Here is a 57,671-nt window from a genome sequence, read left to right as displayed (position 1 = left end):
GGCCAACCCCGATGTCGTCTATGCCGCGCTCTGGGAAGCGTGGCGCAAGCCGTGGGGCATGTCGTCGGGCGGGCCGGGCAGCGGCCTGTTCAAGAGCACGGACGGCGGCACCAGCTGGGCCGAGATCAGCCGGGCGCCGGGCCTGCCGAAGGACGGCCTGCTCGGCAAGATCGGCGTGAGCGTCTCGCCGGTCGATCCCAATCGCGTCTATGCCATCATCGAGCATGAGGCCGCCGGCGGCGTCTATGCCAGCAATGATGGCGGCAAGACGTGGGAGAAGCGGAATGACAGCCGCGATCTGCGCCAGCGCGCCTTCTACTACACGCGTATCGTTGCCGACCCGAAGGACAAGGAGCGCGTCTATGTGCTCAACGTCAATTTCCACCGCTCCGATGACGGCGGCAAGACCTTCCCCAAGCGGATCCGCGTGCCGCACGGCGACAACCATGATCTGTGGATTGCCGCTGACGACAACAACCGCATGGTGCAGGCCAACGACGGCGGCGCCAATGTCTCGGTGAACGGCGGGACCAGCTGGACGAAGCAGAATTTTGCCACAGCGCAGATCTATCGGCTCAGCCTGACGGCGCACAAACCCTATTACGCCTGCGGCGGCCAGCAGGACAATTCGACCATCTGTGTGCCGTCACGCGGCTGGGGCAATCAGAATGTGCTGGGCGGTCTGTATGGCATTGCCGTGGGCGGCGGCGAGAGCGGCTATGTCGCGCCCGATCCGCGCAATCCCGATATCTATTATGCCGGCAGCTATGGCGGCCTGCTGACCCGCTATGACCATCGTACCGGGCAGAGCCGCACCATCACCGTACGGCCTGACAATCCCATGGGTGCGTCGGCCAGCGACATTGCCGAGCGGTTCCAGTGGACCTTCCCCATTGTCTTTGATCCGCACGATGCCGGCACGCTTTATGTGACGTCGCAGCATGTCTGGAAGAGCCGCAACGAGGGGCAGAGCTGGGAGAAGATCAGCCCCGATCTGACCGCGCATGATCCGGCGACGCTGGGGCCGTCGGGCGGCCCGATCACGCGGGACCAGACCGGCGTGGAAACCTATGCCACCGTGTTTGCGCTGGCGCCGTCGCGGCTGGAAAAGGGCGTGGTCTGGGCTGGCAGCGACGATGGCCTGGTGCATGTCACCCGCGATGGCGGCGCGAGATGGCGCAACATCACGCCGCCGAAACTGCCGAAGTTCACCAAGATCACCACGGTGGAAGACTCACCCCACAGCCCCGGCACTGCCTATGTGGTGGGCCATCGCTTCCTGATGGATGATTTCAAGCCGATTGCGTGGAAGACCAGCGACTATGGCAAGACCTGGGTGGAGATCAGTGCTGGCCTGCCTGCCGACGAGATGACCCGTTCCATCCGTGAAGACACCAGGCGCCCCGGCCTGCTCTATCTCGGCACCGAACGCGGCGTGTGGGCCAGCTTTGACGGCGGCTCTGCCTGGCACAAGCTGCAGTCCAATCTGCCGGTGGTCCAGGTTTCCGATCTGGCGGTGACCGATCATGATCTGGTGATTTCCACCCACGGCCGCAGTTTCTGGGTGATGGACAATATCGACGTGCTGCGCCAGGTGCAGGCTGCCGCCCCGCCGGAAACCCGGCTGTTTGCACCGGCGCCTGCCGTGCGCGGCGTCGATGCCGGCGTGGCCATCGATTATTATCTCAGCGCCGCGCCCAAATCGCTGGCGGTGGCGATTTTTGGTCCGGATGGCAGCCTGATCCAGCGCTTCGAAGGCAAGGCGGAGGCGCCGAAGAAGGACGAGGCTGCAGGCGGTGGTGACGACGAGGACGGCGGCGACGCGCCCAAGGGGCCGCCCACGGCCGCGATGAAGCCGGGCATGAACCGCTTCACCTGGAACATGCGTCATCCCGGCTTCACCGATTTTGACGGCATGATCCTGTGGACCAGCCGCAACCGTGGTGTGCTCGCGCTGCCCGGTGCCTACAAGGTGCAGTTGATCATCGATGGCAAGCAACAGGAGGAAGGCTTTGCGATCATGCGCGATCCGCGCGTCATGGGCGTGAGCGACGCTGATCTGAAGGCGCGCTATGATCTGGCCCAGGCCGTCACCGCCAGGGTGACCGAGGCCAACAAGGCCGTGCTGCTGGTGCGGGGGCTGCGGGCGCAGGCCGAAGCGCAGGCCAAGGTGAAGGCGCTGCCGGCATCGGTGATGTCGCTGCTGGCGAAGCTGGCGGCGGTGGAAGCCGAGATCTACCAGGTGAAGAACCAGAGCCGGCAGGACCCGCTGAACTATCCGATCAAGCTCAACGACAAGCTGGCTGGCCTTATCGGCGTGATCGACAGCGCCGATGCGGCCCCCACCGATGGTGCAAGGGCGGTGTTTGCCGATCTGTCGGGCCAGCTGGCGCGGCAGTTGCAGGCGCTGGACACGGCACTGGCCGAACTGCCAGCCGCCAATGCCGCCCTGCAGGCCGCCGGGCTGAAACCGCTGACGCGGGCGCCGTAAGGGAAAGGCGAGGCCGCCGCTGCCTGTTGCAGCGGCGGTTTGAACTGATTGGATCAGGATTGCGCTGCGCATGCCGTGCTTGTCGCGGCAAGACTGGCCAGTCGGGTCCGATGGACGGCAGTCGATCCCCGGCGTCAACAATGTCGGTGGCGGTTGTCGCCGTGATCAGGCGCGCGACTGGAGCAGTGGGCGGTGATGCGGCATGCGGAAGGTGCTGCAATGAAACATTATCTTGGCCGCTACTGCCGCACTCCCAATTCGAAAGTCGATGCAACTGGCAGCATTCGGCCCGCCTGTTGCCGCTATAGTCAAAATGATAAACATGTGACATAGAAGTGTCAGTATATTCACGCAGAATGCAGCGTTGGGGCGCTTTATTGTCTGTTGATGTACTCTGTAAGGTGTTTTTGTTGCGGATTGAATTCAGAATGTATCTGTATGGCGCGGTTCGGGTCGGGATCGCTTCATCGGGCTTGCAGTGAGCTTGATGCGAGGGAGAGTGAAATGCCGGTGCGTTCAATGCTTTCGGTGCGCCTGGGCGAGCGCCGATTGAAGATCACGGAGCTGGCTCGCCAGACTGGAATCAGTCGCGGCACCCTGACCCGGCTCTATCATGATGAAGCTGACCGCGTGGACCTGGATGTGCTGTCGCGCCTGTGCGCCGCGCTGGGCTGCTCGGTGGCCGACCTGCTGGAGTATCGCCCAGACGCCTGAGGCTGTCGCTTGAGACCAACGACTGATCGTCGCGTCACTTCTCCCGGAAGGCGCTGCTCGTGATCTGCGTGATCGGGCTGAGCAGGTAGGAGAGGACCGACCGCTTTGGCCCCAGCAGGCTGACATCGGCCAGCATGCCCGGCCCCAGCGGCAGGCAGCCGGCATTTTCGGTGGGGAAACAATTGCCGGGCAGGGCAATGCGCACCAGGAAATGCACTTCGCCGGTGCGTTCATCCACCACGGCATCGGGCGCCACATTCTGCACAACGCCGTCGAGCGCGCCGTAGATGCTGTAATCATAGGCCGAAACCCGCACCCGCGCCTTCTGGCCGTTGGCGACGAAACCGATGTCGGCCGGCGACACCTTGGCTTCCACCAGCAGCTTGTCGCCGGCGGGCACCAGTTCGATCAGCGGTTCGCCGGGGCCAACCGCCGATCCTGGCGTGGTGACGCGCAGCCGGCCGATGATGCCCGCTACCGGCGCCCGCACGTCGGTACGCGCCAAACGGTCCTTCAGCGCCGGTTGCTGCCCGCTGCGTCCGGCAAGCTCGGCCTGGGTCACGGCCAGGGCTTCGGCGGCGCGATTGCGGAACTTGGTATCCACCGACCACACGCCGCGGCGGGCTTCGCTGACAGCGGCGCGGGCGCGGCGCAGATTTTCCTCGGCGGCACGCACACCGGCTTCGGCCTGCACGCGCTGGCTGATGACACGGTCCAGCGTCAGCCCCGGTTCGGCGCCCTGTTCGACCAGCGGGCGCATCACGGCTTCCTCGCGGTTCGCCAGGCGCAGGGCTTCCTGCTTCTGCCCCAACGTGGCCTCGGCTTCGGCGGCCGCGCGGCTGGCCTGTTCCTGACGGGCCAGCGCCATCGATCGTTCCGTGCTCAGCGCGATATTGTCACTGCGCGCCAGCGCCTGTTCGGTTGCAACGGCGGCGGGATCGACCCCCGGCATGTCGAAGCTGGGCCGCTGCCCGCGCGCTTCGGCGGCAAGCCGGGCCGCCCGCACCGACAGCGCGTCAACGCTGGCCTGGCCCACGGCGGCGTCAGAGGCCCGCAGCACGGGATCAAGCTGCATCAGCAATTGCCCGGCCGCCACCTTCTGCCCCGGCTTCACCACGATGCGGGACAAGGTGCCGCCTTCAAGATTGGACAATATCTGCAATTGCGAGGCCGGAATGACGCGCCCGGTGCCGGTGATCACCACCTCCAGCCGGGCCAGCGCAGCCCACAGCAGCGCGACGCTTGTCAGCGCCACGATGGTCCACAGCAGGACGGAGGGGAAATCCCGTTCCTTCAGGCCCAGGGCGAGCACGCGATCGGAAAGGCCACTCATGCGGCGGCTCCAGCGGCCAGACCTTTCAACACGGCATCGCGCGGGCCGTCGGCCACGATCTTGCCGCCGGCGATCACCACCACCCGGTTGACCAGTTTCAGCATGGCCTGGCGATGGGTGACGAGCAGGAAGGTGCGCCCCGCCAGTTCGGGTTCCAGCCGGGCCACCAATTGCGCTTCATTCTGATTGTCCATGGCGCTGCTGGGTTCGTCGAAGATCAGGATCGGCGGCTTGCCGGCCAGCGCGCGGGCAATGGCGATGCCCTGTTTCTGCCCGCCCGACAGGCCTTCGCCGCGATCGGCGAGCGTGAGATCAAAGCCGTTTTCCAGCGCGCCGACCACATCATAGGTGCCCGACAATTTGGAAACGCGGATCAGTTCCTCGTCGCCCAGGGTTGGATCGGTGAGGGTGATATTGTCGCGAATGGAGCCGGAAAACAGTGTCACATCCTGCAACACGGCACCGATGTTGATGCGCAGATCATCGGGGTGCAGCTGGCGGATATCGGCGCCGTCGATCAGCACCTGGCCCTGATCGGGCTGATAGAGGCCCAGCACCAGCCGGGCGATGGAGGATTTGCCGGAACCGACGCGGCCGACAATGGCCACGCGTTCGCCCGGCTCGATGCGCAGTGACACGCCCGACAGCACGGTCTGCCCCTTGCCGGGATATCTGAAGGTCACGTCGCGCAGTTCGATGGCACCCTTCAGCCAGGTGCGGCGCACGCTGGTGGTGGTGCCGGCTTCCAGCGGCGTGGACATGAACTGATCGAGGCGGGTGATGGCGGCGCGCGTCGCCGAAAGCCGTGTCAGCAGCCCGGCGACCTGGCCGAGCGGTGCCACCACGCGGCCCGACAGGATCGAAACCGCAATCAGCGCGCCCGACGAGAGTTCGCCGGCCGTGATCAGGAACACGCCGTGGATCAGCGTGCCGACATAGGCAATGGTCTGCGCCGAGGCGGCGACATTGATGGCGACGGCCGACAGCAGCCGGCTCGACAGGGCGCTGCCGGCATTGTCGGTCATGGCGCGGTTCCAGCGCGCTTCCAGCATCGGCCCGGCACGGCCGGCCTTCACGGTTTCCAGGCCCGCCACGGTTTCCACCACCACGCCCTGCTTGGAAAAGCCCTGGCCCAGATTTTCGCGCGCCAGCCGGTCGAGCGCAGGCTGGACGGCATAGCTGGTCAGCACCACCACCGGGATCATCAGCAGCGGCACCAGCACCAATTGCCCGCCGATGGCCGCGATCACGGCAAGGAACAGCAGTGTGAACGGCAGATCGACCAGTGCAATCAGCGTGGTGCTGGCCAGGGTTTCGCGGATGGTTTCCAGCTCGCGCAGCAGGCCGGAAAAGGCTCCCGACGAACCCTGGCGATCGGCCAGGCGCAGGCCCAGCAGCCGGGCAAACATCTGGTTGCCCAGCGCCGCATCCACATCGCGACCCGCCACATCGACAAACCAGCCGCGCAGCACGCGCAGGATGAAATCGAACAGCAGCACCACGGCCATGCCGACCGCCAGCGCCAGCAACGATTCCGTGGCGCCCGATGGCACGATGCGGTTGTAGACCACCATCGAGAACAGCGAAGAGGCCAGCGCGAAGATATTGGTGAACACCGCCGCCAGCGCCGCCCGGCCATAGGTGCCGCGGTGCGCCAGCAAGGCATCGGCCAGCCAGGCCGGCAGAAACTTCAACAGGACATCGTTCACGGTTGCTGCTCGCGGTTCTGGCCATCAACCAGTTGCAATAGGGTGCCGCGGCGGGCCAGCAGCAACCAGCGCGCCATGTCAAGCCGGATCTCGGCATCCACCAGGCTCAATCCGCTATCCAGGGCTTCGCGTTCGGCGGCCAGCAGATCGAACAACGTGCCGCGCGCCGCATTGAAACGCAGGCCGAACAGTTCGCGCGCCCGCATCGCCGAAACGACAGAGCGTTGCTGGGCCGGCAGCGCGGCCGATCTGGTGCGCAGCTCGGCTTCGGCTTCTTCCAGTTCCCGGGCCGTTTCGGCGCTGATGCGGGTGGCGGCCAGTTCGGCCCGGCGCGCCGCGGCCGACAATTCGCGCACACGGGCGGCTTCGGCGCCGCCGGTCGAAAAACGTGTCGTCATCGATACGGTGGCGCGCACGTCATAATCCGGGCGGCCATCACGGGCGATATCATAGGCCGAACCCGAAACCCGGGCTTCGACGCGCGGCAGCCGGTCGGACTTGGCGGCGCGGGCGGCGGCCTTGCGCGCTTCGGCATCGGCCCTGGCAGCGCGCACGTCGGGCGTTTCAACGACACCGGGATCTTCTGGCGGCGGCAAGGCCCGAGCCGGCGCTTCGGGCAATTTGCCCCACAATTCGGACAGCCGCGCATTGGCCGCGGCATCGCGGCGCTGGGCGTCGGCCAGCCGCGTCTGCGCCTGGGCGGCAGCGGCATCGGCGCGTGCCTTGTCGGCCGTGCTTTCGGCGCCCGCGTCGGCGCGCTTGCCCACCATCATCGCCAGCCGGTCCAGCCGCTTGGCGTGGCCCTTGGTCAGCTGCAGGCTGGCGTTGGCGGCAATGGCTTCGTGCCAGGCGCCGAGCAGCGCCACCAGCGCATCGGTGCGGGCCAGATCATAATTGGCGCGGGCGCTGACTTCGGCCGCCTGGCCGGCGCGGATGCGGGCCGAGGTGGCACCCCAATCAACCAGCAGCTGGCTCACCGAGCCGATGGCATCGGTGCGGGCGCGCGGCACCAGGCTTTCAAACTGGGTGGATCGGCGCCGGAAATCGCGCGTGACGGTATCGGCGCTGTTCACATCAACGCCCAAGGTGGGAAACAGCCGGCTGCGGGCCTGCTGCGTTTGCGCATCGGCGATGTTCACGCCTTCCCGGCCTTCGCCCACTGCCGGCAGCGCATCGGCCGCTGCGCGCAGCCGCATCGGCAGATCGACGACCGGGCGTGCTGCCAGACCGGCCAGCCAGGCCTGATCGGCCGCCGCCAGCGGGGCAGACGCTTTCGCTGTGGTCTTTGCAGGTGCGGGTGCGGCCTTTGTCGAGGGTGCGGCGGCCTTGGTCGCCGGCGCGGACTGGGCCGGCGCCGGGCCAGTGGCCTGGGCTGCAGCCAAGATCAGCAATACGGCCGAAACGCCCACCAGACCCCCCTGGAATCCATGACGGATTCCATATCACGTTATGCCCTGGCCGGAATGACCACCAGATGTTGTAGCTGATAACCGGAACCGCGCCGGCCGGCAAGCAAGCCGGCCGCACAGGCCGGGCGGAAATTGCATGTTGCGAAACCATAATGTCATCAGCGCTTCACTTATCACGACTAGTTGCCCAAAAGCTGCAGTCGCAGCCGTTGCGGGGCCGATTCCCGGCCAGCAAGGGTGGCGTTGTTTTGTCTTGGGGGCCTTTTGATGTCGACGACCCGTTTCCAGCTGTCCACCGGTGACTACACACAGGATTGGAGCACGGCCTCCGGCCTGCTCAGCAACGACAATTGGGATCTGCTGCCCAGCATCGTCGGCTTTCGCGGCGATGATCTCGTTGGCGGGACTGGCATCGATCCGCGGACCATCGTGGCGGCGGCCACGTCGGGCGGGGTCGTGGATCTGACCATCACCGCCACCAGCCCCACCACGTTCACGACCGGTGGCGTGCTCTTCTTCACCGCGCTCGCCAACCCCACGATCGCGCTCAATGGTTCCGGCACGGCCGACGCGCCGTCGATCGCGCTGTTCCTCGATTCGACCGGCCGCCAGGACATCCGGTTCCAGGCCAATATCCGCGATCTCGACGCCTCGGCCGACAATGCGGTGCAGCAGGTGGCCGTGCAGTGGCGCGTGGCCGACGGCAGCTGGAACAATGTTGCCTATATCGCCGACGCCACGACCGCCGGCAGCGACACGCAGGTAACCGCGATCGACGTGACGCTGCCAGCCGGCGCCAACGACAGCGCCAGCCTTGAAATCCGCATCATCACGACCAATGCCGCGGGCAACGACGAGGCCATTGGCATCGACGATATCATCGTGTCGTCGGTCCCGCTGGAGGGTGGCGACACCACGCCGCCGGTGCTGATTGGCAGCAACCCGACCGATCCGGATGATGGCGCCACCGCCGTGCCGCTGGGCAGCGATATCGTGCTGCGCTTCAGCGAAGCGGTGCAGGCCGGCACCGGCAGCTTCACCCTTTCGAACGGCAGCGATGTGCGCGTGATCGCCGTCACCGATCCCCAGGTGTCGATCAGCGGCAGCACCGTCACCATCAACCCCAGCACTGATCTGGTGGCCGGCACCACCTATTCGCTCACCGCGCCGGCCGGCATCCTGGAAGACGCTGCCGGCAATGATTTTGGCGGCATTGCCGCTGGCGTGCTCGATTTCACCACGCTGCAGCCGCAGCAGCTGCGCACCATCGGCGAGATCCAGGGCCTTGGCCACACCAGCGGCTTCGTCGGCCAGGTGGTGCAGACCGAAGGCGTGGTGACCGCCATTGATACCAATGGCTATTACATCCAGTCGGCGCTTGGCGCGTCGGACGGCAATGCCGATACCTCGGATGGCATCTTTGTGTTCACCAACAGTGCGCCCTCGGTGGCCGTTGGCCAGCTGCTGCGGGTGACGGCAACCGTTTCGGAATTCCGCCCCGGCGGCGACACCCGCAACCTGACCATCACCCAGCTGACCAGCCCCATCGCGGTCCTGCTGGGCACCGGTGATGTCGAAAGCGTCACCATCGGCAGCGGCGGCCGGCTGCCGCCCACCCAGATCATCGATAACGACAGTTTCGGCACCTATGATCCGGGCCAGGATGGTATTGATTTCTGGGAATCGCTGGAAGGCATGCGCATCACCATTGATGCCCCGATCGCCATTTCCAACACCAACAGCTTCACCGAAACCTATGTCGTGGCTTCGGGTGGCGCCGGCGCCACAGGCCAGTCAGCCGGTGGTGGGCTGACAATTGCCGCCGATGATTTCAACCCGGAACGCATCCAGCTCGACAACGACAACGGCTTGTTTGCCGGGTTCACCAACAATTTCTCCATCGGTGATCGTCTGTCGAACGTGACGGGCATTGTCTCCTACAGCTTCCAGTCCTTTGAAGTGCTTGTGACAGCAGCGGTGACCACCACCACCGACGTGACTGCCACCAAGGAGGTCACCAGCCTGACCGAAGCCGCCGACAAATTGTCGGTGGCCAGCTACAACCTCGAAAATCTGTCGGCCAATGATGCGCCGGCCAAGCTTGCCAGCCTGGCCAGCGACATCGTCAACAATCTGAAATCGCCGGATATCATCGGCGTGCAGGAAATCCAGGATGCCGATGGCGCCGGCCCTGGCGCCGATCTGTCGGGCGCGGCCACGGCGGCGGCGCTGATTGCCGCCATCCAGGCGGCCGGCGGGCCGACCTATGCCTATGTCGAAATTGCGCCGTCGGCGCCGGGCACCACCGGCGGCGAACCCGGCGGCAACATCCGCAACGGCTTCTTCTATGATCCGGCCCGCGTGTCGCTGGTACCGGGTTCGGTCGAACTGATCGATGGTCCGGCCTTCACCAATTCGCGCCGGCCGCTGGCAGCCACGTTTGAATTCAACGGTGAAGCCATCACGCTGGTCAATGTCCACTTCACCTCGCGCGGTGGTTCCGATGGGCTGTGGGGTTCCATCCAGCCGCCGGCCAACGCAGCCGACGCCGCGCGCACGGCACAGGGCGAAGCGGTGCGGGCGTGGATTGATGGCCGCCCGTCCGCCGAACAGGCCAACATCGTCGTGCTCGGCGATTTCAACGGCTTCACCTGGGAAGGCGGCATTGGCGCGCTGACCCGTGGCGGCCTGATGAGCAATCTTTCCGATCTGCTGCCTGTGGCCGAACGCTACAGCTTCCAGTTTGATGGCAACAACCAGCAGCTGGATCACATCATTGCCACCGGCAGCCTGGCCCAGCGGGCCGAGTTTGATGCCGTGCATATCAACAGTCAGCTTACCGAAGCCGCCCAGATTTCAACCGATCACGATGCCATGCTGGCGCTGTTCACGGTGCCGGTGAAGATCAATGGCACCACTGCCGGTGAACTCATCCAGGGCACGGCCGCGGCCGAAACGATCACGGCCCTTGGCGGCAATGATTTCGTGTTCGCCGGCGGCGGCAATGACACGGTGCTGGGCGGCGATGGTGCCGACACCATTCGCGGCGGCACTGGTACCAACCGGCTGTTTGGCGATGCCGGCAACGACATCTTTGGCGGCGATCTGGAATTCGGCGTGCACTTCATCGATGGCGGTGCCGGTGCCGATACGTTCATGGTGACTTCTGCAGGCGAGAAGGTGATCATCGATCTGAACAACGGCACAGTGATCGGCGGCTATGCCAATGGCTCGACGCTGACCTCGATCGAAGCCGTCAATGCCCGCAACGCCAATTTCGCGGTTGAATTCACCGGCCGGTCCGTCGCCGAAACCCTCACCGGCGGTCGTCTTGCAGACATATTGTCGGGCGGCGGCGGCAATGACCGGATCATCGGCGGCCGCGGCGCGGACATGCTGACGGGCGGCAGTGGCAACGACACGTTCGTCTATCAGCGCGGCGAAGTGACGGGCGACATCATCCTGGACTTCCAGGGCGCGGGCGTCGCCGGCGGCGACGTGCTGGTGTTGACCGGCTTTGGCCTCGGCGCAGCGCTGACCAATGTTGGCGACATCTGGACCGTCAGCTATGGCGCCGGTCTCACCGAAACATTCCAGATCGTCGGTGTGACCAGCCTTGGTGCGGGTGACGTGATCTTCGGCTAAGGCGGATGCAGCGTGGCGGCCGGATCAGGCCGCCACAACCGTCTGTTCGATGGCGCCGAAGATGCTGTGATGCTTGTCGTCCAGCATCTCGATGCGCACCACGTCGCCGGGGCTGAGCCAGGGCGTTGTTGGTGCGCCCGACAGGATGGTCTCGACCATGCGTTGTTCGGCGATGCAGGCATAGCCATGGCCACCGTTCGCGCAGGGCCGGCCGGGACCGCCATCGGCATCGCGGTTGGATACCGTGCCCGAACCGATGATGCTGCCGGCGCCGATGTTCCGTGTCTTGGCGAGATGGGCGATCAGCGTGCCGAAATCGAAGGTCATGTCGATATGGGTTTCGACCCGGCCGAAGGGCTTGCCGTTCAGGTCGATGTTGAGCGTGCCGATCAGCTTGCCATCCTGCCAGCGCTCACCCAGTGCCGCCGGGGTCACCAGCACGGGCGACAGCGCCGAGGCCGGCTTGGACTGCACGAAGCCGAAGCCCTTGGCCAGTTCATCGGGAATCAGCCCCCGCAGCGAGATATCGTTGACCAGGCCGACCAGGCGAATGGCCTCCAGCGCTTCCTCGCGGCTGGCGCCCTGGCGCACGTCGCCGGTGACAACGACAACTTCGGCTTCGAGATCAAGGCCCCAGGCCGGATCGTGGCAGGCGATGGGTTCGCGCGGGCACAGGAACTGGTCGCTGCCGCCCTGATACATCAGTGGATCCTGCCAGAAACTGGCCGGCAGTTCCGCGCCGCGCGCCCGGCGCACCAGCTCGACATGGTTCACATAGGCCGATCCATCCGCCCATTGAAACGCGCGCGGCAACGGAGCCGCCGCAGCGCGTTCGTGGAAGCGCGCATGCGGCACGGCATCATGCGCCAGTGACAGCGCCACTCCTTCCAGCACCAGCGCGGCATGATCCCAATCATCCAGCACCGATTGCAGCGTGGGATACATGGGCGGCGGTGCAGCGCACCAGGCCAGATCATCCGAGACAACGACAAGCCGACCATCACGGCCGGATTTCAGGGAGGCGAGTTTCATGCCGGCAAAGCTGAACCCGTTTGTCGCGGCTGGCAAGCCCAGTTCCATTGGCCTTGGCGCAGCGGCCACTGGCGGTTAAAGCAGGGGTCAAGAGGAGTTTTGCCCATGGCCACTGCCGCCACCACCGATGTTCAGCATTTCGCGCCCAAGTGGCCGAAGTTCGATTGGGAAGACCCGCTGCTGCTGGCCAGCCAGCTGACCGAAGAAGAGACGATGGTGCGCGACGCCTCGCGCGCCTTCTGCGATGCCGAACTGATGCCGGTGGTGAAGCTGGCCAACCGCAACGAGAGTTTTGATCCGGCGCTGATGAAGAAGTTCGGCGCTTCGGGCCTGCTCGGCCCGACCATCAAGGGCTATGGCTGTGCTGGCACGTCGTACGTGGCCTATGGCCTGATCGCGCGCGAAGTGGAGCGGGTGGACTCGGCCTATCGTTCGGCGATGAGCGTGCAGTCGTCCCTCGTGATGTATCCGATCTATGCCTACGGCTCCGAAGCCCAGCGCGAGCGTTATCTGCCGGGCCTGGCCAGTGGCGAACTCATTGGCTGCTTTGGCCTGACCGAGCCTGATGCGGGCTCCGACCCGGCCGGCATGAAGACCCGCGCCAGGAAGGTGCAGGGCGGCTGGCTGCTGAATGGCGCCAAGATGTGGATCACCAATTCGCCGCTCGCCGATGTGGCGGTGGTGTGGGCCAAGTGCGAGGATGACAAGATCCGCGGCTTCATCGTCGAGCGCGGCGATGCCGGGTTCAGCACGCCCAAGATCGAAGGCAAATTCTCCCTGCGCGCCGGCGTCACCGGCGAGATCGTGCTGGCTGATGTGCATTTGCCCGAAGAGCGTATGCTGAAGGGCGTCGAAGGCCTCGCCGGCCCGTTCGGTTGCCTGAACAATGCGCGCTTCGGCATCGCCTGGGGCGCGATGGGCGCGGCGGAATGGTGCTGGCATGCCGCCCGGCAATATACGCTGGACAGGAAGCAGTTCGGCCGGCCGCTGGCCGCGACGCAGCTGATCCAGAAGAAGCTGGCCGACATGCAGACCGAAATCACGCTGGGCCTGTGCGCCGCGCTGGCCGGTGGCCGCCTGATGGACGACAAGCGCCTGGCACCGGAAGCCATCAGCCTTTTGAAGCGCAACAATTGCGGCAAGGCGCTCGATATCGCCCGCGTCGCGCGCGACATGCACGGCGGCAACGGCGTTTCCGATGAATATGGCGTGATCCGCCACGTGATGAACCTGGAAGCCGTGAACACCTATGAAGGCACGCACGACGTCCACGCGCTCATTCTGGGCCGCGCGCAGACGGGGTTGCAGGCTTTCTTCTAGGCGTCCGGCGGGGCCTGTCCTACACGGACAGATCCTGCCATCATGATCCCGTCAGCGCGTCTGGCCGCGCGGTTGGTGGGCGGCGTGAAGATCGCCAAACCCCCAAGATGCGGAAAAACTGTCAAAACTGAAGACCGGATTGCACTGGCCGGTTGCTCTTTCACAATCGAATGGACGCTGTCGGGTTCACCCCGTTCGCACGCTCCTGATCGGAAGCGCCGTCGTGCTCTTCACCTCATCGAGGATGATGGAGGAGCGGGCGGTCGCCACTTCCGGCGCGGCCAGGATACGGTGGGAGAGCAGCTGGTTGAAACTGGCGAGATCATGGGTGGCAACCTTCAGGATCAGATCGGCCTCGCCGGTCAGCTTGTGGCATTCCATCACTTCATCCAATCCAAGGATACGCATCCGGAAGGCTTCGGCGGCTTCGGGCGAATGGCTCTTCATGGTGAGCAGCACATAGGCCATCAGGCCCACGCCCACGGCAGACGGATCAAGCACGGCGCGGAAGCCGCGGACATGTCCGGCCTTTTTCAGCGCCGCCATCCGGCGTGAGCATTGCGAGGCAGAAAGGTGAATGGCCTCGCCCATTTCCACTGGGCCAATGTCGCCGCGTTCCTGCCACAGGGCGAGGATCTTCAGGTCAAAAGCATCAAGCATGAACGGATTTTGCGGGTCTGGACGCCGTGGCGCAAGGCTGTTGTGTCCGAAAGCGGTTTTGCAAGTCCATCAAACAGAAAACTGGCTGGCCCCGGGCAGGGCCAGCCAGCCTCAGATCAAGCGGCAACACCTGCCGCATCAGGCCTTACTTGGCTTCGGCGGTGCCGGCTTCCATCGCCTGGGTTTCGGCAGCATTGACGCCACGGCTGGTGTCGTTGCCGCCGCCGCGATCGTCGGGATTGTCAGCGGCTGGCGCGGTGGCATCGGCCGCCGGGGCCATGGCGTCAGCCGCCGGTGCTTCAACAGCCGGCGCTTCAGCAGCCGGTGCTTCTTCGGCCTTCTTCTCGCCGCAGGCGGCCAACATCGTCGATGCCAGAACAACGCTGGCCAGCAGGATAGTCTTGGTCATGGTAACCCCCAAAAGTTTCGAACAACCCCCATCGCCGCAGCGAGTGCCAGGCGATGCCCGCATAGTGCCGCGCCGCAACCGGCGCGGCAAGGATTTGTTAGGCCGGGGTGTGGAAGTTGCGCAGGCCGATCCTGGCCAGCACAGCCAGAAAGCGCGGCTGCTTGCGCAGCGGGTCGAGCAAGGGATCATAGCCAGCCAGCACCAGACCGGAATCGCGCAGTTCCAGCGCCCGTTCCAGCACATCCAGGGCCGGTTGGATGCGGCCCCATTGCGCCAGCACCTCGGCCTGCTGATACAGGCCGCCGTCGCCAAATTCCCTGACCAGTTCGGCCATGCGCGCTTCACCGGCTGCCGGGCCCGACAGCCGGGCCTCGACAATGGCCAGGCCGCGCAGCCGCGACAATTTGCTGGGTTCGGCCAGGTAATGGCGGCGGGCGCCCTCGATATCGCCGGCCATCAACGCCATGTCACCAAGGATCCGGTGCACGATGGGCTGCTTGGCATTGAGCGACAGGGCGGTTTCCAGCGGAGTGCGCACCGCATCATATTTGTGGGCGGCAAAGGCGATGTTGCCGGCGTTGCGGAACACCCCCGGGTTCAACGGGTCGAGCCGTTGGGCGCGGGCGATGGCGGCCTCGGCCTTGGCGAAATCGCCCATGTTGCCGAAATATTCGGCACAGGCGGACAGGCCAGCGGCGTTGCCCAGGCCCAGGTCAAGCCCACGCTCATAAGCCGGTTGCGCGGCGGCCAGTTCAAGCTGGGTCATCAACAGGAAGCCCAGGGCGATCTGGGCATCGGGCATGTCGGGCGCGAGGGCAATCGCCTTGCGGGCGCTCGCCAGCGCCGCGCTGCGCAAGGCGCCGACCCGGGCCATGCTGGGTTCCTGGTTGGCGATGGCGCCCAGGGTGCGGGCGCGGGCGGCGTGCGCGGCGGCATAGTTGGGGTCAAGGCTGATGGCCTTGTCGATGGCAGCCAGCGCCATTTCGTCCGTCGCGCGGCTGGTGCTGGACGCATACAGCGCCTGGCCCTTCGCATAGGCATCAAAGGCCTCGGCGTTGCGGGTGCTGCCCGGTCGCTCGGCGCTCCATTGCTTGTCCTTGGCCAGCGTGGAGATCAGCGCGTCAGCCACGGTGGTGGCAATTTCGGCCTGCACCGCCAGCACATCGGCGACGGCGCGGTCAAAGGCCTGGCTCCAGCGTTCAAAGCCGGTGACGCCGTCCACGAGCCGGGCCGTGATGCGCACCTGGTTGGCCCGCTGGCGCACCGATCCCAGCAACAGGTTGGACACGCCCAGCGACTGGGCGATCTGGCGGGTATCGATATTGTCACCCTTGAAGCCGCCGGCCGAGGCGGCGCCGCTGACCAGCAGCTGGCGATTGAGGCTGAGCGTGGTGCGCAGTTCCTCGGCCAGGCCTTCGGCGAAATAATCTTCGGCACTGTTGCCGCTGAGATTGCGGAACGGCAGCACGGCAACGCTGTTGGCGGCTTCCGGCGTTTCGGCCGGGCGCAGATATTTCCACGCCGCCAGGCCGCCGCCGCCCGCCAGCAGCGCCGCGCCGCCCATCAGCAGCAATCGGCGATCGGGCGCCGGGCCGGGTCGGGCCAGGCTGGCCGGCGGGGGGGCTGGCGGCGCAGCACCAGCCACGGTCTGGATCGCCGTGGCGACGCGGCGGGCTTCCGGTGCATTGGCCTTGCCCTGCCATTTGCTGACGTCGATCACCTGGAACTGGCGGAAGCCCAGCGGTGGCAAGCTGCCATCCATTGACAGCGGCACCAGCCGGCGGCGATCGCGACCCACGGTGGCTTCATCGCGCACCCAGTGGCTGTCGACCGAGGTCTTGCTCCACAGCACCACCACGGCATCGGCCTTTTGCAGCGCGGCTTCGGTGGTGGGCAGGAAATTGTCACCGCCTTCCAGCAGCCCATCCCACCACACCTGATAGCCCTGCAGTTCGAGCGCGCGGATCAGCGGCAGCGCCTGTTTCTGATCGGTGCGGGAATAGCTGAAGAACAGCTGCAAGCGCGGCGCATCGCCATTTGGCGCGCCTCCCTTGCCCTGCTCGACATCCCCGCCACTCATGCGTAACGACCCCTCAAGCCTCGCTGCTTGTGCTCTCTTCTTATTGCCGGATTTTTTCGGCATTGCGAAAGCCAAATCGTCGGGCGGCGGCATTTTGCCGGTTGTCTTTGGCAGCGAACAAGGGAATCTGCGGGCGATGGCCGAACCCTCTCCTCTTGCCGTGCCGCCGTTGCCGCTGCCGGTGCTGTCGCTGGGGGTCACCGGCCACCGCGCCAACAACGCCTTGTTCGTTGCCCACGAACCGCGCATTGCGGCCGTGATGGAAGAGATTTTCACCGCCATCGCTGCTGCGGCCGGCTCGGCGCAGGTGCGGCTGCACAGCCTGCTGGCCGATGGCACCGATCAACTGGCGGCCCATGGCGCTCTGGCGCGTGGCTGGGATCTGGTGGCGCCATTGCCATTTGGCCGCGCGCTCAACCAGGCCATCAATGCCCATCCCGCCAGCCCGGCCGATGCCAGGCTGCTGCTGGCCGGCCAACCGGCGCGCGCCGCCGATACCGCCACGCGGGCCGACGCCATTGCCGCACTCGAAGCCCGGGCGCGGTTGTTCGAATTGGGCGATGCCGATACCGCGATTGCCGCACTCTATCTGGCGATGGTCGATGCGCCCACCGACGTTGCGGCGGCGCAGCGTTATGCCAGCGCAGCTTCGCGCCGGGTGGCGCTGGCCGGGCGGGTGATGATTGAACAATCCGATCTGATCATCGCGGTTTGGGATGGCGTGAGCCGCGATGCGGTGGGCGGCACCGGGCATACGCTGGCCAGCGCGCTGGTGGCCGGGGCAGCCGTGGTGCTGATCGATTGCGGCAATCCGGAAGGCTGGCGGCTGGTCACCGATCTGGAAGCGCTGGATCAGGTGGCCGAACAGGCGCCCGATCCCCATGCGCGCGCGTCCGCGCTGGCGGCAACGATTGCAGCGGCCCTGCACCCTGCCGACGAAGGGACCGAGGCCGCAATGGCGCTGGCCCCATCGGCCTGGCGGGCCACCAGCAATCCACTGTTTCATGGCTACCGCCGGGTGGAAACCCTGTTTGGTGGTGGCGGCCGGCCCTGGCGATCGCTGCGGATGGTGCATGAACGCCCCGACGCCATAGCCAGCGGCAGCGGTGCCGCCATGCTGCAGGCCCTGACCAACTTGCCCGGCGCCGATCCGGCCTGGCCGCGCGCCGTGGGCCAGGCGGTGCTGCAACGCTTTGCCTGGGCCGATGGCATCTCCACCCGCTTTTCCGATCTCTATCGCGGCGGCATGGTGGCCAATTTCCTCGCATCGGGCGCGGCGGTGCTGGCCGGCCTTGCCTATCTGCCCACCGCCGGGCCGGAATGGAAACATGTGTTTGCCGCCTTGGAATTCCTGCTGCTCGGCACCATCGTGCTCACCACCTGGCTGGCCACGCGCTATCACTGGCACGATCACTGGTTCGAAACCCGGCGCGCTGCGGAATATCTGCGCCACGCGCCATTCCTGATGGCGCTGGGCGTGGTGCGCCCGGCTGGCCGTTGGCCAAAAGGCGGCCATGGGGAACGGGCGGCCTGGCCGGAATATCACGCCCGCCATGCCGTGCGCGAAGTCGGCCTGCCGCCGGTCAGGGTGGGGCAGAGCTGGCTGCGTGCCGTGCTGGATGGGTTGTTGATCCCGCATCTGGCCAGCCAGCGCGATTATCACCGCATCAAGGCCAGGCGGCTGGACACGGTGCATCACCGGCTGGACCGGGTTTCCACCATTTCCTTCCAGCTCGCCGTGGTGGCTGTGGCGTTGTGGCTGCTGTTCTGGCTGGGCGGCATCCTTGGCGTGTTTCCGGAGCAATTGGCGGAAAAGACCGCCAAATTGTTCACTTTCCTGGGCGTGATGTTCCCCACCATCGGCGGTGCCGTGGCCGGCATCCGTTACTTCGGCGATTTCGATCGCTTTGCCGCGATCAGCCGCATTTCGGCCGAAAAGCTGGACGCGGTTCACCGCCGCGCCACGCTGCTGCGGGCAGCGCCCGATCACGCGCTGGATTATGGCGCCCTGTCTGATCTGGCCCATGCCGCCGACGACGTGGTGGTGTCGGAAATCGAAAGCTGGCAGGCGGTTTTTGCCGGCAAGCATTTCACTGTTCCCGTGTGATCTGCATAGATATTGTGTAATTTAGCCGAAACGCGCACAGATTGTGCATGAAGCCAGGCCGTGGTCTGACAACTCGCACGGACAATGAGCGCGAAATCCGCTATCATCGCGCCATCTTCGTGCGGGAGCATCCGACATGGCCGATCTGTTCGACAATCCGCTGGGCCTTGATGGCTTTGAATTCATCGAATTCTGTGCGCCCACCAAGGGCGTGCTGGAACCGGTGTTCGCCGCGATGGGCTTTGCCCGTGTCGCCAACCACCGCTCCAAGGACGTGCAGCTGTGGCGGCAGGGCGGCATCAACCTGATCGCCAACTACGAGAAACATAGCCCGGCCTGGTATTTCGCCCAGGAACATGGCGCTTCCGCCTGCGGCATGGGCTGGCGGGTTAAGGATGCAACCAAGGCCTATGGCGAAGCGCTGGAGCGCGGCGCCGAGCCGGTGGAAAGCCGCACCGGGCCGATGGAGCTGCGCCTGCCCGGCTTTCGCGGCATCGGTGGTTCGATCATCTATCTGATCGATCGCTATGGCGACGATCTGTCCATCTACGACATTGATTTCGTGTATGAAGCCGGCGTGGACCGGCACCCGATCGGTGCCGGCCTGCAGATGATCGATCACCTCACCCACAATGTCTATGGCGGCCGCATGGCGCACTGGGCGGCCTTTTACGAGCGTATTGCCGGCTTCCGCGAGATCCGCTGGTTCGACATCAAGGGCGAATATACCGGCCTCACCTCGAAGGCGATGACCGCGCCCGATGGCAAGATCCGCATCCCGCTGAACGAAGAGGGCAGGGGCGGCGGCGGCCAGATCGAGGAGTTCCTTCGCGCCTACAACGGCGAGGGCATCCAGCACATTGCCTTTGCCTGCGATGATCTGCTGGGGGTGTGGGACCGGCTGAAGGCCATCGGCACGCCGTTCATGACGCCGCCGCCTGCGACCTACTATGAGATGCTGGCGGAACGCCTGCCCGGCCATGGCGAGCCTGTGGTCGAACTGCAACAGCGCGGCATCTTGCTGGATGGCACCACGGATGGTTCCAGGCGGCTGTTGCTCCAGATCTTCTCCGAAACCATGATCGGCCCGGTGTTCTTCGAATTCATCCAGAGGAAGGGTGACGAAGGCTTTGGCGAAGGCAATTTCAAGGCGCTGTTTGAATCGATGGAGCGCGACCAGCTGCGACGCGGCGTGCTGAAGGTGGAGGAAGTGGCCGAATGACCCCGAACCTCAAGCGCATCCACCATGTCGCCTATCGCTGCCGCGACGCGGCCGAAACCGTGGCCTGGTATGAGAAGGTGCTGGGCATGACCTACACCACCGCCTTTGCCGAGGACCATGTGCCATCCACCGGGGCCTATGATCCCTATATGCACGTCTTCCTCGATTGCGGCGGCGGCAATGTGCTGGCCTTTTTCGAGCTGCCGAACCAGCCGGACATGGGCAAGGACCCCAACACCCCGGCCTGGGTGCAGCATCTCGCCTTTGAGGTGGAGAGCGAGGCCGAGCTGGTGGCCGCCAAGGCGCACCTTGAAGCGCTGGGCATCGATGTGCTGGGGCCGACCTGGCATGGCATCTTCAAGTCGATCTATTTCTTTGATCCCAATGGCCACCGGCTCGAACTGGCCTGCAATATCGGCACGGCAGAACAATATGCCGAACTGAAGACAGTCGCGCCGCTGATGCTGGCGGAGTGGAGCCAGACGAAGAAGGCGCCCAAGCACGCCGCTTGGCTGCACCAGCCGCCCGCAGATTGAGAGCTGCCAGCAGCCTGCGCCTGTTCACATGTCAATAAATTGACATGTGTTTTGACATATTTGCGGCTATAGCTTCCCTCAGGTCGTCGGGAGTGGGCGGCAGAGGGACAGATGGTGCTGGAGGCAGGAAACTTGGCAGCGGGGCGGGGCATCTCCCGTGGGCCCGGGCAGGGTGGAATTCGGCGTGCCTGATATCTTCCTCTCCTACAGCCGGGTTGATCAGAACCGCGCGCGCCAGTTCGTGAAGGCGTTCGAAGCCGCCGGCCTGTCGGTGTGGTGGGACCCGCATCTGAAATCGGGCGAAGCCTATGATGAAGTGACCGAAGCGGCGTTACGTGATGCCCGCGCCGTGGTGGTGCTGTGGTCGGAAACCTCGGTCAGCTCGCGCTGGGTACGGGCCGAAGCCACGGTGGCCGATCGCAAGAAGACGCTGATGCCGGTGATGATCGACCCGGCCGACCGTCCGATCATGTTCGAACTGGTGCAGACCGCCGATCTGATCGACTGGCGCGGCAACAGCGATGATCCCGATTTCCTGGCCTTTCTGCAGGATGTGCGCCGCCGGGTCGACAAGACGGCCGCCGCTCAGGAGGAACGCCCCGGCATTGCCGTGCTGATGTTCCGCCACCCGCCGGGCAATCAGGAAGAAGCCTATTTCGCCGAAGGCATGTGCGACGACATCATCACCGGCCTGGGCCGATCGCGGCTGATGAAGGTAACCGGGCGGCAATCGAGCCTGACGCTCGATTGGTTGGGCCGCACCATGGCCGATGTGAGCGAGCAATTGGGCGCGCGTTACCTGCTGCGCGGCCAGATCCGGCGCGGCGGCAGTGGCATGCGGGTTGTGGCCGAACTGGTGGACGGCAAGAATGACGAGGTGATCTGGCACGGTCGCTATGACCGCGAATTGATGGACGTGTTCAAGGTTCAGGACGAAATCACCGGCGCCATTGTTGCCACCATCGAGCCGGAACTGCTGGGCCGCGAACAGAAACAGGCGGTGCGCGGCGGCGATGGTTCGGGGCGCAACCTCAATCACTGGAACCTGTTCGTGCGCGGCCGCTATCATTTCTGGCGCAGCCAGCGCGAGGATATCAGCAAGGCCGATGCGCTGCTGAAGGAAGCGCTGGCGCTGGCGCCCGACGATGCGCCCACGCTGGCGCTGCTGGCACAGACGGAACTGGCACCGATGTGGGCCGGGGACGCAAAGGATCCGCTGGCCAGCCTGCAGAACGCCTTGGCCTATGCCCGCAAGGCCGCCGATGCCAACCCGCGCGACAGTGCCGCACATTATGCACTGGGCATGGTGATGAGCTTCATGGGCCAGGCCGAAAAAGCCATTGCCGAACAGCGGCTTGCGCTGATGCTCAATCCGTGGAACGCGGCGGCACAGGGCGAGCTGGGCCGGGTGCTGGCCTTTCACGGCGATGTGGAGGGCGCGCTGACGGCGTGTGATGCCGCCATCGCGCTGTCGCCGCACGATCCGCATGACTGGCTGTGGCTCAGAAGCAAGGCGGTGGCCGAGCTGATTGCGGGGCGGCACGACGCGGCGCTGGCCCATGCCACTCCGGCAGCGGCACGGCGGCCGGATTATTTCTTCCTGCATTTCTGCGAGGCCGCCTGCGCCGCAGCCGCCGGCAAGACCGAAATTGCCCGCGCCGCCTGTGCCGAAGGCATGGCGCTCAATCCGCGTTACCGCATGAAGTGGCTGGCGCTGGGCCATCCGTTCAGCAACCCGGCACATCTGGAGATGTTTGCCGGCCATCTGAAGGCTGCCGGCTGGCCCGGCTGAAGGGGGAAACATGGCGAAACGGGTGGCAATCCTTGGCGGCGGCATCGCCGCGCTGACCACGGCGTTCGAACTGACCAACACGCCGGGGGTTGAGGTGACGATCCACACGCTGGGCTGGCGGCTGGGCGGCAAGTGCGCCTCGTCGCGCGGGCCCAACATGCGCATCGAGGAACATGGCATCCACGGTTTTTGCGGGGCCTATTTCAATGCGCTGCCGATGATGGCGGCGGTCTATGCCGAACTGAACCGGCCCTCCACCAGCCCCATCCCCGATTTCAAGACCGCGTTCCGACCGCTCGACACGGTGCAGCTCTACAACTGGAAGGATGGCCAGCCCCACGTGTTTCCGCTGCGCTTTCCGGAAAACACGCTGTTTCCCGATCCGGGCAAGCCGCAGGCGATGCTGGACGTGCTCGAGCTGATCGACAAGGTGCTGGCGATGCTGAGCGCGGCGCTGGCCGAACATGGCGGGGCAGCCATCCCCAACGATGTGCGTGTCACCATCCACGACATGCTGGTGCAGGTGAAGGGCCATCTTGCCGGCGCAGTGGCGCTGACGGCGCTGAACATGGTCAAGCAAGTGTGGCATTTCGCGCGCGGGCCGCTGCTGCAGGAAGCCCGGGACCAGAACAACGACGCGCTCGGCAATATCGTCATCATCGTCGATTATGTCTTCACGCTGGTTTATGGCGTTCTGGTCGACGATGTGGTGACCAGGGGCTGGGATTATCTGGACACGATCAACTGGGATGACTGGTTGAAATCACATGGTGCCATGCCCGATACCATCGCGTCGCCGCTGGCGCTGAACACGGTCAATCTCAGCTATCAATATCCCAATGGCGACACGTCCCAGCGTTCGATGATGGCGGCCGGTGCCTATGCGCATTGGACCCTGCGCAGCTTCGCCTATTGCGGTCATGTGCTTTATGCCTTTGCTGCCGGCACCGGCGAGACCATCATTGCGCCCCTTTATGAGGTGCTGAAAAGGCGCGGGGTGACGTTCGAGTTTTTCAGCAAGGTGGAAGAACTGGTGCTGGATGCGGCCGGCACCGGCATCGACAGCGTGCAGATCGGCGTCCAGGCAACCGTGAAGGGCGGCGGGGAATATCAGCCGCTGTTCGATGTGAAAGGCCTGCCTTCGTGGCCGGCAGAGCCTTTCTATGATCAGCTGGTCGAGGGCGACCAGATGCAGGGCAAGGGCTATGACCTCGAAAGCTGGTGGACGCCCTGGGCTCCGGTGGCGACCCGCATGTTGAAGGCCGGGGTGGATTTTGATGTGGTGGTGTTTGCGCTGTCGATCGGCGCGGTGCCCTATGTCGCCGATCAGCTGCGCCAGAAATCGCCGCGTTGGGACAGGATGGTGAAGGGCGTGCCCACGGTGCAGACCCAGGCCATGCAGATCTGGCTGATGAAAAGCTATGAGGAACTGGGCTGGTCGATCCCGCTGCCGCCCACCGGCACGCCGCTGGCCGATACCTGGTATGCGCCGCTGGATGGCCATGCCGAACTGAAGCACCTGATCCCGCTGGAGGATTGGCCGAAGAACATCACGCCGAAATCGCTGTGGTATTTCTGCGATTGCCTGCCCGAAACCGGCCCACCGCCGCCGTTCAGCGACACGGGCTATCCAGGCCGGGTGCGCCAGCAGGTCAAGCAGACCTGCATCGACTATCTCAACAAGGCCATCGGCGGCCTGATGCCCGGTGCCATGCTGATGAGCGGCGGGCCAAGTGGCCAGCCGGAAATGAACTTCGGCCTGCTTGCCAACACCAGCCCCACCGCGCTGGCCGGGCCGATGAATTTCGAATCCCAGTTCTGGCGCGCCAACATCGATCCTACCGAGCGTTACGTGACCTCACCCCCGGGCAGCACGGCGGCGCGGCTGGTGGCGTGGGACACGGATTTCCACAATCTGGTGATCGCTGGCGACTGGGCCTACACCGGGCTCAATGTCGGCAGCGTCGAATGCACGGTGATGAGCGGCAAGCTGGCCAGCCATGCCATCACCGGCTCACCGCCGCTGGAACAGATTCCGGGTTATCCTGCCGATCGCAAGCCGTTGCCGCCTTCGGCGAACAGCAAAGTGGCGGGTTGAAGCCATTGCAACAGCGGCGGCAAAGCGCCAGATAGGCCGCAGTTTGCTGCCGCTGTTGCCGGCGCCGTGGAGTGAGTCATGAAGATCGCCGTGGTTGGTTTGGGCTATGTCGGCCTGTCGAACGCCGTGCTGCTGGCGCAGCATCACGTCGTGACGGCGGTGGACGTGAGTGCGGCGCGGGTCGATCTGGTCAACAACCGCAAGAGCCCGATCGTCGATGCCGAGCTGGAGGAATTTCTGGCCCACAAGCCGCTGCAGCTGACAGCGACCACCGATCTGGCCGCGGCGGCCCGCGATGCCGAACTGGTGGTGATCGCGACCCCAACCGATTATGATCCCAACACCAATCATTTCGACACGTCGTCGGTGGAAAATGTCGCCCGCGCTGTGCTGGCGGCCAATCCGGCGGCCTCGGTGGTGGTGAAATCAACGATCCCGGTGGGCTTCATCGCGCGCCTACGCCGCGATCTGGGCAGCGACAATGTGTTCTTCTCGCCGGAATTCCTGCGTGAAGGCCGGGCGCTGAACGACAATCTCTACCCGTCGCGCATCATCGTGGGTGATACCGGCCCGCGCGGGCGGGTGTTTGCCGATCTGATGCTGGAAGGCGCGGCCAAGAAGGACGTGGCGGTGCTGCTCACCGATCCGGCCGAAGCCGAAGCCATCAAGCTGTTCGCCAACACCTATCTTGCCATGCGCGTTGCCTTCTTCAACGAGCTGGACAGTTACGCCATGGCCGCCGGCATGGACACGCGCCAGATCATCGAAGGCATCGGCCTCGATCCGCGCATCGGCCTGCATTACAACAACCCGTCCTTTGGTTATGGCGGCTATTGCCTGCCCAAGGATACCAAGCAGTTGCTGGCCAATTATGGCGCGGTGCCGCAGAATCTGATCGCCGCCATCGTCGATGCCAACCGCACTCGCAAGGATTTCCTGGCGCAGCGCATCTTTGATCGCCAGCCCAAGGTGGTGGGCGTCTATCGGCTGGTGATGAAGGCCAACAGCGACAATTTCCGCCAAAGTTCGATCCAGGGCATCATGAAGCGCATCAAGGCGCGCGGCATCCCGGTGATCCTCTACGAACCGGCGCTGGCCGACGATCAGTTCTTCGGATCGCGGGTGGTGCGCGATCTTGCGGCCTTCAAATCCGAGGCCGACGTGATCCTCGCCAACCGCATGAGCGACGATCTGGCCGATGTGGCCGACAAATTGTTCACCCGCGATCTGTTCGGGGCGGATTGAGCCTGGGCGAACAGGCCAGCTGACCGCCTGCCGCCACCACGCAGCGGGTGATGCCCTTGGCCTTCGCCTGCGCCTGCACGGCTGCGATCCAGTCGGCATAATGGGCCACGTTGGTATAGAGCGCCGGCACGCCCGGCCGGCCGCAGCCCACCCCGGTGGAGACCAGCCCGACCAGGATGCGCTGGCGGGTGAGCGGCCCGCCACTGTCGCCTTGGCAGCTGTCCTGCTGTGCGCTGGTGCCAGGGCCAACGCAGAGCACGCCGGGATTGAGCGTCTGCACATAATCCGGCACCTTTCGGCATTCGGATTCATCCAGCAGTCTCAGCTGGCCTTCCAGCAGCACCTGCGATGATCGCATTGCAGCGCCGGTGACCGACCGGGTGGCGCCGGCCTTGCGTTCCGAAACATGGCCCCAGCCCGTCACCTTCAGATCATCTTCCGGTCTGAGTTGGCGCATGCGCGGGCCCGGCAGGCGCGCCGGCGCGGCGGCGGCGGCAATATCGGCCCTGGTGGCGGTATCGTGCACCAGGTGCAGCAGCGCGATATCATGCTGCTTGTTGCCATAGCGGCGATAATCGCCGTGCAGGATGATGCGATCGATCTTCATTGGCGTGGCCGCCTTCAGATCGATATTCCCCAGCCGCACCCCCAGATTGGACGGCGACATCAGCACTTCCTTTTCGACCACGAAGCAGTGGGCGGCGCTCAAGGCCCATTCCTTGTCGATCAGGGCGCCGCCGCACTGGTGATCGCGTTCCCAGTCCTCCATGCTGCGCAGGGCCTGTTTTTCGGTTTCAGTGGGAGCGCGGCGGATGGCGTCGGCGATTTGCTTCCTGGTCATCGGCACCTTGAAATAGATCTGGATCTGCCACGGCGAACTGCCCGGCGGCGCCGGCGTGCCGCGCACGACGCGGGAGCCTTCATTTTCAGGCGCGGGCGGTGTTTCGGGCGCTGGTGATGGCGCTGGCGCTGCTACCGGTTCCGGTGCCGGCTGGGCCGCGATCAGCAGGCCGGCCAGCAGCAGCAGTCTCTTCCTCATGGTTTCACCTCTGCATCAACCACCGCGACCGACCATTCGCTGGCAGCTCCACCGGCGCCACTGCGGGCCCGATTCTCGCTCTGGCAGAAGGCACCGGCCACCGCACTGAGACAAGCATGCGGATCGATCTGGTCGGTATCCGACTGTTCGAGCGCGCTGGCATTCACGGGGCCGTCGGTCGAAAGCGCCACGAAGCGCAATCTGCCCGGCCCTTCGGGAGTCAGCTTCTGTTCGGGCGGTATCGCATTGGCGCGACCGGCCTGGATCGCCCGTTCGCGTGCGCCAAATCCCGGCAGGACCAGCGTGACGCTGTATTTGTCGCCAATCGCCAGCACATAGAGGTGGCGCGGCTTCGGGCTCGCGTTGATCACCGAAACCTGAATCTCGTCGCTGGGCGTGAGGCTGACCGTGGGTGGCGGATCGTCCCGGCACCAGGCAGCATCGGTTTCGCCGTTGGCCTGTTTCGCGCTGCGCACACACAGGATCACGCCCGGGCGCTGTGTCGCCTGCGCCTGCCAATGTTCGACCCGTGCCACCTTTTCCAGCGCCGCTGCCAGCTGCACCCCGAACTGCGGATCGCGGGCGGGCGGCAGCAGCGCCAGCCTGCCGGTGGGGCCTGAAAGCTGCAGGCCGCCCGCTGCCGGCTGCAACCGGAACCGACCGGCGGGATCCACGGCCACGAAGTTCAACCGTTGCACGATTGCCAGCGCCGCCGGATCGGCCACCGCCAGCGGCAGTTTCGGCCCATCGAACACATGGCCAATCTCGCGCGCCACCAGCACTGCCGGCCAGCCCGGCGGCAGCGGGGCTTCCGGCACCAGGACGGCTTGGCCAGGGCCAAGGTCGGCCACCCGTGCCGTCAGGCCCTTGCCGCCGCCCAGCGCTTCGCCGGTCGTCGTGAACAGTGCAAAACGCGATCCTTTCGTGACCCCGGTCAGCCGGCCGCCGGCCATCACGAGCCGGCTGCCATCCACCACCACATCAAAGGTCGCGGCCTTCACTTCGGGACCGCCCAGCGTGGCGCGCAGGGCGCCTTCGGCATGCGGCACCTGGCGGCCACCGGAATCGCGCGTCACTTCGCCCACCACGCGCATTGCGAGATCGGCAAAGCTGGCATTCGGCGTATCGGTCAGGGCCTTTGCCAGTGCCGTGGTGAAGCGGCCGGCGCGGGCACCCACCTGGCCGACTTCGGTGGCATCCTGGCCATCGGCGGCGCCGCCCATGTGCACGCGATAGGCACCCAGATTGCCATAGACGCTGGGGTCCATGGGCTTTTCCAGCGGCTGCGATACCCGCAGCGGCGGGGCAGAGCGGCTGGCGCTGTTGCCATCGCGGCTGGCCGTGCCGCTGTTGCAGCTGTCAAACCAGGTGACGACGTTGACGCCCGTGGATGTCGCCCGATTGATGAAGACCCGAATTTCGGAATCCATGATGTCGGTGAGTGCCGTGGCCTGTGGCCGCCGCGCATCATGGGGCATCAGGGTGCTGTTGTAGCCGCTGGCCTGGGTGCTGTCTTCATTCAGGAAGGTGGAACCATGCCCGGCGAAATAGAGCAGCAGCGTATCGCCCGGCTTGCTCGCGGCAAGCTGCTGCTGCCACGCGGCGAGGATGGCAGCCTTGGTGGCGCAGGCGTTGATCAGTGTGAGCGCAGCCGGGCCCTGGGATTTGCAATTGTCGCCGTCCGGCATGGTGCCCACGGCCAGGCCATGGCTGCTTGCAAGCGCGTCCCTGATCCGCCGCGTGTCGCCCACCGCGCCCGACAGATCGGCAAAGCGCAGGTTTGGTGGCTGCACAGCGCCATAGGCATATTTGTCGATGCCCACGAACACGGCCCGAACCTCGGCCTGCGCGCCGCTGCCTAGCAGCAGCATGGTTGCAGCAATGATCTTCTTCATTGTTTCCCCCGCAGGATGACTGACGATCCACTGGCGTTGAAATCGAAAAGGCTGGGGACCTGCGATTTGCGCGGCGCAGTGCCTGGGCTGCGCATCACCAGCCGCACCCCCCGTGCCGCCAATGGTCCGCCACCGCGCCTTACTTCGGCTTCCAGCGAGGGCAGGCGATCCACGGCATAGCGCAGCCATTCATCGAGCCGGACGTTCTCATCAAGATCAAGATCGGCCGGCCACTCGTCATCGGTCAAGCCCTCGCCCAGCGCGGCGGTGAGGAAGCCCTGGCGCAGCAGGCTGCTTTCCAGCGCCACGTCGTCGGCCTGGGTTGCGGCGAGGATGCGGATGCCCTTGTCATAGGCGGTCTGGGCCAGGCCATTGTCGCCCATCGGGCCGGGCTTGAAATCGGGCGGGCTGACCAGCGCGCCGGAATGGCAGGCGTCGATGATCAGCGCGATTTCGCCGGCATTGATGTAGCGCAGCCAAGTGAGGAGTATGTTGCTGGAAATGATCGAGAGCGGTTCAGGCGCACTGGCCATCGCCGGCCAATGGGTTTCGCTGGTGAGCAGCGCGAAAGTCCCGGTCGGATCGGTATAGCCATGACCGGAATAGCTGATGATGACGATGTCATCGGGCGTGGCACGGTCGAGCGCGCTCAGATCATGCCTTGTCTCGGTCAAAACGCCACTGGTTTCCCTGTTGCCGCTCAGCCGGTTGAACATCCACCTCAGATCATAATAGTCGACACTGCGCTGTTTGCCATCGGGATCAATGCCCGTGGTCAGGCTGGCGTGGCGCATCTCGAATCCGGGAATCTGCGCCAGTCGCCCGGCGATCACCTTGGCGTCGGACACGGCGAAGTTCAGCGCCAGGCGTGGTTCGGCATAATGGTCGACGCCGATGGTCACCACGAAGGCCCGGCGCGGGCGCGGCGGGGCAGGTGGCGGGGTGAAGAGCGCCCGCGCCGTGTCGCTCTTCACCCGGTCACTGTTGAAGGCATAGGCGGAAAATTCCATCGGTTTGCCGTCCGTCGGCACCTCGACGCGCACGCGCCAGAGCGTGCGCCGGCCCTGCCGGTTGCCGTCCATCCGGCTTTCCAGCCGCCACTCCTCCAGTGACATTGCATTGTCCCACAGGTTCAGATCCGGGTTGCGGGCCACTTCGCGGTTGTTGATCTGCAGGCTGGCACGGAAGGCGCCCGACCGCTTGCCGTTCTTGGCGACCTGTTCGGTGATTGCGATTTCGACATCGGCCTGGCCGGGGCCGGCGGGCGCGATGCGGGTGATCTCGACCTCTGGCAGCAGGGTATTGATGCTGGCAAACGGGCGCACCGGCTTCAGCCGCTGGGCGCAGCTGCCGGCCGTGGTGCAGTCGATCAGCTTGCGGGCCAGATCGGGCTCGAAATAGTCGCGCATGAAGGTTTGTGGCGCCAGGCTCTGGAACGGCGATTTGGGCAGCAGCCAGCGGAAGGCCTGTGAGTCCGGCCCCAGGTTGGTGTCATAGCGGCCATCGGCGGCCACCGTCACAAAGCCATCACCAACATAATGGCTGGTCAGCAGCACGGCGCCCGTCCGGCTGTCCCACAGGCGCAGGCCGTCTGGCGAAACCGCCCAGATGATTGGCCGGTCAGGCAGGAAGCCGACGCTCTTGATATTGGGGGTGAAGGTGAGTTCGAGGCGGGCTGCGGCGGCGCCGACGTTCACCAGCGACACGCGGCCATCCTGGCCTGCCACCAGCAGCTGCCGGCCGTTTGATTCGATCAACGCGGGTTGCTGCACGCCGATCGCGATCCGTCGGGGTTCGCCGCGCGCCATCCCATTTTCCAGCGGCCATTCCAGCACGGCGCCCTGGCGGCTGATCCACAGGGTCTTCGCACCAGGGGAAAAGCCGACTGCCGTGTGGCGGAAGCTTTGTCTTTCCCGTTGCAGATAGAGAGGCGGGATCAGCGAAACAGGGTTGGCGTTGCCGTCAAACAGCATGACCATTTCCTGGCCAAGCGTATCCGCCAGATTCAAAGCGAGCATTTCGCCGCGTTGGCTGGGAACGATATCGAGGAGAATCGACTGCGCGAGGATTTCCTTGAAGTGGGTCAGGGGTGGAAATTCCAACGGCTTCCATTCGTCGCCCGACAGACGCGCCAGGGTGGTCGTGTAGTCGGCCTCTTCGGGGAATGTCTTGAGACATTGTTCCCAGCTTGCCGTGGTGCCCAGGGCAGGACCATGGGGAATGAGAGTCATCATGCAGGTGGACGGAGCCTTGCCCATGACGACACCATTTTCGGAATCGATGATTTCCGCCAGAGCGATGACCGTGCCATCGCGCCCTTCCCCTGACGACAAGGTCGTGAAGTAACGATCATCGCCCCAGCCGATGAAGCGGATGCCGTTGGGCAGTTCCAGCCGGCGTTTCAGCGTGCCGGTAAGCAGATCATGGATTTCCACCACCAGGCCATGTTCGCCAGGCGCCGGGCGGCTGATCGCCAGCATCTGCCGATTGGGTGAAAGTGCGGCCGACGTGATGGCGCGTGTTGCCATCGGCGTGGCCAGCTGGCGGATCGTGCCGTCCTTGGCCTGCAAGGAATAACGCCGCTTGGTGCGCGCCGGTTGCCAGCGCCCGTTGGGCGACGCGGGAAGCGTCCGCAACAGGTCTGCACGCTCTGCCGCAGCGTCGGGCGTGTCGGAATGACGCTGCAGCCACGCCGCTGCTTCGGCCTGACGGCGGGCTTGTGCCGCCTGTTTGTCCAGCACGGGTTCGGCAACGGATTGCAGCCTGGCGGCGCGGCTTGCCGTGTCGATGGTGAGCGCCAGCTTCACGGGCTGAAGCGTGTTGGTCCAGCCTTTGCCATCGAGATGCAGGGTCTTGCCATCGGCCGACAGCCGCATGGCGGTATAATCGGTGTCATCCCGCAATTCATTGTCATGGCCGGGCAGTGTGACCCGATCGACGATCACGCCGCGTTCGATATCCCACAGCACCAGCTCCCGGCTCTCGCCTTCAGCGGTGAACAGGAAGCGGCTGTCACGCGTCCACGCTGCCACGTCGATGGTGTATGATTGGGCCGATTGCACGACGATGCGCGCGGTGGGGTTGGTGGGCGGCGCTTGTGCCTGGGCTACCGCCGCGCCCAGCAGCAGCCCGAGCAAGGCGAAGGGCCGTCGGATCATGGCCGTTTCTTCACCACCACCGGCGAATCCTCGCTGCTGAAATCGAACAGGCTGGGTTCCTGCACACGTGGCGGGGCGGTGGGCGTGCGCATCACCAGCCGCACGCCGCGTGCGGCCATCGCCGGGCCGCCCTTGCGGGCTTCCTCGCTGAGCGAGGGCAAGCGGTCCACGGCATAGCGCAACCATTCATCCAGGCCCACGTTGCCATCGCCATCCTCGTCCCCGCGCAGGCTGGCAGGGCCGGCCTCCAGGCCCTCGCTCAGGCTGGCGGTGAGCAGGCCCTGGCGCAGATTGGCGCTTTCCAGCGCGACATCATCGGCCTGGGTGGCGGCCAGGATGCGGATCAGCTTGTCGAAGGCCAGTTGGCCAAGGCCCGGATCGCCCATCGGGCCGGGCTTAAAATCCGGCGTGTCGACCGCAGCGCCCGAATGGCAGGCATCGATGATGAAGGCGATATCGCCGGCGTTGATGTAGCGCAGCCAGACGGTGAGATCATCGGCGGTCACCGTGGTCTCCAGCGCCGGGCCCGTGCTGTTCAGCGGCCAGCTGGCATCGGAGGGGAGCAGGGCGAAATTGCCGCTCTTGTCGGCAAAGCCGTGGCCGGAAAAGCTGATGATGACGACATCATCGGGCGAGGCTTCCTCCAGCCTGGTCACATCATGGCCGGCCGCCGCGAGCCGTTCGCGGGCCTTTTCCACCTGCAAGCCGCCCAGCAGCGACAGCGCATCCTGGACATGCTCGCTGGTCACGGTGCGGGTGGCCGTGGTGGTCAGGCTGGCATGGCGCATCTCGTAACCGGGGAAGGCGGCAAGCCGCTCGCTGATCAGCCTTGCATCGGCCACGGCAAAATTCAGGTTCAGCCGCCTTTCGGCATAGGCGTCCACGCCGATGGTCAGCACGAAGGCCCGGCGCGGGCGCGGGCGCAGGCGCGGTGGTTTCCAGGTGAAAAAGGCGCTCTCGCTCTTCACCCGATCCTCGTTGAAGGCATAGGCGGAAAATTCGATCGCCTTGCCGTCGCTGGGGATCGTTACCCGCAGTTGGTAGTTGTAGTGGCCATTGTCTGTCTCGGTGCGGTTCACCTTGCGCCATTCGGCCAGCGAGCGCGGCATGGGCGCATCGGGATCATCGGGATCACGCGCCACCTCGCGGCCGTTCATCAGCAGCTTGATGCCATAGAGGCCGGAGCGGGTTCCGCCCTTAACCGCCTCGTCGATCTCCAGGTTCACCCAGGCGTCACCGGCGTCCTTGGGGTCCATCTCGACCCCGGTGATCTTCACCACCGGTTGCAGCCGGTTCAGCCCGGCGATCGATGGCAGCGGCTTCAGCGCTTCGGCGCAGTTGCCCGCGGTGACACAATCCACCAGCTTGCGGTGCAGGCGCGGCGTGTAATAATCGCGCATGAAGGTCTGGGGCGCCAGGCTCTGGAACGGTTCATCGGGCACGAACCAGCGGAAACTGGCATCGTCGGCGTCCATGTTGGTGTCGTAGCGGCCCTCCGGCGTGGCAGTGACATAATCGCCTTCCGGCAGCAGTGCGGTGGTGAGCAGCGTCTGGCCGGTTTGCGCCTGCCAGAGCGTCAGGTCCCCGCCAAGGGAAACCGCCCAGCGGATCGGCCGGTTGCCCAGAATGCCGCCCGCCAGCGCGCCCGTGAATTCGACCAGTGGCCGGGCTGTGCCGCTGGCCAGATCGATGCTGAAAATCCGGTCGTCCAGCGGCCCCAACACCTGCAGTTCCCCGCGCCGTTCCACCAGGCTGGTGGGGGCGGTCACGCCCACCTCGAACACGCGCGTGGCCGGCGTGCCATCGGGCTTGTCGGGGGCGGCCGGGGTCCATTCGAGCACCGCGCCGCCGCCGGCCAGCCACAATATCTTCCCGTCATTCGAAAATTCTGCCGCCATGAAGACAGCGTCCTTGTCGTCGTAGGTGACCGCGTGCTGCGGCGCGCCGGTGGCGGGATCGACAACAACGATCTCGTGCGTGCCATCGGCCAGCCTGGTCACCACCGCCAGTTGCCCGCCGCGGCGGCTGGCGGCAATCAGCCTGATATGGGCGCCCTTGGGCATTTCATGGCCGGTCAGCTTCACCCAGCGAGCGCCTTCCAGCCGCTGCAGCGCGCGATCATCGGGCACGCCGGACCGGCAGTTGGCGAGGCCGGCACCGATCAATGTGCCATCGGCCAGGCTGGTAACGAAACAGCGCCCCGGATAGCGGCCCAGCATTTCGCCGCTGTTCACGTCAACCTTCAGCACATCTGACGGCACGCCGGCTGCCGCATCGTCGAGCGGATCATCGCTGTCGTCGAACGGCAACACCAGCAGTTCCCGCGGGTTCAGCCAGTGCAGGCGATCATAGCTGCCGGGCAGCGTGATCTGGTCGCCAAGGTCGCCGTCGGCCAGATCGAGCAGATCGATGTTGATGATCGGTTTGCCCTTGTCGTCCTCGTCGGGGTGCAGCAGTGCCACGGTCTGGCCGTCTGGCGACAGGGCGGCATGATCGAGATTCTGGAAATCGTCGCTGGTTTCGAGTTCGCGTGTCTTGCCGTCGCGGCCGCGCACCCCGATGCCGGAACCGGCGCGCACGATCTGCCAGGCGCCATCAGGTGAGGCGGGCAGCTGCGGCAGCAGGCCATTGGCCTCGGCCTCGCTCATGTCGGTGCCGCCTTCGTAAATGGCTTCCAGCGCCCCCATCCAGCGCTGCGTCCAGGTGGCGAAATCGGCATCGGCAGGCAGCGGTGGCAATCGTGGCGGCGTGGGACCCACAGTGGTACGCCGCGTCACCATGTCGACGAAATAGGTGCGCCCGCCTTGCATGCTGGGCGCGTTGCTGTCGAGGATCTCGGCATCAAGGCGCAGGGTGCGGCCATCGGGCAGCAGCGTCATCGCGCGCATCTTCATCACGTCGGCTTCGCCTCGCACCTGCAGAGGCAGAGCCACGCGATCGATGATGTTGCCGGTGGCGACGTCCCACACCAGCAATTCGCGGGTGAAGCCGAAAGCGGTGAAGATATAGCGACCATCAGGCGACCAGGCGGCAGTTTCAATGCCGCCGCGCACAGCCTGCACGATCACGCGCGGCGTGATCTGGGCAGCCTGGCGCGGGGTTTGCGCTTGAACAGCCGCTGTCGCGCCGAACAACAGCGCAGCCAACCCCAGCAGGTGGCCCAGCCGCATCGCTCTTCTCCCCCGAATTCGCCCGATTGTTGCGCGCAGCGGTTCGCCAAGTCAATCAAGGCCGTCGCATGGGCCAAATGACCCTCCACAGGGGGTTGCTGGCAGGCCTGCGCTTTGCAAGTGTAGGAAGACCAGCAGCTCAGAGCGGGCGAGGCTGGCAGGAGTGGACATGACGATCCTTGTGGCAGCGCCGGCTGAGGCCGAGGCCTTTCTGGCGGCCCACCCCGATACCCAGTTCGTCGATATCATCTTCACCGGCCTGTCGGGCACGGCGCGCGGCAAGCGCATCCGCGTGCATGAACTCGATGCGCTGTTCACGGCTGGCCGGCCGCTGCCGGTGTCGATCCTGGTCGCCGATGTGACGGGGCAGGATTGTTTCGATACCGGGCTGGTGTGGGAAAATGGCGACAGCGATCGCTTTGCGCGGCCGGCGCCCGGCACGCTGGTGCCCACCGGGCCGGGCCGGGCCATGGTCATCACCTCGCTGTTCGAAGCGGATGGCAGCGTGTGCGAAATCGACTGCCGGGCGGCGCTGGCGCGCGTGGTTGCGCGGCTGACGGCCGATGGTTTCACCCCGGTGGTGGCCTGCGAACTGGAATTCTACCTCGTCGATCGCAACCGTGCTGATGGTCAACCGCCGCAGCCGGCACGCATGGGCGGTGCGCGGCCGGCCACGCACGGCACCTATGGGCTGGAGGAACTGGATGATGCCGGTCCGTTCCTGGCAGATCTGTGGGCCGCCGCTGATGCCGCCGGGCTGCCGCTGGAAACTGCCATCTCCGAATATGCGCCGGGGCAGATGGAGCTGACCCTGAAATACCGAGCCGATCCGCTCCGCGTGGCCGATGACGTGGTGCTCTACAAGCGGCTGGTGAAGCAGGTGGCCCGCCGGCACGACATGCTGGCGACGTTCATGGCGAAACCCTTTGCCGATGCCGCCGGCAATGGCCTGCACCTGCATGTCTCCATCAACGATGCGGCCGGCGCCAACATCTTCGCCAGCCCGCACGGCAGCCCCAATGCGCCGCTGCTGCATGCCATCGGCGGGCTGAAGGCGGCGCTGGCGGAAAGTTTCGCCATCTTTGCGCCCAATGCCAACAGCTATCGCCGGTTCAAGGCCGGCAGCTTCGCGCCGGTCGCCGCCAGCTGGGGCATGGACAATCGCACCACCAGCTTCCGCATCACCGCCGGGCCGGATGCCAGTCGCCATGTCGAACATCGCATCGCCGGGGCGGACGCCAATCCCTACCTGGCGCTCGCCGCCTTGCTGGCCGGGGTGCATCACGGCCTGACGCACCAGATCGATCCCGGCCCGCCGGTGATCGGCGATGGCTATGCCGCGGCCGAGGCGCTGCCGGCGCTGCCGGGCGACTGGTTCGCCGCCGTGCGCGCGCTGGAGGCCGGCAGCATCCTGCCCGCATATTTGGGCGCGTCCACCATCGCCATGTTTGCCAGCGTCAAGCGCACCGAGCAGGAACGCTATATGGCGGTGGTGCCGGCGCTCGATTACGACTGGGTGTTGGCGAATGCCTGATCTGTCGCGCCGCAGCTTTGGTGGGCTGGCGGCGGCGCTGGTGCTGGATGGCTGTTCGCGCGCCTTCCCCAAGGGGGCCAATGGCGAGGAGCAGCGGCTGAACTTCTACAATTGGGATACCTATATCGGCGAGACGACGCTGGCCGATTTCAGCAAAGCCACTGGCGTTGACGTGCGCATGAGCCATTATGCCAACAACGACGAGCTGTTTGCGCGGCTGCGGGCAGGCAATCCCGGTTTCGACGTGATCGTGCCGTCGAACGAATTCGTTACGCGGCTGCAGATTTCAGGGATGCTCAGCCCGCTCGATCATGCGCGCATTCCCAACCGGGCCAATCTGGCGCCGGAATTCGTGGATGTGCCTTATGATCCGGGGCGGCGCTGGTCCATGCCCTATACGTGGCTGGCGCTGGGGATCGGCTATCGCAAGTCCCGCGTGGATGGCGTCCCCGACAGCTGGAAATGGGTGCTGGATTCAGACCGTTATTCCGGCCGCATCGGCCTGCTGGCGGAAGGCGATGATCTGATCCGGCTGGGTGCGAAATATCTCGGCCATTCGGTCAACGCCGTGACGCCGGCGATCATGGAGCAGGTGACGCAGATGCTGATCGCCCAGAAACGCCATGTGAAATTGTTCCACCATGATGAGGGCCAGGACCTGCTGGCCAGTGGCGAGATTGATCTGGTGGTGGAATATAATGGCGACATCGCGCAGGTGATGGCCGACGATGATGATCTGGCGTTCGTCATCCCGCGCGAAGGCACGCTGATCAATTCGGATTGCCTGTGCGTTCCCACCGGCGCACCGCGGCCAGACAATGCCCATCGTTTCATCAATTATCTGCTGGATGCCAAGGTAGGCGCCGACATCGCCAGCAGCATCCGTTTCCCCACGCCCAATGCGGCGGCGCTGGCGCTGATGCCGGATGAATATCGCACCAACAAGGTGATCTTCCCCAGCGGCCCGGCGATGGCGAAGAGCGGTTATGGCCGTTTCCAGGGCATCGGCCATATCCGCGCCGTGGAAGAGGCGATCACGCGGGTGATGGCGGCATGATGCTGCAACGGCCTTTCCAGGCGCCCGGCGTGTTTGCGGCCGTTGGCCTGCCGCCGGTCGTGTGGCTGTTCGCGTTGTTCCTGGCGCCGCTGGCGGTGATCTGGACCTATAGTTTCGGCGAGAACCGCACGCTGGTCGATATCGCCATCACCGGCAGCTGGGGGAATTATGCCCGCGCGCTGAAGCCGCTCTATCTGGCGATCCTCTTGAAATCCATGGGATTTGCCGCCCTCACTACCTTGCTGTGCTTCATCCTGGGCCTGCCGGTGGCGCTGGCCATCACCTTTGCGCGCCCCCGCGCCAAGCTGTTGCTGCTGGTGGCGATCATGCTGCCGTTCTGGACCAACCTCTTGATCCGCACCTATGCGCTGATGGCCATCCTGCGAACAGAGGGCCTGATCAATGCCGGGCTGGGAGCCTTGTGGGGGCTAGTGCCGGGCCTGCCGCCGTTCGAGCCGTTGCCGCTGATCAACAACAATTTCGCAGTGGTGGTGGGTCTGGTCTATGTCCACCTGCCGTTCATGGTGCTGCCGCTTTACGCCGCGCTCGATCGGCTGGACCGTTCGTTGATCGAGGCCAGCCTTGATCTGGGCGCCGGCCATCTCGCCACCCTGTGGCGGGTCGTGGTGCCGCTGGCGCTGCCCGGCATCGTTTCGGGCATCATCATCACCTTCATCCCGGCGCTGGGCGCTTACCTGACGCCCGATCTGCTCGGCGGCACCAACAGCCAGATGATCGCCAACGTGATCGAGCGCCAGTTCCGTTCCGCCAATGATTGGCCGTTCGGCGCGGCGCTGTCGTTCCTGCTGATGTATCTCACCTTTGCGGCACTGATGGTGAAGGCGATCATCAGCCGCCGCGAGGCCGCGCGATGACGGGCCCGCTGGATTATCTGGCGCGCTGGCCGCTGCGGCTGTGGCTGGCCATGGTCGGCGCGTTTCTTTATCTGCCGCTGCTGGCGCTGGTGGTGTTTTCCTTCAACGACAGCAAGCGCATCACCGTGTGGCGCGGTTTCTCGCTGCGCTGGTATGCCGAACTGTTCGATGATGGCGAACTGGTGGCCGCCTTCGGCAATTCGCTGGTGATCGCGGCGGCCTCCACCATCATCAGCCTGATCCTCGGCACAGCGGCGGCGTTGCTGCTGTGGCGCTTCCGCTTTGCTGGCAAGGCCGCGCTGGAGGCGCTGCTGGGCCTGCCGATCGTGGTGCCGGAAATCTGCCTGGGTGTCGCTTTCCTGGTGTTCTTTACCGCGATTCTGCCATGGCCCACCGAACTGCCGTGGCCGGCCAATCTGGGCGCCATCATCATCGCGCACGCCACTTTCTCGTTCAGTTTCGTCGCGCTGGTGGTGCGGGCGCGGCTGGCCAGTTTCGATGGCGCGCTGGCCGAAGCCGCCCGCGACCTGGGGGCGGGCGAATGGCTGATCTTCCGCGATATCATGGTGCCGCACATGGTGCCGGGGCTGGTGGCGGGTGCGCTGCTGGCCTTCACCCTTAGTCTCGATGATTTCGTCATCACCTTCTTCACCTCCGGGCCGGACACCATCACCTTTCCGATCAAGGTCTATTCGATGGTGCGCTTCTCGGTCACCCCGGCGGTCAATGCCGCCTCCACCCTGCTCATCCTGCTCACTGCCGGCCTTACCGCGCTGGCGCTGTGGCTGCAGGGGGCGGATATCGCCAAGCAGGCCGCATGACCAAGGGATTGCCCATCATCCGCTTCGAAGGCGTCACCAAGTGCTATGGCAAGGTGGTGGCGGTGGACGACGTGAATCTGGAGGTGCGCGAGGGCGAGTTCTTCGCGCTGCTGGGGCCGTCCGGCTGCGGCAAGACCACCTTGCTCAGGATGCTCGCCGGGTTCGAAGTGCCAAGCGAAGGCCGCATCCTGATCGATGGCGAGGACGTCACGAATGTTCCGCCCAACAAGCGCCCGGTCAATATGGTGTTCCAGAATTACGCCGTGTTCCCGCACATGAGCGTGGCCGACAATGTGGGATATGGCCTGAAGGTGGACGGCATGGCCGGCGCCGAACGCGCGCGGCGGGTCGAGGAGGCGCTGGCGCTGGTCAAGCTGGACGGGCTGGGCAGCCGGCGGCCGGACCAATTGTCGGGCGGGCAGCGGCAGCGGGTGGCGCTGGCCCGCGCGCTGGTGAAGCGGCCGCGCGTGCTGCTGCTGGATGAGCCCTTGTCGGCGCTGGATGCGAAACTGCGCGAGGCGATGCGCACCGAACTCTGCCAGTTGCAGGCGCAGGTGGGCATCACCTTCGTGATGGTCACGCATGATCAGGACGAGGCGCTGGCCCTGGCCGACCGCTGCGCCGTGATGAACCGCGGCCTGCTGCAACAGGTGGCCAGCCCGTCTGACCTGTATGAATTCCCCGCCAGCCGTTTCGTCGCCGATTTCATCGGTTCGGTGAACATGCTCGAAGGCCGGCTGGTGGTGGATGAGCCCGCGTCCGCCGAGGTGGCGGTGGCGGGAATCGACCAGCCGCTGTTCCTCGATCATGGCGTGACGGGGGCGGCCGGCACGACCCTGTGGCTGGCGCTGCGGCCCGAGAAGATTGAACTGCACAAATGGGCGGAAGCGCCGCCGGCTCTGGGCGACGCACCCGCCGGGCGCAACGCGGTGGCCGGCACCATCACCCATGTCGCCTATCTGGGTAGCGAGAGCCTGTATGAAGTGACGCTGCCGGACGGTCAGAAACTGAAGGCGCTGCGATCCAACCTGACCCGCTGGGACCAGGAGGATTTTGCGCTGGGCGAACAGGTCTGGCTGGCCTGGCACGCCTGTTCGCCGGCGGTGCTGCTGTCATGAGCCGGCCCGTTCTCGGCATCATCTGCTGCACGCGCACCATGGGCGTGGAGCCGGCGCAGGCAGTGATGAACCGTTATGTGAGCGCGGCCATGCGCCATGCCGATTGTGCCGCGCTGCTGGTGCCGGCGCTGCCCGATCTGATGACGGCGGAGGAGGTGATCGACCGGCTGGACGGTGTGCTGCTCACCGGCAGCCCGTCGAACGTGCAGCCATCGCTGTATGGCGAGGCGCATCCGGGCGAGCCACCGCATGATCCAGGGCGCGATGCGATGATGGCGGCGCTGGTGCAGGCGGTGCTGACGCGTGGGCTACCGCTGTTCGGCATCTGCCGCGGCCTGCAGGAAATCAATGTCGCGCTGGGCGGTACGCTGACCCGTGAGGTTAGAGACCACCATGCGCCCGATGATGTTGGTTTCATGGAGATGTTCGATCATCGCCATGATGTGGCGCTCACCCCCGGTGGCCTGCTGGCGCGCGCGCACGGGCGGATGGCGCTGCATGTCAACAGCGTCCACTATCAGGGCCTTGCCCGGCTGGGTGACGGCCTCGCCGTCGAAGCTGTGGCGCCCGATGGCATGGTGGAGGCCGTTTCAGCCCGCATCGGCAATGCCCCCGTGCTGGCCGTGCAATGGCACCCGGAATGGACCGCCGACAGCGATGCTGATGCCGCCACCTTCTTCCAGATTCTCGGCCGGGCGCTGCGCGGCCATTCGGAGATTACAGCATGACCCGCAATTACGACATCGCCGAACTCAAGCGGTTGGACGTCGCGCACCATCTGCCGCCGCAGCAGGATTGGCAGGCGGTGGAGGATATGGGCGGCAGCCGCATCATCGTGCGCGGCGAAGGCTGCACCATCATCGATGGCGATGGGGTGCGCCTGCTCGATGGCATGGCCGGGCTGTGGTGCGTGAATATTGGCTATGGCCGCACCGAATTGGCCGAAGCCGCCCAAAATCAGATGCTGGAGCTGCCCTATTACAACAGCTTCTTCAAGACGGTGGCACCGCCAACAGTGGAGCTCGCCGCCAAGCTTTCGGGGCTGCTCGGCGGGCATTTCTCCCACATCTTCTTCAATTCCTCCGGCAGCGAGGCGATCGACACGCTGATCCGCACCGCGCGCCATTATTGGCAGGTGAAGGGTGAACCGCAGCGCCAGGTGATCATCAGCCGCGTCAACGGCTATCACGGCTCCACCATCGCCGGCATGAGCCTGGGCGGCATGGCGCCGATGCATGCGCAGGGCGGGCCGTTGTTGCCGGGCTTCGTGCACGTGATGCAGCCCTACAAATTCGCCGATGGCTTTGATGAGAGCGAAGACGCATTCGCCGCCCGCGCCGCGCAGGCCGTGGAAGACGCCATTCTCGCCGCCGGGCCGGAGAATGTCGCGGCCTTCATCGGGGAGCCGGTGCAGGGCGCCGGCGGCGTCATCATCCCGCCCGCCGGCTACTGGCCGCGCGTCGAAGCCATCTGCCGCAAATATGGCATATTGCTCTGCTGTGACGAGGTGATCTGCGGGTTCGGCCGGCTGGGGCAGTGGTTTGGCCACCAGCATTATGGCATCACGCCGGATCTCGTCACGATGGCGAAGGGGCTTTCGTCGGGCTATCTGCCGATCTCGGCAGTGGGTGTCGCCGATTTCATCGTGGCGGCGATCAAGTCCAACCCCGATGATTTCGTCCACGGCTATACCTATTCCGGCCACCCGACCGCGGCGGCCGTGGCGCTGAAGAACCTCGAAATCATCGAGCGCGAGGATCTCGTCCGCCGCACCCGTGAAGACACCGGCCCCTATCTGGCGAAGCGGCTGGCTGAACTGTCCAAGCATCCGCTGGTCGGCGAGGCGCGCAGCTTGGGCCTGATCGGTGCGGTGGAAATCGTCGCGGAACCCGGCACCAATCGGCGTTTTGGCGGGGGCGGCAAGGCCGGAATCGTGGTACGGGATATATGTATTGCCAAGGGCTTGATGGTGCGCGGCGTCAAGGATTCGATCGTGATGAGCCCGCCGCTGATCATCAGCCATGCCGAGATCGACCGCATGGTTGCTATTATTTCGGCAGCGCTGGACGAGGCCGAGCCGGCGTTGCGCGCTTTGTAAGGGAGGCCATGATGGCCGATATTGGTGACTGGGTTCGCGACAAGGGCATTTCCGAAGTGGAATGCCTGGTGCCCGACATGAACGGCGTGTTGCGCGGCAAGGTGTTCCCGGCCGCCAAGCTGGTGCAGTTTTCCCGCAACAACGCGCTGCGCCTGCCATCGTCGATCTTCTCGCTGACGATCACCGGCGAATATGCCGATGTCGATGAACATGTGGAGGCCTTTTCCGATCCGGACATGGTGCTGCGGCTTGATCCCACCACCCTGTGCGTGGCGCCGGGCTTCAAGACGCCCACCGCCTATGTGTTCGCCGATGCCCATCACAGCGATGGCACCCCCTGGGCCTCCTCGCCGCGCCACCTGCTGAAACGGGTGGTGGCGCTCTATGCGGACAAGGGCTGGCAGCCGGTGATGGCGCCGGAACTGGAATTCTACCTTACGGCGCCCAACCCCGATCCCGATATCCCGCTCACGCCCCCTGCGGGCCGGTCGGGCCGCGCCGAAACCTCCTCCCAGCCCTATGGCCTGGAAGCCATCACCGAGCATGAGGATCTGATCGAGGCGATCTATGAATATGCCGAGGCCGCCGAGCTGAACCTCGACACGATGATCCACGAAGCCGGCACCGCCCAGCTGGAGATCAACTTCGTCCACGGCGATCCGGTGCGGGTGGCCGATCAGGTGATGCTGTTCAAACGCATCGTGCGGCAGGTGGCGTTGAAGCACGGCGTTTATGCCACCTTCATGGCCAAGCCGATGGAGCATCAGCCGGGCAGCGCCATGCACCTGCACACATCGGTGGTCGATCTGGCCGATGGCCATAATCTGTTCGCCAACGCCAATGGCAGCGATGCGCCGCTGTTCCGCCATTTCGTCGGCGGCCTGCAGGGTTACCTGCCAGCGCTGGCGCCGATGTTTGCCCCCAATGTCAACAGCTTCCGCCGCATGCGCCCCGATCATGGCGCGCCGATCAACGTGCAGTGGGGCAGCGACAACCGCAGTTGCGGCCTACGCGTGCCGATCACCGATCGCCACAACCGCCGGGTGGAAAACCGCCTGCCCGGCGCCGATGCCAACCCCTATCTGGCGATGACCGCAACGCTGATCGCCGGCTATCTGGGCATGACCGAGGAACTGGAGCCATCGCCCAAGACCTCGGGCAACGCCTATAATTTCGAACGCACCCTGCCGCGCAGCCTGGAAGAAGCGCTGGAACGCTTCAACGATTGCGATCCGGTGCGGGCGCTGCTGGGCGATTATTTCTTCCGCAGCTTCACCACCATCAAGGCCGCCGAACTGGAAGCCTTCCAGGGCGTGATTAGCAGCTGGGAGCGTGACCATTTGCTGCTGAAGGTGTGAGCGACAGCCCCGCCTTCGCGCAGAGCTGGTATGCGGCGACGGCCCACGCCGCGCCCGTCCACGCCGTGCTGGCCGGCGATTGCCACGCTGATGTCGCCATCATCGGCGGCGGCGCCACCGGGCTTTCGGCAGCGCTGCACCTGGCGCAGCGCGGCGCCAGCGTGGTGCTGCTGGAAGCGGCGCGCATCGGCCACGGTGCGTCGGGCCGCAACGGCGGGCAGATCATCCCCGGTCTTCGGCTGGGCGCGGCCGATCTGGTGACGCGTTTCGGGGCAGAGCAGGGCGGCGCCCTGTTCCACCTCGCCCTTTCGGCCCGCGACCTGGTGGTCGATCTGGTGGCGCGCCACGGCATCGATTGCGACCTGGCGCTCACCGGGCATCTCACCACCGCCGTGCGCCAGCGCGACCTTGATGATTTCGCCCGCGATGCAGAGGCGGCGGCAAAGCTCGGCCATTACGGCCTGTCGGTTCTGGATGCGCCGGCGGCGCAAGCGGCGGTGGCCAGCCCCAGTCATGGCGCCATGCTCGATGCCGGTGGCGGCCATTTCCACACGCTGAACTACACGCTTGGCCTCGCCCGCGCTGCGGCGGCGGCCGGCGCGTGCCTGCACGAGCACAGCCCGGTGAGCCGGCTCGAACAGCGGACAGGGGGCGTCGTGCTGCAGACGGCGGCTGGCCGTGTTACCGCCGCCCAGGCCATCATGGCGGGCGACGCACTGCTCGGCCCGCTCAATGCCCGTGTGCACAGCCGCATCATGCCGATTGCCAACTATATCGTTACCACCGACGTGCTGCCCGATGGCGGCGCTGCCCTCATTCCCGGCAACCAGGCGGTGAGCGACAGCCGCTTCGTCGTCAATTATTTCCGCCGCACGGCCGATGGCCGGCTGATGTTCGGCGGCGGCGAACGCTACAGCCCGCGCCCCCCGGCCGACATGGCCGCCTTCGTGCGACCCTTCCTGGAACGCAGTTTCCCGATGCTGGCCGGGGTCGGCATCGCCCATGCGTGGGGCGGCCTTGTTTCGATCACCCGCAGCCGCCTGCCCGACATCGGCCGCGATGGCCCTGTCCTGTGGGCGCACGGCTATTCAGGGCAGGGCGCGGTTCTCTCCACCCTGGGCGGTGCCCTGCTCGCCGAAGCCGCCCTTGGCGACGAAACCCGTTTCGCCCAGTTCGCTTCCGTGGCCCCGCCGGGCTTCCCCGGCGGGGCGCTTCTGCGCGGCCCACTACACGTGCTCGGCATGCTCTGGTACGCCCTGCGCGATCGCGCGGGTTGATCAATATTGGGATGAGAAGGTGGTGGACGCACCAGGGCTCGAACCTGGGACCCGCTGATTAAGAGTTAGGACTCGGGTGTTTCCGGCAGTTTCCCCGAGTTGGATTGAGTGTGATATTACAATGGCTTAATCGTATCGAGCTTGACGGCGTATGCTGGAATTGGCATTCTCGTGCTTACTAGGTGCTTACTGAAATCGGGGCCGGCATGCCAAAACTCACCAAGAAACTGGTCGAAGGGACAGCGCCGATCGCGCGCGACCAGTTCCTTTGGGACGAGGCGCTGAAAGGTTTTGGGCTGAAAGTTTCGCCGGCCGGGCGCCGCACCTATGTCTTCCAGTATCGGGTTGGCGGCCGCGAAGCGCGCTCGCGGCGGTTCACCATCGGGGTCCACGGCGAACCCTGGACGGTCGAGCAGGCCCGCACTGAAGGCCGGCGTCTTGCCACCATGGTTGACCGCGGTGAAGATCCGCTGCTCGAGGAGCGCCGCCGGCGCCAGGACGCGGTCTCGCTCGAGATCGAGGCCTATGTCGACGCGTTCACCAATCGCTACCTGAAGATCCACTGGCCGTCCTCGTGGCGGGACGGGGCGGCTGTGCTCAAACTGCACTTCGTGCCGGGCTGGAAGGGCTATGCGCTCTCCCAAGTGAAGCGCCGCGACATTGCGCTGATCATGGATCGGCTGGCCGATCGGCCGGGTGCCGCACGGCTGACGTTCGCGACGCTGCGGCGGATGTTCAAATGGGCGGTCGAGCGCGGCGACCTCGAGCACTCGCCGATGGTGCTGATGAGCGGCCCCGCCACCCTGAAATCCCGCGACAGGGTGCTGACCGATGCGGAACTGCGGGCGGTGTGGCTTGCGGCCGAGCAGATGCCGATGCCGTTCGGGCCGATGTATCGCCTGCTGATCCTGACCGGTGCGCGCCGGGAGGAGGTGGCGGCCATGGACTGGCAGGAGATCGACCTCGCAGCTGGCGTGTGGACCCTGCCGGTTGCTCGCGCCAAGAACAATGTCGCGCACATCGTACCGCTCAGCCTGCCGGCGCGGCAGATCATCGAGGCCCTCGGACCGAAGCGCAAAGGCCTGGTGTTCTCGACCACGGGCAAGACGGCGCCGAGCGGGTTCTCAAAGGCCAAGCGGAGGCTGGATGAGCTGGCATTGCAGCAGATGAAGATCGAGGCGGCCAATGCCGGCGGTGACCCTGATGAGGTCGAGATGCTGCAATATCGGATTCATGACCTGCGGCGGACACTGGCGACCGGGCTGCAGCGCCTTGGCACGCGGTTCGAGGTTACAGAGGCGGTGCTCAATCACGTGAGCGGGGCCAAGGGCGGGGTAGCCGGGATCTACCAGCGCCATCATTGGTCAGACGAGAAGCGGGCCGCGCTCGACGCCTGGGCCGTGCACGTGCTCGGGCTGATGGCGCCGACGCCGCAAGGCGCGAATGTCGTGCCGCTGCGCCGTAGGACGCTTTGAGAGGAACACAAGGAGGGTTAGCATTGCTCGCGGAAAGGCAGGGCAATGCAACGCAACACGACAGGCGATCGAAAAGGGTCGGAGAATGGTCTTGGTTCGCCGCCGGGAGCAGGCGAAGCGAGCGACGGTGCGCCGGCGCCAATTGCACAGCACCCGCTTGCGCTTGAGGGGCGAGATGTCGATCCATTCGAAAAGGCCTGGAATGGAGGCTATTGGGGCCTGCCCGAAGCGCTGGCGTGGATTGCGACACGCGACCTCGGTATCGTGGCGGGGGTCATTGCGCGATTGAAGGACGAGAGCTTGCCTTATGAGGAGCAGGCAAAGGCTGCTCTCGCGTTACTGGAAGCACACCCGCATCATCATCCGGATGATCTGTACGGCATTGAGGCAGAAGAGACGCTGAGGCTTGCTCTCCGCACTGAAGATATTGTGGCTTATGGTGATCGGGAGGGAGGTCCCCACGCCTCGCGCCAGGTGATCCCATGGCATTTCTGGGGCAACGGCGAGTTTCGCTTTTCCGAGCGTGGATCTTGGTGGGCGCCGAACCCTCAGCTTCGATTGGAGTGGAGCGCACTGCGCTTTGCGAGCGGAGACTTGATGAGGGTTTTCCCGCTTGCAGAATTTGATCCCGCAGCGCCGCGGCTAGACGGCGACTGGATCGACGTCCTCGAAGCACTCACCTGGGAGACCTACGGGCGCGCCTTCACGATTGAGGAGTTCAGGGAGGAGATCGCATCGGGCAAGGGCCTTAGCCTCGCGCATCATCGCCTGTGTCTCGAGATGGAGTGGTGTAGCTGGGGCCATCGGTTTGATCCGGTCAATTGTCCGCTGAAGGGGCAGTTGGTGAATGGCGAACAGGGAGGACCAGAGCAGACACTGGATGGCCCTTTGCTTCCAGCGCAAGCTGAACTGGCTTGGATCGTCGATGATAGCGGGTTGCCGGTTGAGCTTTGCGCTCGGTCCAGAACTCCTCCCATTGCTGGCGATGGCTCGCCTCAAATCACCGAGGCTCTTGCGCTGCGGTTCTTGCGTGAGAAGCTTGGGCCGGCCCCCGACAGAGACGGGCGTCATTGGCTGGACAAGCACTTGGGCATCGGGAACCCCGCTGGAAAACGGGAAACCCCCGACCTCGAGGCTGCACGACGCTGGCTCGAGATGATCTTCGAAACCCATGAGCCCGACTGGAAAACGAGGGACGAGCTCAGGGTGATCGTCATGCGGAAGTTTGGTCTTAATGCCTATCAATACAAGGTCTTAAGGGGAAAGTTTACCAGGCAGCCACGTTTCTCGGCATGGGGTGACGGTGGCAGGCCCAAAAAACGGTAAACCCGATTGCTCGTTTTTGACCCCCAGATTTCCGTTTTTTCTGTGGCAAGCTCTGACCATGTTTCCCTGCGTCGCGCCAAGCCGGCCCGACCAATCGCAGGGAGTACAACATGTTCGACGACCACATTGTCTATGATACCGATGCCGCCGCCGCACGGTTGGGCTTGGCGCGGTCGACCCTCGAGAAGATGAGGGGCACGGGCCAGGGTCCAGTTTTCTGCCGGCTCGGCAGGCGGATCATCTACATTCAAGCTGATATCGACGACTGGCTGATGAGCCGGCGGGTGCGCTCCACGTCCCAGCGCGTGCGCCCTTAGGACGCTGCGATATGTCCAACAACCATTCAGCGGCTATGGCTGCCGTCGCCAGGGTGTTGCTGGGTGAGGAGAACAGCAAGCTCTCATCCCGCACCGAACTTCGTTGGGGACGCAAGGGCAGCCTCGCCGTCGATATCCAGAAGGGCACCTGGTACGACTTTGAAGCCGGCCAGGGCGGCGGGGTTATCGATCTGATCCGGCGCGAACGCAGGTGCGACGTGAAGGCCGCGCTCCAGTTTTTTGCGGGTATCGGGGAACAGGTCGAGCCGCTGCGTGACTCCTGTCCGCAATCAGCCATGCGCCCGGACATGAAGCACTGCGCCATGCGCATTTGGCAGGAGGGCCAGGCCATCCGGAATACGCCAGGCGAACGATACCTTCGGGAGCGCGGCCTGTCATTGTCGCTGCCTGAAAGTGACATGCGGTTTCACCCGCGCTGCCCTTTCGGGCGGGACGGGGACGGGCGTCCACTCTTCCTGCCGGCAATGATCTGCTTGATGCGCTCAGTGTTGACGGGTGAGCGCTTGGCAATTCATCGCACCGCGATCGACACTTTGACCTTTAAGAAGGTCGGTCGGAAGATGCTCGGTCCTTGCGAGGGCGCCGCCGTCATGATTGGCGGGATGCCAAGCGGGGACGGCCGGCTGTCGATCTGTGAAGGCGTCGAGACTGGACTTGCGATCACCGAAGCGGGGGGAGGACCGGTGTGGGCCCTGGGCGCAGCCGGCAAGGTCGCACGCTTCCCAGTTGTTGGTGGCGTTCGTCAGCTAACAACCTGGGTTGATTATGACGAAGCCGGTTTGGCGGCCTCGGCCCAATGCGAGCGCCGCTGGCAAAGGGCAGGCATCCAGGTTGTGCGGATGTGTCCTTCGAACCCGGGCTGGGACTTTCTTGACGAATTGAACGCGCGCAATTCGGGGTATGCACATGTCGGCTGACATCATTCGCCCGTTTGGCAAGCGTGATGCGTCGGCGCGCCTTGATGATCAGGAGATCAGCGAGGACCTCGTCGCACGCCATTTTACGAACGAGTATGGCGACAGACTTCGCTTTTGCCATTCCTCAGGGGTGTGGTTTGAATGGGATGGCGTGCGCTGGAAGCCGGATACCACGCAAATGGCCTTCAACTATGCCCGCGAAATGGCACGATCTCTGTCCAATGGGCATCGGACGATGTGCAAGGCCAGTGCTGCGACTGGTGTTGAGCGCTTTGCGCGCGCGGATCCCGTTCATGCTGTAACGGCCGACCACTGGGATCGGGATAAATGGTTGCTGGGCACACCGGCCGGCTTGATTGCCCTCAAGACACGGAAATCACTGCCTCCTGACCCGAGCGCCTATATCACGCGTGCAACCGGCGTCGCGCCAGAGCGGGGTACGCCGAAAAAGTTCCTGGAATTTCTCCATCAGGTCACGGGCGACGACCAAGAGGTGATCGACTTTCTTCAGCGAGTCTGCGGATATCTCCTGACCGGCGACACATCCGAGCACGCCCTGTTCTTCATCTACGGGCCAGGCGGCAACGGGAAGAGCGTGTTCGTCAATCTGCTTCAGTTCATCCTGGGCGATTATGGCCAGACGGCCGCGATGGATACCTTCACCGCCAGCTTTGGCACCAAGCACCCTACCGATCTGGCCATGCTGAAGGGTGCGCGCGGTGTCTTTGCCATTGAGACGGAAGCCGGCAGCAGCTGGGCTGAAGCGCGTATCAAGGCGTTGACGGGTGGCGACAAGATCACCGCCCGGTTCATGCGGCAGGACTATTTTTCGTTCACGCCGGAATTCAAGCTGGTCATGGTGGGCAACCATGCGCCCAACCTCAATAATGTCGACGAAGCGATGAAGCGGCGCTTCTACATCATTCCCTTTACCCGGACGCCGGCCAAGCCCGACCCCAAATTGGAAAGCAAGCTTCGGGCCGAGGCCGGCAAGATCCTCTGGTGGATGATCCAGGGCTGTTCCAAGTGGCAGCGGCATGGCCTTGGTCGCCCGAAAGCTATTATCGACGCGACGGAAAGCTACTTCGCTGAACAGGACGTCTTGGGCCAGTGGATCGCAGACCGCACTGAGCGGATCGAGGGGATCAGACACACCTCATCGGCTCTGTTTGCCTCCTGGTCGGATTTCGCAAAGGCGATTGGAGAAGCGCCCGGCTCAATTCGTCAATTCAGCAATGATCTCGAGAAGCGTGGATATCGGCGCAAGAAGATGATGCATGGTCGATGCTTCGTTGGGATTCAGCTCAAGCAAGCAACGCGCCGCGATACAGGTTGAGGCGGGAGTGTCGACAACCATGACGCAAGCCTGACGCTACTGATCCTATGAAGGATTATTTTATTGTTTTTATTCAGATGGTTATGACGCATATGATGCTTATGACGGTTCAGCGCCACCAAACATGCAACGCGCGCTCGCCTTTGGGCGAAGTGACATTGATCCGGCATAAGCGTCATAGATGCCTCGGGGCATCTTCGGCATGAGCTGGATCGATGGCCGATAAAGAATCGAGGAAAAAACGGATTTCGGGCATGGGCCCGGTCGCCCGAAGGGGGTGCCCAATAGGCTGATGCGGCAGGTTTGAGAGCGTCTTCATGAGGCCCTTGACCGAACTGGTAGCGTCGACTGGCTGGTGAAATGGGCAGCGAATATCGATCGAAACCATGCCGTATTCCTGCGGCTTAGGGTTTGTTTGCGGCCTATGCAGGTCCAATTTGGCACGGAAGATCTCTCCTCTGGGCTCGAGGCTCTTGAGTTCGTATATTGTCATGACGATATGAAAGTTTGGCGGCTGTTGTGCTGCGCTCAGTGGCATCGAAGGGCTGAGAAGTTCCAAGCGTCCGGCGGACTCGCCTCCGCGGATCGCCGTACCCAGCGGCTTCGGGGTTCGCCAGTATTCAATGGCGAGAGCAGGGGCGATTTAGGCTGACGCCTGCCCGTCAAGAACGTGTCGCACGTCGCTGATTCATGTCGTTGCCCGAACATCAGCAACGCCTTAGGCTGGCGCATACTACCTTGCCAGGGCTCTCGCGGAGAGATTCATGAAGCCATACACTCGTAGCGTTATAGAGCTCTTCGACGACAAGAGGCGGTACCTCATTCCGCTTTATCAACGTCAGTATGCGTGGATGGTAGAGCCCCAGCTGCGGCTGCTCTGGGAGGATATTGTTCGGGCATATCGTCGGCTTGTCGCCGACCGCGCCGGCTTGGCTCCTCACTTCATGGGTGCAATGGTCATAGCCCAGATCAAGACCTTCGGTCGCGAGGTGAAGGCGTTCGAGGTGATAGATGGTCAGCAGCGACTGACGACCTTTCAGCTGTTGTTGGCGGCTCTCCGTGATGTCGCGAAGGCAAATGGCTCTCCCTATGCCGAGGAACTGCGAAAGTTCTTGCTCAACGATGGAATCATGGAAAGCCCGTCGCGCGAGCGATACAAGGTTTGGCCTTCATTGCTCGACCGACGCGCATTCGTAAGCGTTGTCGATCCTGCCGCAGATCTTTCGACGGTGGCCAAGCCAGGAGCCGATGCTGAAGGCCATGTGCGGAAGGCAATATTGGCCCATCAGTGGTTCCGCTCACAGATTGAGGTCTTTGTAGGTACAGGCGACGATTATCGCGAAGATGTTCTGGAAAGGCTGTTCGAGGCGCTGAAAGAAGGTCTTGCCGTTGTAACCATAGAACTGGAAAGCGGAGACGATGCCCAGACCATTTTTGAGACGTTGAACAGCCGGGGCGTGGATCTCACGCCCGGTGACCTCATGCGAAATTTCATTTTTCAGCGGGCAAAGGGACTAGGGCAGACCGATGCTTCCCTCAATATCGACACCCTTTATGAGCAGCACTGGCAGCCACTTGATAGCAGTTTCTGGCAAGAGCAATCGTTCCGCGGGCGCATTGCTGCCCAACGTCTAGATTGGATGCTGATCGACCATCTTTCGATGAACAAGGCCGAAATTGTCTCGAAGGACAACCTCTTTGAGGCTTACCGGCGATGGATAGCTGACAAGCAGCCGTTTGAAACGGTGGGGGATGAACTTTCTGCTATATCGGCATCAGCTGCTATCGTTCGCCGAATTTTGGAGCAAGATGAGGATGATGTCGTTGGCGAGTTCGGGCGTTTTGCCGAAGCTTTCGACGTCTCCACCGCATTCCCGCTGGTTGTGTATCTCGCCACTGAAGCCAACCTGGGGACACGGCTGGGCGATGCTCTGGCCATATTAGAAAGCTACATTCTGCGCCGCGACAACTGCGGATTGACCACCGCCAATTACAACAAGGTGTTTGTTGGGGCGATTGACCGGCTTCGCCTGGCCGATGGCTGCAAGGTCGAGGCCTTGTTTGATTGGCTCTCGTCCAAAACCTCCCCAACTGATCGCTGGCCGAGCGATGACGAATTGCGTCTGGGATGGCTCGGCCGGGATCAGTACAAGAGCAATCGCGCGCCGCGGCTGCGGTACATCCTTGAGCATATTGAACAGGCCAAGCGAACCGCGCTCTCAGAGCAGATCGAATTTCGGAACACGCTGTCCGTTGAGCACATCATGCCCCAGAAATGGCGAACTTATTGGCCTGTCCCAGGCTTCGACCACCTCGCTGCCGATGAGTTCGACTATGAAAAATCGGTTGCGGAAGCGCGCCGTGAAGCCTGCATAAATAAGATCGGCAATCTGACGCTGGTCACGACCCCATTGAATTCCACCGTGTCCAATGGCCCATTCACGGAGAAGTTGCTGGCTCTGCGTGTGCATTCCAGTCTTAAGCTGAACCGCGAGCTCAACGATTTTCATCAGTGGGACGAGCTGACCGTTGAAGCCCGTGGTGCTGCATTGTTTGAGGTAGCCAAAAAAATCTGGCTTGCCCCACGTCAAGCCACGCGGGCATTCCCCGAGCTTGGATTGCCAGCCGACAATGGCGGTATGCCTCGCGAGGGTACGATTTGCGCATTCACCTATAGTGGTCGAACCTATACGGGGCGCATTGAGGGTCGCAGCCTTTGTGTTGAGGGCTACAATCAACCTTTCAGCAGCTTCTCTGCCGCCTCTCTTGGCATCACTGGTACGAGCCGGAATGGCTGGCGCGATTGGCATCTACTGGCGCCAAACGGCGCTTGGGTCCTTTCAGATGAGTGGCGCGCACACTCATCCTTGAATTTACCAACGGAAACCGGCTCGAAGTGATAAATGCTCAGCATCGCAATCTATGCTCACCCTCCAAAAGGCGGGAGAGCGCTTTTTCTGCGATGGACTGAACTGGTATCGGTAATTCTGGCTTCGGTGGGACTGTAATTGCCGGGTTAGAGCGTAAGAAATCCCTGTGGGTATTGGTATCAAATACCAGTTTGGAGATGGAATTGGATAAATCTGAAAAGCTCAAACTGAGTGAGACGGATGTTTGTGACCTCTTCATATCACCTGCGCTCGTAATGGCGGGATGGGATCCCTTTAAGCAAGTCCGGCGAGAGGTTACGCTCACTCCAGGGCCAGTGATTGTGCGCGGCAACATGTCAGCGCGAAATAAGAAGAAGAAGAAGTTCGCCGACTATGTCCTGTCTTGGCAGCCTGGCTTGCCGCTCGCGATCGTGGAAGCAAAGGACAACAAGCACGGCGTCAGTGACGGCCTTCAGCAGGCGCTGGGCTATGCCGACATTCTCGACCTGCCGAGCGCCTTCAGCTCGAATGGCGACGGCTTTGCCCAGCACAATCGCGCTGCAGCCGATGGGGAGGACATCGAAACGATGTTCGGCATGGACGCCTTCCCGGATGCCGACACGTTGTATGCACGCTATCGCTTGTTCCACGGCATCCAGCCCGACGAAAAGGCGCTGGTCGAGCAACCCTACTACCAGGACGGTTCAGGCAAGGAGCCGCGCTACTATCAAGTCGAAGCCATCAACCGGACCGTCGAGGCCATCGCTAAGGGGCAGAAGCGCGCCCTGCTGGTCATGGCAACGGGCACCGGCAAGACCTACACCGCTTTCCAGATTATCTGGCGCCTTTGGAAATCCGGCACTGCCAAACGCATCCTGTTTCTCGCCGATCGCAACATTCTCGTTGATCAGACGCTGGTGAACGATTTCAAACCGTTCGGCGATGCAATGACCAAGGTTCGCAATCGCAAGATCGATCCCGCCTATGAGATCCACCTCGGCCTCTACCAAGCGCTGACAGGCCCTGATGAAGCCGACAAGATCTTCAAATCGGTGTCCCGCGACTTCTTTGACCTTATCGTCGTTGACGAATGCCACCGCGGCAGCGCCTCCGATGACAGCGCGTGGCGCGAAATCTTGGAGTATTTCAGCGGCGCCATCCAGGTCGGTATGACCGCGACCCCCAAGGAGACTGAATATGTCTCCAACATCACGTATTTCGGCGATCCGGTTTACACCTACAGCTTGAAGCAAGGCATCGAGGACGGCTTCCTCGCGCCCTACAAGGTCATCCGCATCGACATCGACAAGGACGTCCTCGGCTGGACGCCACCGCCCGGCATGGTCGACGACCTGGGCAATGCTGTCGAACAGCGCGAATACAACCGCGCCGACATGGACCGTGTCCTCGTCCTCAATCAGCGCACCAAGCTCGTCGCCAAGCGCGTCATGCAGTATCTCAACGCCACCGACCCGATGGCAAAAACCATCGTCTTCTGCGAAGACATCGACCATGCCGAACGCATGCGACAAGCCATCGTCAACGCGGCGGGCAAGATCGCCAAAGACAACCCGCGCTATGTGATGCGCATCACCGGCGACAGCGTCGAAGGCAAAGCCCAGCTCGACAATTTCATCGATCCAGAGCAGCCCTTCCCGGTCATCGCCACCACGTCGCAGCTGCTGACCACCGGCGTCGATGCCAAAACCTGCAAGCTCATCGTGCTCGACCAGACGATCAAGTCGATGACCATGTTCAAGCAGATCATCGGCCGTGGGACGCGTATCGACGAGGACAACAACAAGTTCTTCTTCACCATCATGGACTTCAAAAAGGCGACCGAGCTCTTCCGCGACGACGCCTTCGATGGCGACCCGGTGGTCATTTATGAACCAGGCGACGGTGACGACCCGGTGCCGCCCGATCCAGATGATCCAGATGACGACGATGATGATGACGACGATGACACCGGCGGCACGGTCAAGATCGTCATCTCGGGTGTCCCGGCACGCATCATTGCCGAGCGCATCGAATATGTCGGCAGTGACGGCAAGCTGATCACCGAAAGCTACCGCGAGTTCGCGCGCAAGGCGATCATCACCGAATTCCGATCGCTCGATGAGTTCATCCAGCGCTGGAACGACGCTGACCGCAAACAGGCGATCATCGATGAGTTGGAGGAGCATGGCATCGTTCTCGCCAACCTCCAGGAAGCCGTTGGCCGAGACATTGGCGATTTCGATCTGCTGGCCCACATCGCCTACGACCAACCACCCCTGACCAGGCGCGAACGGGCCGAGCAGGTCAAGAAGCGCAACTATTTCACCAAATACGGCGACAAGGCCCGCGCCGTGTTGGAGGCGCTGCTCGACAAATATGCCGATGAAGGCATCGCCACCATCGAGGATACCAAGGTGCTGCGCCTCAAGCCTTTCGATGCCATCGGCACCCCGCTCGAAATCATCAAGGGTGCCTTTGGCGGCAAGGCCGGCTATGAGGCAGCGTTGAGCGAGCTCGAAAACCAGATCTACGAACAGGCCTCAAATCAATGAGTAACGTTTCCGGCGCCGTCAAATCCATCCAGGACATCATGCGCAAGGATGTCGGCGTCGATGGCGATGCCCAGCGCATCAGCCAGATGGTCTGGATGATCTTCCTCAAAATCTATGACGACCGCGAGGAGGAGCTTGAACTCACCGAGCCCGATTTCCACTCACCTATCCCCGAAAGATATCGCTGGCGGAACTGGGCGACGAACCGCGAGGGCATCACCGGCGACGCCTTGGTGAAGTTCATCGACGACCTGTTCTTCGCCCTGAAGACCCAACTTCCAACGGTCGGTGATGTCGGCAAGCGCGCCCAAGTGATCCGCGACGTGTTCGAAGACACCTACAACTACATGAAATCCGGCACGTTGATGCGGCAGGTGATCAACAAGATCAACGAGATCGACTTCAATAGCACCGCTGATCGCCACACCTTCGGCGACATCTACGAACAGATCCTCAGGGATCTGCAAAGCGCCGGGAACGCAGGCGAGTTTTACACCCCTCGCGCCGTCACCAAATTCATCATCGATCGGCTCGCGCCCAAACTCGACGAAACCATCTTCGATCCGGCCTGCGGCACCGGCGGCTTCCTCGCCTGCGCCATCGATTACAAGCGTCAGTTCGTGAAATCGGCGGCTGATGAAGCCGTGCTGCAATCGACCATCCGCGGCGTCGAGAAGAAGGCGCTGCCGCACATGCTGTGCGTGACGAACATGATCCTGCACGGCATCGACACGCCGTCGGGTATTGTCCACGGCAACACCCTCGAAAAGCCCTATCGCGACTATGGCGAGCGCGACCGCGTGCCCGTCATCGCCACCAACCCGCCCTTTGGGGGCATGGAGCAGGACGGCATCGAGGGCAATTTTCCGTCCAACCTGCGCACGCGCGAAACCGCTGATCTGTTTATGGCGTTGATCATCAAGCTGTTGAAGCCCGGCGGCCGCGCCGCCGTCGTTCTGCCTGATGGGTTCTTGTTTGGCGAAGGCGTTAAGACCAACTTGAAGCAGAGCCTGATCGAAGAGTGCAATCTGCACACCATCGTGCGCCTGCCCAATGGTGTGTTCGCGCCCTACACCGGCATCAAGACGAACATCCTTTTCTTCACCAAGGGCACGCCAACCAAGGACGTCTGGTTCTATGAACACCCATATCCGCCCGGTGTGACCAGCTATAACAAGAGCAAGCCGATGCGCTTCGAGGAGTTCGAGGTTGAACGCGCTTGGTGGGGTGAGGAAGCCGATGGCTTCCGCGCTCGCGAGGTGACCAAACAGGCGTGGAAGATCAGCGCCGGCGATGTAGCGGTGCGAGGCTACAATCTTGATCTGGATAACCCCCACACGCCGGAGGCGATACGCCACGACCCGGACGAATTGCTGGCGCGCTACAGGCAGCAGCAGATCGGTATCCAGTCGATCCGCGATCGGTTGAAGTCCATTCTTGCTGATGCTCTGGGGGGCAAGGCATGACCGAGATCGCGGAGCTGGTCGCCAACAATCTCGATATCTGGACTGGCGCAATAGAGCGGAAGAACGGAGCCGGTCGTGGCGGCGGTGGCAAGCGGATCAGCCTGTACGGGGTCGAGCGGCTGCGGGCGCTGATCCTTGATCTGGCTGTGCGCGGGAAGCTCGTGCCGCAAGATCCGGCTGAAGAACCTG

The 57,671-nt window shown here is 64.0% G+C and carries 39 protein-coding genes (1 of these 39 running past the window's edge); 28 read left to right on the top strand and 11 right to left on the bottom strand.

Annotation, left to right across the window (positions count from 1 at the left end):
* Together D619_RS0106135 and D619_RS0106130 are read left to right on the top strand one after the other, a co-directional pair.
* Nucleotides 1–2,491: the 3' portion of a glycosyl hydrolase gene (locus tag D619_RS0106135; protein ID WP_152417340.1), read on the top strand. It extends 632 nt beyond the left edge of the window; 2,491 of the gene's 3,123 nt are visible here — the last part of the coding sequence; its start codon lies off the left edge, out of view; the stop codon is at nt 2,489–2,491.
* A gap of 504 nt (nt 2,492–2,995) precedes the next feature.
* Nucleotides 2,996–3,205: a helix-turn-helix domain-containing protein gene (locus tag D619_RS0106130; RefSeq protein ID WP_017667695.1), complete on the top strand. Its 210-nt coding sequence runs from the start codon at nt 2,996–2,998 to the stop codon at nt 3,203–3,205.
* Nucleotides 3,206–3,239: 34 nt separating this feature from the next.
* On the opposite strand, the gene D619_RS0106125 is transcribed toward D619_RS0106130, so the two are convergent.
* The 3 genes from D619_RS0106125 to D619_RS0106115 are packed head-to-tail and all read right to left on the bottom strand — an operon-like array spanning nt 3,240 to nt 7,656.
* Nucleotides 3,240–4,538 (bottom strand): HlyD family type I secretion periplasmic adaptor subunit, encoded by a 1,299-nt coding sequence (locus tag D619_RS0106125; protein ID WP_017667694.1) that lies wholly within the window; start codon nt 4,536–4,538, stop codon nt 3,240–3,242.
* Nucleotides 4,535–6,247: a type I secretion system permease/ATPase gene (locus D619_RS0106120; protein WP_017667693.1), complete on the bottom strand. Its 1,713-nt coding sequence runs from the start codon at nt 6,245–6,247 to the stop codon at nt 4,535–4,537. The genes D619_RS0106125 and D619_RS0106120 overlap by 4 nt, the downstream gene beginning before the upstream one ends.
* Nucleotides 6,244–7,656, bottom strand: a complete 1,413-nt coding sequence (locus D619_RS0106115; protein WP_017667692.1) for a TolC family protein — start codon at nt 7,654–7,656, stop codon at nt 6,244–6,246. The genes D619_RS0106120 and D619_RS0106115 overlap by 4 nt, the downstream gene beginning before the upstream one ends.
* Before the next feature lie 267 nt (nt 7,657–7,923).
* On the opposite strand from D619_RS0106115, the gene D619_RS15770 reads away from it, so the two are divergent.
* Nucleotides 7,924–11,301: an Ig-like domain-containing protein gene (locus tag D619_RS15770; protein WP_017667691.1), complete on the top strand. Its 3,378-nt coding sequence runs from the start codon at nt 7,924–7,926 to the stop codon at nt 11,299–11,301.
* A gap of 24 nt (nt 11,302–11,325) precedes the next feature.
* On the opposite strand, the gene D619_RS0106105 is transcribed toward D619_RS15770, so the two are convergent.
* The gene (locus tag D619_RS0106105; RefSeq protein ID WP_026090771.1) at nt 11,326–12,333 is read right to left on the bottom strand and encodes a fumarylacetoacetate hydrolase family protein; all 1,008 of its coding nucleotides are present in this window, start codon (nt 12,331–12,333) and stop codon (nt 11,326–11,328) included.
* 105 nt (nt 12,334–12,438) lie between these two features.
* Between D619_RS0106105 and D619_RS0106100 the strand changes: the two genes are divergently transcribed.
* Nucleotides 12,439–13,653, top strand: a complete 1,215-nt coding sequence (locus D619_RS0106100) for an acyl-CoA dehydrogenase (RefSeq protein WP_017667689.1) — start codon at nt 12,439–12,441, stop codon at nt 13,651–13,653.
* A 186-nt stretch (nt 13,654–13,839) separates the two neighbouring features.
* Here D619_RS0106100 and D619_RS0106095 read toward each other — a convergent pair whose 3' ends face one another.
* From D619_RS0106095 to D619_RS17170, 3 genes are all read right to left on the bottom strand, one after another.
* A complete protein-coding gene (locus D619_RS0106095; RefSeq protein WP_017667688.1) occupies nt 13,840–14,313 on the bottom strand; it encodes an Lrp/AsnC family transcriptional regulator in 474 nt (157 codons plus the stop codon).
* A gap of 145 nt (nt 14,314–14,458) precedes the next feature.
* Nucleotides 14,459–14,722: a hypothetical protein gene (locus D619_RS15765; RefSeq protein WP_017667687.1), complete on the bottom strand. Its 264-nt coding sequence runs from the start codon at nt 14,720–14,722 to the stop codon at nt 14,459–14,461.
* 97 nt (nt 14,723–14,819) lie between these two features.
* Nucleotides 14,820–16,802, bottom strand: coding sequence for a TIR domain-containing protein (locus tag D619_RS17170; protein WP_017667686.1), 1,983 nt, complete (start codon nt 16,800–16,802; stop codon nt 14,820–14,822).
* A 136-nt stretch (nt 16,803–16,938) separates the two neighbouring features.
* Between D619_RS17170 and D619_RS18040 the strand changes: the two genes are divergently transcribed.
* The 6 genes from D619_RS18040 (at nt 16,939) to D619_RS0106055 (ending at nt 25,802) form a co-directional block, all read left to right on the top strand.
* Complete coding sequence (locus D619_RS18040; RefSeq protein ID WP_026090770.1) at nt 16,939–18,909, top strand: DUF4231 domain-containing protein; 1,971 nt, start codon at nt 16,939–16,941, stop codon at nt 18,907–18,909.
* Between the two features lie 136 nt (nt 18,910–19,045).
* Nucleotides 19,046–20,131 carry a 4-hydroxyphenylpyruvate dioxygenase gene (hppD, locus tag D619_RS0106075; RefSeq protein WP_017667684.1) on the top strand — a complete coding sequence of 362 codons (1,086 nt, stop codon included), beginning with the start codon at nt 19,046–19,048 and terminating at the stop codon, nt 20,129–20,131.
* Nucleotides 20,128–20,667: a VOC family protein gene (locus tag D619_RS0106070; protein ID WP_017667683.1), complete on the top strand. Its 540-nt coding sequence runs from the start codon at nt 20,128–20,130 to the stop codon at nt 20,665–20,667. Before hppD ends, D619_RS0106070 begins: the two co-directional genes overlap by 4 nt.
* 184 nt (nt 20,668–20,851) lie before the next feature.
* The gene (locus tag D619_RS17165) at nt 20,852–22,459 is read left to right on the top strand and encodes a TIR domain-containing protein (protein ID WP_152417339.1); all 1,608 of its coding nucleotides are present in this window, start codon (nt 20,852–20,854) and stop codon (nt 22,457–22,459) included.
* Nucleotides 22,460–22,469: 10 nt separating this feature from the next.
* Nucleotides 22,470–24,557 (top strand): NAD(P)-binding protein, encoded by a 2,088-nt coding sequence (locus tag D619_RS0106060; protein ID WP_017667681.1) that lies wholly within the window; start codon nt 22,470–22,472, stop codon nt 24,555–24,557.
* A gap of 78 nt (nt 24,558–24,635) precedes the next feature.
* Complete coding sequence (locus D619_RS0106055; RefSeq protein WP_017667680.1) at nt 24,636–25,802, top strand: nucleotide sugar dehydrogenase; 1,167 nt, start codon at nt 24,636–24,638, stop codon at nt 25,800–25,802.
* On the opposite strand, the gene D619_RS17160 is transcribed toward D619_RS0106055, so the two are convergent.
* The 4 genes from D619_RS17160 to D619_RS0106035 are packed head-to-tail and all read right to left on the bottom strand — an operon-like array spanning nt 25,774 to nt 35,064.
* Entirely contained in the window at nt 25,774–26,841 is a 1,068-nt protein-coding gene (locus D619_RS17160; protein ID WP_017667679.1) for a serine protease, read from the bottom strand. The genes D619_RS0106055 and D619_RS17160 overlap by 29 nt on opposite strands.
* On the bottom strand, nt 26,838–28,736 hold the full coding sequence (locus D619_RS17830; protein WP_017667678.1) for a caspase family protein: 1,899 nt from the start codon (nt 28,734–28,736) through the stop codon (nt 26,838–26,840). The genes D619_RS17160 and D619_RS17830 overlap by 4 nt, the downstream gene beginning before the upstream one ends.
* The gene (locus tag D619_RS17825) at nt 28,733–31,894 is read right to left on the bottom strand and encodes a caspase family protein (RefSeq protein ID WP_017667677.1); all 3,162 of its coding nucleotides are present in this window, start codon (nt 31,892–31,894) and stop codon (nt 28,733–28,735) included. The genes D619_RS17830 and D619_RS17825 overlap by 4 nt, the downstream gene beginning before the upstream one ends.
* The gene (locus D619_RS0106035) at nt 31,891–35,064 is read right to left on the bottom strand and encodes a caspase family protein (protein WP_017667676.1); all 3,174 of its coding nucleotides are present in this window, start codon (nt 35,062–35,064) and stop codon (nt 31,891–31,893) included. Before D619_RS0106035 ends, D619_RS17825 begins: the two co-directional genes overlap by 4 nt.
* 169 nt (nt 35,065–35,233) lie before the next feature.
* Between D619_RS0106035 and D619_RS0106030 the strand changes: the two genes are divergently transcribed.
* From D619_RS0106030 to D619_RS15745, 18 genes are all read left to right on the top strand, one after another.
* On the top strand, nt 35,234–36,598 hold the full coding sequence (locus D619_RS0106030; protein WP_017667675.1) for a glutamine synthetase family protein: 1,365 nt from the start codon (nt 35,234–35,236) through the stop codon (nt 36,596–36,598).
* On the top strand, nt 36,591–37,655 hold the full coding sequence (locus D619_RS0106025; RefSeq protein WP_017667674.1) for a spermidine/putrescine ABC transporter substrate-binding protein: 1,065 nt from the start codon (nt 36,591–36,593) through the stop codon (nt 37,653–37,655). The genes D619_RS0106030 and D619_RS0106025 overlap by 8 nt, the downstream gene beginning before the upstream one ends.
* A complete protein-coding gene (locus D619_RS0106020; protein WP_017667673.1) occupies nt 37,652–38,530 on the top strand; it encodes an ABC transporter permease in 879 nt (292 codons plus the stop codon). The genes D619_RS0106025 and D619_RS0106020 overlap by 4 nt, the downstream gene beginning before the upstream one ends.
* Complete coding sequence (locus D619_RS0106015) at nt 38,527–39,351, top strand: ABC transporter permease (protein ID WP_017667672.1); 825 nt, start codon at nt 38,527–38,529, stop codon at nt 39,349–39,351. Before D619_RS0106020 ends, D619_RS0106015 begins: the two co-directional genes overlap by 4 nt.
* Nucleotides 39,348–40,469 (top strand): ABC transporter ATP-binding protein, encoded by a 1,122-nt coding sequence (locus D619_RS0106010; protein WP_017667671.1) that lies wholly within the window; start codon nt 39,348–39,350, stop codon nt 40,467–40,469. The genes D619_RS0106015 and D619_RS0106010 overlap by 4 nt, the downstream gene beginning before the upstream one ends.
* Nucleotides 40,466–41,197: a gamma-glutamyl-gamma-aminobutyrate hydrolase family protein gene (locus D619_RS0106005; RefSeq protein ID WP_017667670.1), complete on the top strand. Its 732-nt coding sequence runs from the start codon at nt 40,466–40,468 to the stop codon at nt 41,195–41,197. Before D619_RS0106010 ends, D619_RS0106005 begins: the two co-directional genes overlap by 4 nt.
* Nucleotides 41,194–42,567: an aminotransferase gene (locus D619_RS0106000; protein ID WP_017667669.1), complete on the top strand. Its 1,374-nt coding sequence runs from the start codon at nt 41,194–41,196 to the stop codon at nt 42,565–42,567. Before D619_RS0106005 ends, D619_RS0106000 begins: the two co-directional genes overlap by 4 nt.
* Before the next feature lie 8 nt (nt 42,568–42,575).
* Complete coding sequence (locus tag D619_RS0105995; RefSeq protein WP_017667668.1) at nt 42,576–43,925, top strand: glutamine synthetase family protein; 1,350 nt, start codon at nt 42,576–42,578, stop codon at nt 43,923–43,925.
* Nucleotides 43,922–45,202 (top strand): FAD-binding oxidoreductase, encoded by a 1,281-nt coding sequence (locus D619_RS0105990; protein WP_017667667.1) that lies wholly within the window; start codon nt 43,922–43,924, stop codon nt 45,200–45,202. Before D619_RS0105995 ends, D619_RS0105990 begins: the two co-directional genes overlap by 4 nt.
* A 206-nt stretch (nt 45,203–45,408) precedes the next feature.
* Complete coding sequence (locus D619_RS0105985) at nt 45,409–46,677, top strand: site-specific integrase (RefSeq protein WP_026090768.1); 1,269 nt, start codon at nt 45,409–45,411, stop codon at nt 46,675–46,677.
* Nucleotides 46,678–46,722: 45 nt separating this feature from the next.
* Nucleotides 46,723–48,003 carry a hypothetical protein gene (locus D619_RS17820; protein WP_152417336.1) on the top strand — a complete coding sequence of 427 codons (1,281 nt, stop codon included), beginning with the start codon at nt 46,723–46,725 and terminating at the stop codon, nt 48,001–48,003.
* 110 nt (nt 48,004–48,113) lie between these two features.
* The gene (locus D619_RS0105970; protein ID WP_017667664.1) at nt 48,114–48,320 is read left to right on the top strand and encodes a helix-turn-helix domain-containing protein; all 207 of its coding nucleotides are present in this window, start codon (nt 48,114–48,116) and stop codon (nt 48,318–48,320) included.
* Between the two features lie 11 nt (nt 48,321–48,331).
* Entirely contained in the window at nt 48,332–49,258 is a 927-nt protein-coding gene (locus D619_RS0105965; protein ID WP_081587059.1) for a toprim domain-containing protein, read from the top strand.
* The gene (locus D619_RS0105960; RefSeq protein WP_017667662.1) at nt 49,248–50,594 is read left to right on the top strand and encodes a phage/plasmid primase, P4 family; all 1,347 of its coding nucleotides are present in this window, start codon (nt 49,248–49,250) and stop codon (nt 50,592–50,594) included. The genes D619_RS0105965 and D619_RS0105960 overlap by 11 nt, the downstream gene beginning before the upstream one ends.
* A 764-nt stretch (nt 50,595–51,358) precedes the next feature.
* Nucleotides 51,359–53,494, top strand: coding sequence for a DUF262 domain-containing protein (locus D619_RS0105950; protein WP_017667660.1), 2,136 nt, complete (start codon nt 51,359–51,361; stop codon nt 53,492–53,494).
* A gap of 311 nt (nt 53,495–53,805) precedes the next feature.
* Nucleotides 53,806–56,016 carry a DEAD/DEAH box helicase family protein gene (locus D619_RS0105945; protein WP_243442610.1) on the top strand — a complete coding sequence of 737 codons (2,211 nt, stop codon included), beginning with the start codon at nt 53,806–53,808 and terminating at the stop codon, nt 56,014–56,016.
* On the top strand, nt 56,013–57,482 hold the full coding sequence (locus D619_RS0105940) for a class I SAM-dependent DNA methyltransferase (protein ID WP_017667658.1): 1,470 nt from the start codon (nt 56,013–56,015) through the stop codon (nt 57,480–57,482). Before D619_RS0105945 ends, D619_RS0105940 begins: the two co-directional genes overlap by 4 nt.
* The coding region (locus D619_RS15745; RefSeq protein WP_017667657.1) for a hypothetical protein at nt 57,479–57,671 on the top strand (193 nt) is incomplete at its 3' end. The genes D619_RS0105940 and D619_RS15745, both read left to right, overlap by 4 nt.

The sequence above is a fragment of the Sandarakinorhabdus sp. AAP62 genome, from assembly GCF_000331225.1.
Classification (GTDB): domain Bacteria; phylum Pseudomonadota; class Alphaproteobacteria; order Sphingomonadales; family Sphingomonadaceae; genus Sandarakinorhabdus.
The sequence above is the reverse complement of the archived record's forward strand: the minus strand, read 5'-3'. Positions and strand labels throughout refer to the sequence as shown.

Bases quoted from the DNA above. Each gene is read 5' to 3' on its own strand.
- D619_RS0106025 (WP_017667674.1), top strand. From the start codon at position 36,591: ATGCCTGATCTGTCGCGCCGCAGCTTTGGTGGGCTGGCGGCGGCGCTG.
- D619_RS17170 (WP_017667686.1), bottom strand. From the start codon at position 16,802: ATGAGTGGCGGGGATGTCGAGCAGGGCAAGGGAGGCGCGCCAAATGGC.
- D619_RS0106095 (WP_017667688.1), bottom strand. From the start codon at position 14,313: ATGCTTGATGCTTTTGACCTGAAGATCCTCGCCCTGTGGCAGGAACGC.
- D619_RS0106035 (WP_017667676.1), bottom strand. From the start codon at position 35,064: ATGCGGCTGGGCCACCTGCTGGGGTTGGCTGCGCTGTTGTTCGGCGCG.
- D619_RS0106000 (WP_017667669.1), top strand. From the start codon at position 41,194: ATGACCCGCAATTACGACATCGCCGAACTCAAGCGGTTGGACGTCGCG.
- D619_RS0105960 (WP_017667662.1), top strand. From the start codon at position 49,248: ATGTCGGCTGACATCATTCGCCCGTTTGGCAAGCGTGATGCGTCGGCG.
- D619_RS0106100 (WP_017667689.1), top strand. From the start codon at position 12,439: ATGGCCACTGCCGCCACCACCGATGTTCAGCATTTCGCGCCCAAGTGG.
- D619_RS15770 (WP_017667691.1), top strand. From the start codon at position 7,924: ATGTCGACGACCCGTTTCCAGCTGTCCACCGGTGACTACACACAGGAT.
- D619_RS0106130 (WP_017667695.1), top strand. From the start codon at position 2,996: ATGCCGGTGCGTTCAATGCTTTCGGTGCGCCTGGGCGAGCGCCGATTG.
- D619_RS0106030 (WP_017667675.1), top strand. From the start codon at position 35,234: ATGACGATCCTTGTGGCAGCGCCGGCTGAGGCCGAGGCCTTTCTGGCG.
- D619_RS0106005 (WP_017667670.1), top strand. From the start codon at position 40,466: ATGAGCCGGCCCGTTCTCGGCATCATCTGCTGCACGCGCACCATGGGC.
- D619_RS0106010 (WP_017667671.1), top strand. From the start codon at position 39,348: ATGACCAAGGGATTGCCCATCATCCGCTTCGAAGGCGTCACCAAGTGC.
- D619_RS0105965 (WP_081587059.1), top strand. From the start codon at position 48,332: ATGTCCAACAACCATTCAGCGGCTATGGCTGCCGTCGCCAGGGTGTTG.
- D619_RS0106060 (WP_017667681.1), top strand. From the start codon at position 22,470: ATGGCGAAACGGGTGGCAATCCTTGGCGGCGGCATCGCCGCGCTGACC.
- D619_RS15765 (WP_017667687.1), bottom strand. From the start codon at position 14,722: ATGACCAAGACTATCCTGCTGGCCAGCGTTGTTCTGGCATCGACGATG.
- D619_RS0105940 (WP_017667658.1), top strand. From the start codon at position 56,013: ATGAGTAACGTTTCCGGCGCCGTCAAATCCATCCAGGACATCATGCGC.
- D619_RS0106015 (WP_017667672.1), top strand. From the start codon at position 38,527: ATGACGGGCCCGCTGGATTATCTGGCGCGCTGGCCGCTGCGGCTGTGG.
- D619_RS0105995 (WP_017667668.1), top strand. From the start codon at position 42,576: ATGATGGCCGATATTGGTGACTGGGTTCGCGACAAGGGCATTTCCGAA.
- D619_RS17820 (WP_152417336.1), top strand. From the start codon at position 46,723: ATGCAACGCAACACGACAGGCGATCGAAAAGGGTCGGAGAATGGTCTT.
- D619_RS0106125 (WP_017667694.1), bottom strand. From the start codon at position 4,538: ATGAGTGGCCTTTCCGATCGCGTGCTCGCCCTGGGCCTGAAGGAACGG.
- D619_RS0106055 (WP_017667680.1), top strand. From the start codon at position 24,636: ATGAAGATCGCCGTGGTTGGTTTGGGCTATGTCGGCCTGTCGAACGCC.
- D619_RS18040 (WP_026090770.1), top strand. From the start codon at position 16,939: ATGGCCGAACCCTCTCCTCTTGCCGTGCCGCCGTTGCCGCTGCCGGTG.
- D619_RS0106105 (WP_026090771.1), bottom strand. From the start codon at position 12,333: ATGAAACTCGCCTCCCTGAAATCCGGCCGTGATGGTCGGCTTGTCGTT.
- D619_RS17160 (WP_017667679.1), bottom strand. From the start codon at position 26,841: ATGAGGAAGAGACTGCTGCTGCTGGCCGGCCTGCTGATCGCGGCCCAG.
- D619_RS0106020 (WP_017667673.1), top strand. From the start codon at position 37,652: ATGATGCTGCAACGGCCTTTCCAGGCGCCCGGCGTGTTTGCGGCCGTT.
- hppD (WP_017667684.1), top strand. From the start codon at position 19,046: ATGGCCGATCTGTTCGACAATCCGCTGGGCCTTGATGGCTTTGAATTC.
- D619_RS17825 (WP_017667677.1), bottom strand. From the start codon at position 31,894: ATGATCCGACGGCCCTTCGCCTTGCTCGGGCTGCTGCTGGGCGCGGCG.
- D619_RS0105970 (WP_017667664.1), top strand. From the start codon at position 48,114: ATGTTCGACGACCACATTGTCTATGATACCGATGCCGCCGCCGCACGG.
- D619_RS0105950 (WP_017667660.1), top strand. From the start codon at position 51,359: ATGAAGCCATACACTCGTAGCGTTATAGAGCTCTTCGACGACAAGAGG.
- D619_RS0106070 (WP_017667683.1), top strand. From the start codon at position 20,128: ATGACCCCGAACCTCAAGCGCATCCACCATGTCGCCTATCGCTGCCGC.
- D619_RS0105985 (WP_026090768.1), top strand. From the start codon at position 45,409: ATGCCAAAACTCACCAAGAAACTGGTCGAAGGGACAGCGCCGATCGCG.
- D619_RS17830 (WP_017667678.1), bottom strand. From the start codon at position 28,736: ATGAAGAAGATCATTGCTGCAACCATGCTGCTGCTAGGCAGCGGCGCG.